51 protein-coding genes and 1 riboswitch (1 of these 52 running past the window's edge) are annotated in these 57,671 nt (G+C 68.0%); of the genes, 12 read left to right on the top strand and 39 right to left on the bottom strand.

The window, feature by feature from the left end:
• From ileS to EAH68_RS09085, 21 genes are all read right to left on the bottom strand, one after another.
• Window positions 1-260, bottom strand: partial view of an isoleucine--tRNA ligase gene (gene ileS / locus EAH68_RS09185; protein WP_126121033.1) — the start only. Its footprint begins 2,932 nt before the window's first position; the window shows 260 of its 3,192 coding nt (coding positions 1-260); its start codon is at window positions 258-260; its stop codon lies beyond the left edge, outside the window.
• A gap of 303 nt (window positions 261-563) precedes the next feature.
• On the bottom strand, window positions 564-1,580 hold the full coding sequence (locus tag EAH68_RS09180; protein ID WP_126121032.1) for a DivIVA domain-containing protein: 1,017 nt from the start codon (window positions 1,578-1,580) through the stop codon (window positions 564-566).
• Between the two features lie 179 nt (window positions 1,581-1,759).
• Window positions 1,760-2,053 (bottom strand): YggT family protein, encoded by a 294-nt coding sequence (locus tag EAH68_RS09175; protein WP_126121031.1) that lies wholly within the window; start codon window positions 2,051-2,053, stop codon window positions 1,760-1,762.
• Between the two features lie 84 nt (window positions 2,054-2,137).
• A complete protein-coding gene (locus EAH68_RS09170) occupies window positions 2,138-2,614 on the bottom strand; it encodes a cell division protein SepF (protein WP_126121030.1) in 477 nt (158 codons plus the stop codon).
• Window positions 2,615-2,683: 69 nt separating this feature from the next.
• Window positions 2,684-3,388 carry a YggS family pyridoxal phosphate-dependent enzyme gene (locus EAH68_RS09165; protein WP_126121051.1) on the bottom strand — a complete coding sequence of 235 codons (705 nt, stop codon included), beginning with the start codon at window positions 3,386-3,388 and terminating at the stop codon, window positions 2,684-2,686.
• The gene (pgeF, locus tag EAH68_RS09160) at window positions 3,385-4,116 is read right to left on the bottom strand and encodes a peptidoglycan editing factor PgeF (RefSeq protein WP_241228392.1); all 732 of its coding nucleotides are present in this window, start codon (window positions 4,114-4,116) and stop codon (window positions 3,385-3,387) included. The genes EAH68_RS09165 and pgeF overlap by 4 nt, the downstream gene beginning before the upstream one ends.
• Window positions 4,117-4,126: 10 nt before the next feature.
• A complete protein-coding gene (gene ftsZ / locus EAH68_RS09155) occupies window positions 4,127-5,329 on the bottom strand; it encodes a cell division protein FtsZ (RefSeq protein ID WP_126121029.1) in 1,203 nt (400 codons plus the stop codon).
• A 147-nt stretch (window positions 5,330-5,476) separates the two neighbouring features.
• Window positions 5,477-6,127: a cell division protein FtsQ/DivIB gene (locus EAH68_RS09150; RefSeq protein WP_126121028.1), complete on the bottom strand. Its 651-nt coding sequence runs from the start codon at window positions 6,125-6,127 to the stop codon at window positions 5,477-5,479.
• Entirely contained in the window at window positions 6,124-7,494 is a 1,371-nt protein-coding gene (gene murC / locus EAH68_RS09145; protein ID WP_241228396.1) for a UDP-N-acetylmuramate--L-alanine ligase, read from the bottom strand. Before murC ends, EAH68_RS09150 begins: the two co-directional genes overlap by 4 nt.
• Window positions 7,495-7,589: 95 nt before the next feature.
• Window positions 7,590-8,672: an undecaprenyldiphospho-muramoylpentapeptide beta-N-acetylglucosaminyltransferase gene (gene murG, locus EAH68_RS09140; protein WP_126121026.1), complete on the bottom strand. Its 1,083-nt coding sequence runs from the start codon at window positions 8,670-8,672 to the stop codon at window positions 7,590-7,592.
• Window positions 8,673-8,675: 3 nt separating this feature from the next.
• A complete protein-coding gene (locus EAH68_RS09135; protein WP_126121025.1) occupies window positions 8,676-10,025 on the bottom strand; it encodes an FtsW/RodA/SpoVE family cell cycle protein in 1,350 nt (449 codons plus the stop codon).
• Window positions 10,022-11,410, bottom strand: a complete 1,389-nt coding sequence (murD, locus tag EAH68_RS09130; RefSeq protein WP_126121024.1) for a UDP-N-acetylmuramoyl-L-alanine--D-glutamate ligase — start codon at window positions 11,408-11,410, stop codon at window positions 10,022-10,024. Before murD ends, EAH68_RS09135 begins: the two co-directional genes overlap by 4 nt.
• Entirely contained in the window at window positions 11,377-12,486 is a 1,110-nt protein-coding gene (gene mraY, locus EAH68_RS09125) for a phospho-N-acetylmuramoyl-pentapeptide-transferase (RefSeq protein ID WP_126121023.1), read from the bottom strand. Before mraY ends, murD begins: the two co-directional genes overlap by 34 nt.
• A gap of 13 nt (window positions 12,487-12,499) precedes the next feature.
• The gene (locus EAH68_RS09120) at window positions 12,500-14,002 is read right to left on the bottom strand and encodes a UDP-N-acetylmuramoyl-tripeptide--D-alanyl-D-alanine ligase (protein WP_126121022.1); all 1,503 of its coding nucleotides are present in this window, start codon (window positions 14,000-14,002) and stop codon (window positions 12,500-12,502) included.
• Window positions 13,999-15,489 (bottom strand): UDP-N-acetylmuramoyl-L-alanyl-D-glutamate--2,6-diaminopimelate ligase, encoded by a 1,491-nt coding sequence (locus tag EAH68_RS09115; protein ID WP_126121021.1) that lies wholly within the window; start codon window positions 15,487-15,489, stop codon window positions 13,999-14,001. Before EAH68_RS09115 ends, EAH68_RS09120 begins: the two co-directional genes overlap by 4 nt.
• A gap of 22 nt (window positions 15,490-15,511) precedes the next feature.
• On the bottom strand, window positions 15,512-17,371 hold the full coding sequence (locus tag EAH68_RS09110; RefSeq protein WP_126121020.1) for a peptidoglycan D,D-transpeptidase FtsI family protein: 1,860 nt from the start codon (window positions 17,369-17,371) through the stop codon (window positions 15,512-15,514).
• A gap of 244 nt (window positions 17,372-17,615) precedes the next feature.
• Entirely contained in the window at window positions 17,616-18,320 is a 705-nt protein-coding gene (gene ftsL, locus EAH68_RS09105; protein ID WP_126121019.1) for a cell division protein FtsL, read from the bottom strand.
• Window positions 18,321-18,361: 41 nt separating this feature from the next.
• Window positions 18,362-19,381: a 16S rRNA (cytosine(1402)-N(4))-methyltransferase RsmH gene (gene rsmH / locus EAH68_RS09100; RefSeq protein WP_126121018.1), complete on the bottom strand. Its 1,020-nt coding sequence runs from the start codon at window positions 19,379-19,381 to the stop codon at window positions 18,362-18,364.
• A gap of 172 nt (window positions 19,382-19,553) precedes the next feature.
• Window positions 19,554-19,988 carry a division/cell wall cluster transcriptional repressor MraZ gene (gene mraZ / locus EAH68_RS09095; protein ID WP_126121017.1) on the bottom strand — a complete coding sequence of 145 codons (435 nt, stop codon included), beginning with the start codon at window positions 19,986-19,988 and terminating at the stop codon, window positions 19,554-19,556.
• A 410-nt stretch (window positions 19,989-20,398) separates the two neighbouring features.
• Window positions 20,399-20,782: a DUF3040 domain-containing protein gene (locus tag EAH68_RS09090; RefSeq protein WP_126121016.1), complete on the bottom strand. Its 384-nt coding sequence runs from the start codon at window positions 20,780-20,782 to the stop codon at window positions 20,399-20,401.
• An 87-nt stretch (window positions 20,783-20,869) separates the two neighbouring features.
• Entirely contained in the window at window positions 20,870-21,301 is a 432-nt protein-coding gene (locus EAH68_RS09085) for an SAV_6107 family HEPN domain-containing protein (RefSeq protein ID WP_126121015.1), read from the bottom strand.
• A gap of 283 nt (window positions 21,302-21,584) precedes the next feature.
• Here EAH68_RS09085 and EAH68_RS09080 point away from each other — a divergent pair, with 283 nt between their 5' ends.
• The 3 genes from EAH68_RS09080 to EAH68_RS09070 are packed head-to-tail and all read left to right on the top strand — an operon-like array spanning window position 21,585 to window position 24,868.
• A complete protein-coding gene (locus tag EAH68_RS09080) occupies window positions 21,585-22,184 on the top strand; it encodes a GNAT family N-acetyltransferase (RefSeq protein WP_164546455.1) in 600 nt (199 codons plus the stop codon).
• 54 nt (window positions 22,185-22,238) lie between these two features.
• Window positions 22,239-23,339, top strand: a complete 1,101-nt coding sequence (locus EAH68_RS09075) for a polyprenyl synthetase family protein (protein ID WP_126121014.1) — start codon at window positions 22,239-22,241, stop codon at window positions 23,337-23,339.
• Window positions 23,339-24,868, top strand: coding sequence for an alpha-(1->6)-mannopyranosyltransferase A (locus tag EAH68_RS09070; RefSeq protein WP_126121013.1), 1,530 nt, complete (start codon window positions 23,339-23,341; stop codon window positions 24,866-24,868). Before EAH68_RS09075 ends, EAH68_RS09070 begins: the two co-directional genes overlap by 1 nt.
• Here EAH68_RS09070 and EAH68_RS09065 read toward each other — a convergent pair.
• Window positions 24,771-25,094, bottom strand: a complete 324-nt coding sequence (locus tag EAH68_RS09065; protein ID WP_126121048.1) for an Rv2175c family DNA-binding protein — start codon at window positions 25,092-25,094, stop codon at window positions 24,771-24,773. The two genes, EAH68_RS09070 and EAH68_RS09065, sit on opposite strands and share 98 nt — an antisense overlap.
• A gap of 111 nt (window positions 25,095-25,205) precedes the next feature.
• Between EAH68_RS09065 and pknB the strand changes: the two genes are divergently transcribed.
• Complete coding sequence (pknB, locus tag EAH68_RS09060) at window positions 25,206-27,380, top strand: Stk1 family PASTA domain-containing Ser/Thr kinase (protein ID WP_126121012.1); 2,175 nt, start codon at window positions 25,206-25,208, stop codon at window positions 27,378-27,380.
• A gap of 59 nt (window positions 27,381-27,439) precedes the next feature.
• Here pknB and EAH68_RS09055 read toward each other — a convergent pair whose 3' ends face one another.
• Together EAH68_RS09055 and EAH68_RS09050 are read right to left on the bottom strand one after the other, a co-directional pair.
• The gene (locus EAH68_RS09055) at window positions 27,440-28,828 is read right to left on the bottom strand and encodes a class II 3-deoxy-7-phosphoheptulonate synthase (RefSeq protein ID WP_164546453.1); all 1,389 of its coding nucleotides are present in this window, start codon (window positions 28,826-28,828) and stop codon (window positions 27,440-27,442) included.
• Window positions 28,829-28,916: 88 nt separating this feature from the next.
• A complete protein-coding gene (locus EAH68_RS09050) occupies window positions 28,917-29,429 on the bottom strand; it encodes a polyadenylate-specific 3'-exoribonuclease AS (protein WP_126121010.1) in 513 nt (170 codons plus the stop codon).
• 129 nt (window positions 29,430-29,558) lie between these two features.
• On the opposite strand from EAH68_RS09050, the gene EAH68_RS09045 reads away from it, so the two are divergent.
• Window positions 29,559-30,809 (top strand): glycosyltransferase 87 family protein, encoded by a 1,251-nt coding sequence (locus tag EAH68_RS09045; RefSeq protein ID WP_164546452.1) that lies wholly within the window; start codon window positions 29,559-29,561, stop codon window positions 30,807-30,809.
• On the opposite strand, the gene EAH68_RS09040 is transcribed toward EAH68_RS09045, so the two are convergent.
• The 12 genes from EAH68_RS09040 to ctaC all read right to left on the bottom strand — a co-directional run bounded on the left by EAH68_RS09040 (window position 30,806) and on the right by ctaC (window position 43,871).
• Window positions 30,806-31,987, bottom strand: coding sequence for an acyltransferase family protein (locus EAH68_RS09040; RefSeq protein WP_126121008.1), 1,182 nt, complete (start codon window positions 31,985-31,987; stop codon window positions 30,806-30,808). The genes EAH68_RS09045 and EAH68_RS09040 overlap by 4 nt on opposite strands.
• A 131-nt stretch (window positions 31,988-32,118) precedes the next feature.
• Window positions 32,119-32,859, bottom strand: a complete 741-nt coding sequence (locus tag EAH68_RS09035) for a lysophospholipid acyltransferase family protein (RefSeq protein WP_126121007.1) — start codon at window positions 32,857-32,859, stop codon at window positions 32,119-32,121.
• A gap of 24 nt (window positions 32,860-32,883) precedes the next feature.
• The gene (locus EAH68_RS09030) at window positions 32,884-33,834 is read right to left on the bottom strand and encodes an ROK family protein (protein WP_126121006.1); all 951 of its coding nucleotides are present in this window, start codon (window positions 33,832-33,834) and stop codon (window positions 32,884-32,886) included.
• Window positions 33,835-33,882: 48 nt separating this feature from the next.
• Window positions 33,883-35,010, bottom strand: a complete 1,128-nt coding sequence (locus tag EAH68_RS09025) for a glycosyltransferase family 4 protein (RefSeq protein ID WP_126121005.1) — start codon at window positions 35,008-35,010, stop codon at window positions 33,883-33,885.
• Window positions 35,011-35,013: 3 nt separating this feature from the next.
• Window positions 35,014-35,991, bottom strand: a complete 978-nt coding sequence (locus EAH68_RS09020; protein ID WP_126121004.1) for a C40 family peptidase — start codon at window positions 35,989-35,991, stop codon at window positions 35,014-35,016.
• 175 nt (window positions 35,992-36,166) lie between these two features.
• On the bottom strand, window positions 36,167-36,802 hold the full coding sequence (locus EAH68_RS09015; RefSeq protein ID WP_241228390.1) for a C40 family peptidase: 636 nt from the start codon (window positions 36,800-36,802) through the stop codon (window positions 36,167-36,169).
• Window positions 36,803-36,814: 12 nt separating this feature from the next.
• Window positions 36,815-36,986, bottom strand: a riboswitch (cyclic di-AMP (ydaO/yuaA leader).
• Between the two features lie 421 nt (window positions 36,987-37,407).
• Window positions 37,408-39,036, bottom strand: coding sequence for a cytochrome bc1 complex cytochrome b subunit (qcrB, locus tag EAH68_RS09010; protein ID WP_126121003.1), 1,629 nt, complete (start codon window positions 39,034-39,036; stop codon window positions 37,408-37,410).
• Complete coding sequence (gene qcrA / locus EAH68_RS09005) at window positions 39,036-40,256, bottom strand: cytochrome bc1 complex Rieske iron-sulfur subunit (protein ID WP_126121002.1); 1,221 nt, start codon at window positions 40,254-40,256, stop codon at window positions 39,036-39,038. The genes qcrB and qcrA overlap by 1 nt, the downstream gene beginning before the upstream one ends.
• The gene (qcrC, locus tag EAH68_RS09000) at window positions 40,253-41,146 is read right to left on the bottom strand and encodes a cytochrome bc1 complex diheme cytochrome c subunit (protein WP_126121001.1); all 894 of its coding nucleotides are present in this window, start codon (window positions 41,144-41,146) and stop codon (window positions 40,253-40,255) included. The genes qcrA and qcrC overlap by 4 nt, the downstream gene beginning before the upstream one ends.
• 65 nt (window positions 41,147-41,211) lie before the next feature.
• Window positions 41,212-41,826, bottom strand: a complete 615-nt coding sequence (gene ctaE / locus EAH68_RS08995; protein ID WP_206436391.1) for an aa3-type cytochrome oxidase subunit III — start codon at window positions 41,824-41,826, stop codon at window positions 41,212-41,214.
• A gap of 503 nt (window positions 41,827-42,329) precedes the next feature.
• Entirely contained in the window at window positions 42,330-42,761 is a 432-nt protein-coding gene (gene ctaF / locus EAH68_RS08990; RefSeq protein WP_126120999.1) for an aa3-type cytochrome oxidase subunit IV, read from the bottom strand.
• 15 nt (window positions 42,762-42,776) lie between these two features.
• A complete protein-coding gene (ctaC, locus tag EAH68_RS08985) occupies window positions 42,777-43,871 on the bottom strand; it encodes an aa3-type cytochrome oxidase subunit II (protein ID WP_126120998.1) in 1,095 nt (364 codons plus the stop codon).
• 431 nt (window positions 43,872-44,302) lie between these two features.
• Here ctaC and asnB point away from each other — a divergent pair, with 431 nt between their 5' ends.
• Window positions 44,303-46,225: an asparagine synthase (glutamine-hydrolyzing) gene (gene asnB / locus EAH68_RS08980; protein ID WP_126120997.1), complete on the top strand. Its 1,923-nt coding sequence runs from the start codon at window positions 44,303-44,305 to the stop codon at window positions 46,223-46,225.
• 272 nt (window positions 46,226-46,497) lie between these two features.
• On the opposite strand, the gene EAH68_RS08975 is transcribed toward asnB, so the two are convergent.
• Window positions 46,498-46,842, bottom strand: coding sequence for a HesB/IscA family protein (locus EAH68_RS08975; RefSeq protein WP_126120996.1), 345 nt, complete (start codon window positions 46,840-46,842; stop codon window positions 46,498-46,500).
• 206 nt (window positions 46,843-47,048) lie between these two features.
• Here EAH68_RS08975 and EAH68_RS08970 point away from each other — a divergent pair, with 206 nt between their 5' ends.
• Window positions 47,049-47,744 (top strand): DUF3043 domain-containing protein, encoded by a 696-nt coding sequence (locus EAH68_RS08970; RefSeq protein ID WP_164546451.1) that lies wholly within the window; start codon window positions 47,049-47,051, stop codon window positions 47,742-47,744.
• Between the two features lie 3 nt (window positions 47,745-47,747).
• Window positions 47,748-48,734, top strand: a complete 987-nt coding sequence (locus tag EAH68_RS08965) for a nicotinate-nucleotide--dimethylbenzimidazole phosphoribosyltransferase (protein WP_126120995.1) — start codon at window positions 47,748-47,750, stop codon at window positions 48,732-48,734.
• Here the strand turns inward: EAH68_RS08965 and EAH68_RS08960 are convergent, their stop codons facing one another.
• Complete coding sequence (locus EAH68_RS08960) at window positions 48,735-49,841, bottom strand: branched-chain amino acid aminotransferase (RefSeq protein ID WP_126120994.1); 1,107 nt, start codon at window positions 49,839-49,841, stop codon at window positions 48,735-48,737.
• A gap of 81 nt (window positions 49,842-49,922) precedes the next feature.
• Here EAH68_RS08960 and EAH68_RS08955 point away from each other — a divergent pair, with 81 nt between their 5' ends.
• Window positions 49,923-51,440 (top strand): leucyl aminopeptidase, encoded by a 1,518-nt coding sequence (locus EAH68_RS08955; RefSeq protein WP_126120993.1) that lies wholly within the window; start codon window positions 49,923-49,925, stop codon window positions 51,438-51,440.
• Window positions 51,441-51,504: 64 nt separating this feature from the next.
• Here EAH68_RS08955 and EAH68_RS08950 read toward each other — a convergent pair whose 3' ends face one another.
• Window positions 51,505-51,897, bottom strand: a complete 393-nt coding sequence (locus EAH68_RS08950; protein ID WP_126120992.1) for an oxidoreductase — start codon at window positions 51,895-51,897, stop codon at window positions 51,505-51,507.
• Window positions 51,898-52,023: 126 nt separating this feature from the next.
• Between EAH68_RS08950 and sucB the strand changes: the two genes are divergently transcribed.
• The 3 genes from sucB to EAH68_RS08935 all read left to right on the top strand — a co-directional run.
• Complete coding sequence (gene sucB, locus EAH68_RS08945; RefSeq protein ID WP_126120991.1) at window positions 52,024-54,057, top strand: 2-oxoglutarate dehydrogenase, E2 component, dihydrolipoamide succinyltransferase; 2,034 nt, start codon at window positions 52,024-52,026, stop codon at window positions 54,055-54,057.
• Between the two features lie 130 nt (window positions 54,058-54,187).
• Window positions 54,188-57,061, top strand: coding sequence for an aminomethyl-transferring glycine dehydrogenase (gene gcvP / locus EAH68_RS08940; protein ID WP_126120990.1), 2,874 nt, complete (start codon window positions 54,188-54,190; stop codon window positions 57,059-57,061).
• Window positions 57,062-57,064: 3 nt separating this feature from the next.
• Window positions 57,065-57,671 (top strand): aminomethyltransferase family protein (locus tag EAH68_RS08935; RefSeq protein ID WP_500778827.1); only part of this gene is annotated, 607 nt, incomplete at its 3' end.

Below are 57,671 nucleotides of genomic sequence, written 5' to 3'. Positions count from 1 at the left end.
CGGTAGCGCGGGATGATGTCCTTGACGTAGCCGGTGAGCAGGTGGCCGTAGTGCGGCAGGCCGTTGGCGAAGGGCGGGCCGTCGTAGAAGACGTACTCCTCGTTGCCCTCGCGCTGGCCCAGGGATGCCTGGAAGGTCTGGTCCTGCGACCAGTAACCCAGGACGTTGCTCTCCATGTCGGGGAAACGGTTGGAACCGCCGGTCAGGTCAACCCTGGGGTAGACCCCGCCGACGGAGGTCTTCTTCTCGGGTGCGGACATCCTCGTATCTACTTCCTTCACTCACGACGTGTGTCTTCGGTCTGCAGGGACGCCACCTTTATGCCGGCTGCGCGGTACCACCCTGCTTGGGTACGCGGCTGCGCACCCCACTTCGTTCGTGGTGAAGGTCTGTCACGGTCCCACCCGTCCGGTTCTACTGGGCCCCGCTGCCGGGACTGTTCTTCCGGATGCTCCCCGGTGATGGCCGGATCATCGCTTCTGCCTCAGCACTATACCCCACACGACGAAAACTCCCCGTCCTGGGACGGGGAGTTCGCGGTGATCTCAGCGTGGGGCGTCAGATCAGTTCTGGTTGCCGCCCTCGGCGTTCGGGGCCGCGGAGCCGCGGGACTCCAGCTCCTCCAGCTGGGACTGAATCATGGTCTTCAGGCGGGTGCGGTACTCGCGCTCGTAGACACGCAGCTCGCTGATGCGGGTCTCCAGCGCGGTCTGCTGCTGCTTGACGGTGGCCATGATCTCGGTGTGCTTGCGCTCGGCGTCGGCCTGCAGGGCGTTGGCCTTCTCCTCGGCCTGACGGATCTGGGCCTCGGCGCGGGAGTTGGCCTGACTGGTGGTCTCCTCGGCGCGCTTCTCGGCCTCGGCGACCATGGTCTTGGCCTTGTTGTCGGCCTCGGCCAGCTGCTGCTCAGCGCGCTTGGCGGCGTCCGCCAGCTGTGCGTTGGCCTTGTTGTCGGCCTCGGTGAGCTGTGCGTTGGCCTTGTTGTCGGCCTCGGCCAGCTGCTGCTCAGCGGCGGAACGAGCCTCATCCAGCATGGAGCGGGACTCAGCCTGCGCCTCGGAGGTCAGGCGGTCGGCCATCTCCTGGGCCAGGCCCAGGACCTTGGCGGCCTGCATGTGGGTGTCGGCACTGGCCGCACCGGAGGCCGCCGGGGTGGCCGCGGCAGCGGGTGCTGCAGCCGCGGATGCCTGGGCAGGGCCCTGTGCCTGTGCCTTCTTCGCGGCCTCGGCCTCGGAACGTGCCTTGTCCGCGTCAGTCCTGGCCTTCTGCAGGTCGGCCTTGACGGTCTTCAGCTCGGCCTCGGCCTTCTCGGTGGCCTTGCGTGCCTCGGCCAGCTTGGCCTCGTACTCTCCGCGCACCTTGGCCTCGATCTCCTTGCGGAGAGCGCCCTTGTCGACGCCGGCGGGAGCACCGCCGTCCTCCACCCGCGCACGGAGGTCATCATTGTCGTCCTGCAGCTGGGCGAGGGTGTCCTCGACGAGATCGAGGAACTGATCGACCTCATCCTCGTTGTAACCCCGCTTGCCGATCGGCGGCTTACTGAAAGCGACGTTGTGCACATCAGCTGGTGTCAGCGGCATTGGCGTTCCCTTCGAGTTTTGTGGTGGCCGGGAGGGCCGGTGCGGGGCGACCCACACGAAGTTGTTTCTGGAAATCGTACTTTGAATGTCTGATCAAGTGTAACCCCGGAGGGGAACGTCCGGACGACGGACACCCTGAATCTTTAGCGGAGGTTCAGATCAGCGGCCACTCAGCCAGCTCAACGCAGCAGGGTCTGAACCACAATCACCCGCAGGATCGACAGAATGATGAAGAGCACGATGATCGACATGTCGAGTGAGACATTGCCCAACCGCAGTGGCGGGATGATCTTCCGCAACGCCTTCACCGGCGGATCGGTGACCACGAAGAGCGGCTCAGCGATGTAGATGAACCAGCGCGGCGGCTGGAAATTCCGGGAGAAGGCCTGGATCATCTCGATCACGATTCGCGCGATGAGGATCAGGACGAAAATCTGGAGGACGACATAGAGGACAGCACCGAGGAGACTCACGAGAACCGAGCCTAGCGGCACCGGACCCAAAAAACACAGGCGCCCCGCCGTGAGCGGGACGCCTGATGCCTTGAAGCGTGCGGGTCAGCGCAGGCCGGCGGCGCGCTCCAGTTCGATCTGGCTGAAATCAGCACCCTCCGGGGTGATGGCGAAGACGGTGCGGTCAGTGTCGATGTGCTTGGACACGTTGACCATGCCGCCGCGCAGGGCGAAGCACAGACCCGCCGCGAAATCGACGATGCGCTTTTTGTCGCCGGACTCCATGCGGCTGAGGTCGAAGACAACCGCGTCGCCGTTGCGGAAGGGCTCGCCGATCTCGGCGGCCTGGTTGTAGGTGCTGACCTCGACAGCGACCAGCTTCGCCTGCGGGGTGTAGCGGGGACGCTCCCCGTATGCGGAGGAGTAGCCGTAGTCCCGGGCCGGGGCCGGGGTGGGTGCCGGGGTGTAGGCGGCGGACCCGCTGGAGCGGTACTGCGGGTCGTCGTCGTAGTAGGCGTCCTCGTGCTCCATGTCGACCGGAGTGAGGCCGAAGAACTCCTTGGCGTTCCTGATGATGGACATATGGTTGATCCTCCCGGGAAGGTTTCCCGTAGACGCGGCTGACACGGGGCTTTTGTCGTTTGTTGTTCCCTAGGGTAACGGTCTGGCGCCGAGCACACCAGTACCGACACGCACGACGTTCGAGCCCCGGGCCACGGCCTCCTCCAGATCGCCCGACATCCCGGCGGACAGCTCCATCGGCCGACCGGTCTGTTCCGCGATTTTCCCGCACAGCCTGCGGGCCCGGTCGAAGACCTCCCCGGCCGCGGAGTCCAGGGGCGGCACAACCATGAGGCCGGCCAGTTCCAGGTGTTCCGCCTCCTCGACGACCTGCACCAGCTCGTCGAGGTCCTCCTCGAGCACTCCCCCGCGGGCGGGATCCCCGTCGGCGGAGAGCTGCAGGTAGACGGGCAGCACATCGGTGGTGCGGTCGCCGCGTTCCAGGGCCAGTGCCATGCCGCGGTCAAGGGCCTGGGCCAGGCGGACGGAGTCGACCGAGTGGACGCTGGCGGCCCAGCGGGCGACGGAATTAGCCTTCTTCGTCTGGACCTGCCCGATCATGTGGATACGGGCCTCGGGTACCTCGGCGGCCTTGCCGCGGGCCTCCTGCTCGCGGTTCTCGGCGACATCGGCCGCGCCGAGTTCAACGAGCAGCCGCAGGTCGGCGGCCGGGTGGAATTTGGTCACCGGCAGCAGGCGGATCTCCTGCGGGTCGCGGCCGGCGGCCTCGGCGGCGGCGTCGATACGCGCGCGGACGGCAGCCAGGTTGGTACGCAGTTCCTCGGTACGTGTCACGGCAGCCACACCAGCCCCGCCTGTCGCCCGGTGGTGCCTTCGCGGCGGTGGGAGAAGAAATCGGTGTCCTCGATGGTGCAGCGCGGGTCCGCCTCGATGGCGGTCACCCCCAGGCCCATGAGCTGGCGCACCAGACCGGCGCGCACGTCGATGCCCGGCGTACCCTGCTCCGTGCGGGTCCGCGAACCGGGCAGATGCTTCTCGACGTCCGCGGCCATCTCCGCCGGCACCTCGTAGTTCCGTCCGGAGGCCGCCGGGCCCAGCAGCACCTGGATGCTGCCCGGGGTGGCACCCAACTCGACCATCTTCGCTACGGTGCGGGGGATGATCCCGTTGCGGGCCCCCATGCGACCGGCGTGGGCGGCGGCGATCACACCGTGAGTGTGGTCGGCCAGCAGCACCGGCACGCAGTCGGCCACGAGGACGGCCAGGGCCAGGCCCCGGCGGGTGGTCACCAGAGCATCGGTGGTCTCCACAGGGCCGGCCTGCGGGCCGTCGACGACGGCGACATTGTTGGAGTGCACCTGTTCCATCCACACGATCTCACCCGGATCCAGGCCGAGCACCCCGGCGAGGCGGTCACGGTTGGCGGCGACGGTGCCGGCGTCATCGCCGACGTGGTCGCCCAGGTTGAAGGATTCATAGGGGGACGACGACGCCCCGCCCGCACGGGTGGTGAACACCATGCGGACGGGGCGTGCAGCCTCGTTCTCATTGCGCAGGGACATGCCCTAGAGGTTAGCGCAGGAAGTCGGGCACATCGAGGTCGTCATCCCGGCGCTCCGGGCGGGAGGAGGTGAACAGGCCGCTGCTGGAACCGCTGCGGTGATGGTGGCGGCCGGGGTCGTCCTGGGCCGGGGCGGGCGGCGGGGTCGGGGCCGGCTTCTCGCGCTCCTCGAAGAGGCGGCCGCGGGCGGAATCATCCTGGACCGGAGCCGGGGTGGGGTTCTCCGCCGGGGTCGGGGTCCCGGGGGCGTTGGCCGGCGGGTTGTTCTTCGCGGCGTCGAAACCGGTGGCGATGATGGTCACGCGGGTCTCGTCGCCGAGGTTGTCGTCGATGATCGTGCCGAAGATAATGTTGGCGTCCGGGTCGCCCTTCTCCTGGACGATGCTCATCGCCTCATTGACCTCCATGAGGCCGAGGTCGGAGGCGCCGGCCACGGACAGCAGCAGACCCTTCGCGCCCTCCATGGTGGACTCGAGCAGCGGCGAGTTGATCGCCTGCATGGTCGCGTCCATGACCCGGTTGTCCCCGCGGGCGGAACCCACGCCCATGAGGGCGGAACCGGCGTCAGACATGACGGAGCGGACATCCGCGAAGTCCACGTTGATCACACCCGGGGTGACGATCAGGTTGGTGATGCCCTGGACACCGTTGTGCAGCACCTCATCCGCGGCACGGAAGGCCTCCATCATGGACAGGGTGGCATCGCCCAGCTGGAGGAGGCGGTCGTTGGGGATGACGATGAGGGTGTCGCAGACCTGGCGCAGCTCCTCGATGCCGGCCTCCGCCTGGCGGGTACGGCGCGGGCCCTCGAACTTGAAGGGCTTGGTCACTACACCGACGGTCAGGGCGCCGAGCTTCTTGGCGATGCCGGCGACGACCGGGGCGGCACCGGTACCGGTGCCGCCGCCCTCGCCGGCGGTGACGAAGACCATGTCCGCGCCCTTGAGGGTCTCCTCAATCTCGGATTTGTGGTCCTCGGCGGAGGTGCGGCCGACCTCCGGGTTGGCGCCGGCGCCCAGGCCACGGGTGGCCTCACGGCCGATGTCGAGCTTGGTGTCGGCGTCAGAGAAGAGCAGTGCCTGGGAGTCCGTGTTGATTGCGACGAACTCGACACCCTTCAGGCCCTCTTCGATCATGCGGTTGACGGCGTTGACGCCGCCGCCGCCGACGCCGACGACCTTGATGACGGCGAGGTAGTTGTTCGGTGAGGTCATGGGTTCTGGCCGCGCCTTTCGGGGAAGTTAAGTGAAATTTGGAACGAGGTTGTATCCATCATGGGCCACCGCCCGCCCGAATCCCGGGACATTTCGGCGGCGTGTCCACACTCTCAACCTCAGGTTAAGGGTTGTTGACGTGCGTTTTTAACGCACAGTGACCATCGCGGGGTTGGACACATTCCAGTGCTGCCCCTCGCGTTGGATCACGGTCTGCATCGCCACGGACTTGTCGTGGTTGTTCTCCGGCGCCCCCCAGTAGACCGTCCGCCCGTCATGCAGGTGGAGGGTCAGCTCGTGGGGGCCGGGGGCGTCCACGGAGGCCACCATGGCGCGGATATGGTCCGGCAGGGAGGCGACAGCCCCGGCGATGCCACTGAAGGACTCCGGTTCCCCGGTCACCTCCACCGCATCCTCAGGTGGGGTGGCGATGATGAACGGTACCCCGCCCTCATCGATGAGGTGTTCGCCGTCGTCCTCCCGGGTGTAGAGGACCGCGCGGCGTTCCGTGATGGCCACCTCCAGGGTACCCGGCCAGCCGCGGGTGACGGTCGCGCTGTGCACCCAGGGCAGGTCCGCCACCCCGCGCGCCGCCCGGCCGGCGTCCACGCGGGCGAGGTTCTCACCCTCAGCGACACCGGTGGCCTCGATGACCTGTTCCTCCGGGGTGTGCACGTTGCCGGTGACCGCATACTCCGACACCCGCAGGACGGGCAGCACCCAGAGCAGGCCGACGATCACGGCCAGCAGGGCGAGCACCCCGGCCACGCCGAGGAGAATCTTCTTCCGGGGCATCATTCACCCAACGTGGCGAGGATCTCCCCGGCCAGGAGGGTGACGTTGCCCGCACCCATGGTGAGCACGAGATCCCCCTCCTCCACCAGGCGGCGCACGGTCTCCGGGGCCTGGGAGAAGTCCGGTTCGTAGACAACCTGCTCCGCGGTCATCGAGTCGATGATGATGCGGGAACTGACCCCCTCGACCGGCTTCTCCCGGGCGCCGAAGATGTCGAGGACCACGGCGGCGTCGGCAAGCGAGAGCGCCGTGGCGAACTCGGCCGCGAACTCGATGGTGCGGGAGTACAGGTGCGGCTGGAAGACGACGATGACGCGCGCACCGGTGCCCTCCGCCCCGACCTTCTGGCGGGCGGCCTGCAGCACCGCCGTCACCTCGGTGGGGTGGTGCGCATAATCGTCGTAGACACGCACTCCCCCAACGGTGCCCCGGTACTCGAAACGCCGGCGCACACCGTTGAAATCGCTCAGCCCCTCGGCGAGCAGCACCGGGTCCCCGCCGGCGAGGTGGCCTGCCAGCAGCGCGCCCGCCCCGTTGAGCACCATGTGCTGGCCGGGGATCTGCAGGTGGACTGTCAGATCCCGGTCACCGATGCGCACATGCGCCACCGAACCTTCGTCGGTGACGTCCGAGCTGAGGACTTCCGCGCCGACCGGGATCGACGGGTGCAGCGCAGCGGCCGCGGTCGTGCCGTAACCCAGCACGTTCACGCCACGCTCCAGGCAGCGCTCACCCAGCTCCGCTGCATGGACGTCATCAAGGCAGACCACCAGATGGCCGGACGGGGTGAGGCGGCCGGCGAAATCGTCGAAGACCCGGTGGTAGGCCTCGGCGGTGCCGAAGAAGTCGAGGTGGTCCGGCTCAATGTTGGTCACCACCGCGATGTCGGGGCAGTACCGCAGCAGGGAGGCGTCCGATTCATCGGCCTCCGCCACGAAACTGTCCCCGGTGCCGTGGTGGGCGTTGGTGCCCGAGCGGTTGAGCTGGCCGCCGATGGCGAAGCTGGGATCCATGCCCGCGGCCTGCATCGCAGCCACCGCCATGGAGGTGGTGGAGGTCTTGCCGTGGGTACCCGCGAAGAGCACCTGGCGACGCCCGCTCATCAGCTCACCGAGCAGATCCGAGCGGCGGATGACCGGGATGGCCAGCTCGCGGGCGGCGGTCAGTTCCGGATTGTCCTGCGGGATCGCGGCGAAGGAGACGACAACCACGGTCGGCGGCTCCCCCGCCAGGCGGAGATTCTCCGCCTCGTGGCCCACCGCAACAAGCGCGCCCGCCGAGCGCAGAGCCCGGACGGGGCGGGAGTCCTTCACGTCGGAGCCGGTGACCACCGCGCCCCGGTCAAGCAGGATGCGGGCAACCCCGGACATGCCGGAACCGCCGATGCCGATGAGGTGGACGCGGGAGAGGTCGACAGAATCGGTCACGGAATTTCAGGCTCCTGGGTGTGGGTGGGACGGACAGGTCATTCTAACGCCGCAGCGACCGCAGCAGCCAGATACGCTGCGGTATCCCCTGCGGAGTGCCCCCGGGCGGCCGCCCGCATGGTCTCGAGGGTATCCCCGTCACCGAGGATGCCGGTGACCTCGGCGACCAGCCGGTCCGCGTCGAACTCGGCGTCACCGACAAGACGGGCGGCACCGGCGGCGACCACATCAGTGGCATTGAGCGCCTGCTCACCGTTGCCGTGCGGCAGGGGGACGTAGACGGCAGGCAGGCCCGAGGCGGTGACCTCGGCGACGGTCATCGCGCCGGAACGGCAGACGATGAGATCTGCGACGGCGTAGGCGGCCGCCATGTCCCCGATATAAGGCAGGGGGACATAGTGCTCGTGGGGGGCGGGGGCGGTGTTGCGTCTGCCGTAGGCGTGCAGCACCTGGAATCCTCCGGCGGTGGTCAGTGTGTCCACCGCGCCGGCCACCGCCCGGTTGAGGCTCACCGCCCCCTGGGAACCGCCGGTGACCAGCAGGGTGCGCCGTTCCGGATCGAGCCCCCACTGCTCACGGGCACGTTCGGCCGCGGCCTGCATGTCACCGCTGCGCAATCCTGCGCGGACGGGGATGCCGACGACCTCGCCGGGCATCCCTGAACCGGCCACCGCGTTGAAGCCGGTGCCACCGAGGCGCACACCGAGTTTATTGGCCAGCCCGGCGCGGGCGTTGGCCTCGTGGACGAAGAACGGGATGCCCAGCGAGCGGGCCGCCAGGTAGCCGGGGGCGGAGACGTAGCCGCCGAAACCGATGAGGGCGTCGGCCTGCACGTCGCGGAGGATCTCCCGGGTCTGGCGTACCGCCTTGACCACCCGGACCGGCAGCTTGAACAGGTCGAGGTTGGGTCGCCGCGGTACAGGTACCGGGTCGATGAGGCGGAGGTCGAAGCCGCGGGCGGGGACGAGGTCACGTTCCAGGCCGCGCGGGGTGCCCAGGGCGGTGACGGTGGCGCCGTGCTGCTCGACGAGGGCCTCAGCCACCGCCAGCGCGGGTTCGACGTGGCCGGCGGTGCCCCCGCCGGCGACGACCACGCTCAGGGTGTCTTGGGGTGCGGGCATGGGTCACCGTCTCCTGTCGGGTTGGGGCCGGTCATGTTCTCTGACGGTACCAGTCACGGGTGCGCCGAAGCGGGCCTGCGTCCGGCGTTCCCGGGCCGTCGCCGCCTTCCGCACGGCGGGTTCGGGCAGCAGGAAGAAGCGGTCGAAGAAGGGGCGGCCGTAGGACTGCATCGCGGAGACCGCCTCCGGTTCATGGCGGGCGACGGAGGCGAGCAACCCCATGGAACCGAGGGTGATGATCGCGGAGGTGCCGCCCGCGGAGATCATCGGCAGCTGGATACCGGTGACGGGCATCAGCCCGACGACGTAGCCGATGTTGATGAAGGCCTGGGAGACCACGCCGGCGGTCAGGGCAGCGGCCATGAGGGACTGGAACTGGTTCTGCGCCCGGGTGGCGGTGCGGTAGCCGAAGTAGCCGAGGGTGGCGAAGAGGATGATCACCAGTGCCCCGCCCCACAGGCCGAGTTCCTCACCGATGATGGCGAAGATGAAGTCGTTCTTCGCCTCGGGCAGGTAGAACCACTTCGCGCGGGACTGGCCGAGGCCGACACCGAAGAGGGAACCGTCGGCCAGGGAGAGGAAGCCCTGGTAGGACTGGAAGGCTGCGCCCTGGGTGTCCTCGAAGCGGCCGAAGAGTGCGTCGAAGTAGACGGTGAAGCGGTTGGAGCGGAAACCGCCGCCGACCAGGATGGCCACCAGCCCCAGCGCGGCAGCGGCGCCGGCGAGCAGGACGATCCTGAGGCTGCCGCCGGCGAAGACGAAGGTGAACATGCCCACCAGCGCGAAGCTGGCGGTCATGCCGAGGTCACCCTGGGCGGCGATGAGCCCGGTCATCGCGACCATGACCCCGAGGTAGATGGTGAAGGGGCTGCTCCTGCTCATGCGGGTGTCGTTGCGGTCGGCGAGGTAGGCGGCACCCCACACCGCGATGGCGACCTTGGCCAGTTCGGAGGGCTGCAGGCCAACGGAACCGACGCGGATCCACGACTGGGAGCCGACCTCCTCGCTGCCCTCACCGATACCCGGGATGAGCACCGCCACCAGGAGGAGGAGGGAGATGATCATGAGCCAGGGGGCGATGCGGCGGACGGTGGCCGGTGGGACCCGCAGGGCAGCCCAGAAGGTGAGGAGGCCGAGGACGACCATGAGGCCCTGGCGCAGGGACTGGCCCCAGACGGTGGAGCCCTCGATGACCGACCAGGTCATCGAGGAGGACATGACCATGACCACACCGATGCCGGTGAGGAGGAAGACCGTGGTGCGCAGCATGAGGTAGTCGAAGCCCGGCCGGGACTCCATCATCGACTGCCAGGCCCGGTATCCCCTGGTGAAGGCGCCGGTGCTGCTGCTCATGAGATCTCCCGGGGTTGATTTGCGGCGGCGGCGAAAAGGTCGCCGCGCTGGGCCATCCCGGTGAACATGTCGAGGGAGGCCGCGGCCGGGGCGAGCAGTACGGTGTCGCCCGCCCCGGCGGTGTCCGCGGCCCAGCCGACGAGCTCGGCGATCGCCTGCTCCGGGTCGGTGCGGGTGGTGTGGTGGACGGGGACGTGCGGGGCGTGCTCGGCCATGGCGGCGGCGATGCGGGGGGCATCGGCACCCAGCAGTCCGACGGCCTTGAGCCGGTGGGCGTGGGAGCGGATCAGCGGGACGATGTCGGCGCCCTTGAGCTGCCCGCCGGCGAGCCAGATGACGTTGTCCAGCCCGGCCAGGGCGGCGTCGGCGGCGTGCGGGTTGGTGGCCTTGGAGTTGTCGACCCAGGTCACTCCCCCGGTCTCGGCGATGATCTGGCCGCGGTGCCCGTCGACCTGGAACGCGGCGAGCGCGGCGGCGATGTGTTCCGGCGTGGCGCCCTGACTGCGGGCGATGGCGGCGGCGGCGAGCGCGTCGAGCACACCGGCCGGTCCGGCCGGTTGGATGCCGGCGACCGGCGCGAGGATGACGGGGGCGTCACCGGTGTTGTCCACCAGCTGCCCACCGATGAGGCCGAACTGGCCGACGCCGGGTTCGGCGAGGGTGAAGCCGATGTGATTGTCGACGTCCGCCCGCGCCAGCACCGCGCGGACCACCGGGTCGTCGACGCCGGCGACGGCGACCGACCCGGACAGGGCGCGGCCCTTGGCGTCGGCGTAGGAGGTGAAGGAGCCGTGCCAGTCGATGTGGTCCTCGGCGAGGTTGAGCAGCACCCCGGCGTCCGGGATCAGCTCCTTCGACCAGTGGAGCTGGAAGCTGGACAGTTCGGCGACGAGGACGTCGACGCGTTGCTCGTCAAGCAGGGCGTCGGCGACGGCGACACCGATGTTGCCCACCGCCCGGGCACGCAGCCCGGTGTCCTGGCCCAGCTGCGCCATCATGGCCGCGAGCATGGCGGTGGTGGTGGTCTTGCCGTTGGTTCCGGTGACCACCAGCCAGGTACGCGGGGGGCCGAAGGCGCCGGCGCGGTCGAGGCGGTAGGCCAGCTCGACGTCGCCGATGACCTCGAGGCCGGCTGCGGCGGCGTCGACAAGCAGGGGGTTGTCGGGACGCCAGCCCGGGGAGGTGACCACCAGCGAGAAACGGCTCAGCACGGTGCGGGCCTCGGCGACGGTGACGCCGGTGGACAGGTTGTTGTCGTCGGCGACTGTGAAGTCCACGCCGAGGCGCTCCAGGAGGCGGACGATGCCGCGGCCGGAGACCCCGGCGCCGGCGATGAGGACGGTTCCGGTGATCATCGCAGGCTCACTCCCGTGACGGTGAGCCATTCGGCGTAGAAGATGCACACACCGAGCATGACAGCCATGGCGGCGATGAGCCAGAAGCGGACGACGACGGTGGTCTCGGGCCAGCCACCGTTCTCGAAGTGGTGGTGGAAGGGTGCCATACGGAAGACGCGCTTGCCGGTGGTGCGGAAGGAGATGACCTGGATGACCACGGAGGCGGCCTCGATGACGAAGAGCGCGCCGATGATGATCATCAGCAGCTCCGTGCGGGATGCCACCGACAGGCCGGCGACCAGGCCGCCGAGGGCCAGGGATCCGGTGTCACCCATGAAGATCTTGGCGGGGGCGGCATTCCACCACAGGAAGCCGAGGCAGCCGCCGAGTCCGGCGGCCGCGAGGATCGCCAGATCGAGGGGGTCACGCACCGAGTAGCAGCCCGGTTCGACGGCGACCTCGCAGGAATTGCGGAACTGCCAGAAGGTGATCAGGGAGTAGGCGCCCATGACGAAGGCGGTGGTGCCGGCGGCCAGTCCGTCGAGGCCGTCGGTGAGGTTGACGGCGTTCGACCAGGCGGCGATGAGGATGACCATGAACACCAGGAAGACGATGATGCCGATGATGCTGCCGCCGAAGGCGATGTCGACGGTGTCGATGTCCCGGATGAAGGACAGGTGCGTCGACCCCGGGGTCAGGCCCTGCGCGTCAGGGAACTGGAGGATGAGCAGGCCGAAGGTAATGGCCAGCACGAGCTGGCCGACGAGCTTGGCGGTCTTGTTCAGGCCGAGGTTGCGGGCCTTGAACAGTTTGATGAAGTCGTCGGCGAAACCGAGCGCACCCATGCCGAGCATGAGGCCGAGGACCAGCACGCCGGAGACGGTGAAGCCGCCGGTGCCGATGACCATGCCGTAGATGCCCACGGTGACGTAGGCGACGACGATGCCGGCGATGATGGCGATGCCGCCCATGGTGGGCGTGCCCCGCTTGCGCAGATGGGACTGGGGGCCGTCCTCCCGGATCTCCTGCCCCAGGCCCTCGGCGGAGAAACGCCGGATGAGCACCGGGGTGGTGAAGATGGCGACGAGGAAACTGACGATTCCTGCGATGATGATCTGTGTCACGTCGTGTTCGCCCCTATGAACCCTTCTGGATGTTCTGCTGTTGGATGAGGTTCTCCGCTACCCGCCACAGCCCCAGCGAGTTGGAGGCCTTGACCAGCACGACATCGCCGGGGTTGCCGGGTCCGGTGTGCTCGATCGGGCGGGTCCGCAGCACGGCCTCGACGAGGCGGGTGGCCTCGTCGACGTCGCGCGCGACCTCAGTAGTTATACCCCGGTTGGCGGCCTCGGTGGCCATGGCGCGGCTGTGGGGATCATCGCCGACGGCGATCAGGTGCTCGACGCGGTACCTGTCGAGCTGCCGGCCGATCTTGCGGTGCGCGGCCTCCGCATCGGTGCCGAGTTCGCTCATCTGGCCCAGGACAGCGATGGCGCGGGCGTGGCGGCGGGCCGCGGCGGTGTAGGCCAGGGCGGCGATGCCGGCCTTCATGGAGTCGGGGTTGGCGTTGTAGGCGTCGTTGATCACGGTCACCCCGTCAGCGCGGGTCTGCACGTCCATGCGGTGTGCGGAGGCGCTGGTGTGGCCGGAAAGTCCCGCGGCGACCCGGCTGAGGTCGAGTCCGGCCTCCAGACCGATGGCCGCGGCTGCCAGGGCGTTGGAGACCTGGTGCTCACCGAAGACCTGCAGACGCACGGGGGCGGATTCCCCACCGGCGTGCAGGGTGAAACTGGCGCGGGCGACATCATCGAGGCGGATGTCCCCGGCCCACAGGTCGGCGCGGGTGCCGGCGGAGTAGGTGACCACCCGGGCGCGGGTGCGGGGCGCCATGGCAGCGACGAAGGGGTCGTCGGCATTGAGCACCGCCACCCCGCGGGCCGGCAGGGCCTCGATGAGTTCGCCCTTGGCGCGGGCGATGTTCTCCCGGGAACCGAATTCACCCAGATGGGCGGTGCCCACATTGAGGACGGCGCCGATGTGCGGGGGCACGGAGCGGGCCAGGTGGGCGATGTGGCCGATGCCGCGGGCGGACATCTCGGCGACGAGGAAACGGGTGTCGGTGGTGCAGCGCAGCGCCGTGTAGGGCAGGCCGATCTCGTTGTTGAAGGAACCGGGCGGGGCGACGGTCTCCCCCGCCATGCGCAGCACGGAGGCGACGAGGTCCTTGGTGGAGGTCTTGCCGGCGGAGCCGGTGATGCCGACGACCGTCAGCTCCGGCAGCCTGGTGACCACGGCATGGGCGAGGGCGGCCAGCGCCTCGACGACGGCCTTGACGGAGCCGTCGGTGTCGTGGGCGTAGATGTCGGCGTTGGAATCGGGGCGGCCGGTGGGTTTGACCACGACTGCGGGCACCCCCACCGGGCGGGCGGCGAGCACGGCGGCGGCACCGGCCGTGATGGCGGTGGCGGCGAAGTCGTGGCCGTCGACACGTGCGCCCGGCAGGGCGATGAACAGCCCGCCCGGGGTGATCAGGCGGGAGTCGAACTCGATGGTGCCGGTCACCGGGGTGTCCGGCTTCTCGACGTCGTGGAGCTCACCACCGGTGATCTCCGCGATCTCCGCGAGGGTCAGGGGGATCACAGTTTCTTCTCCTTCAGTGCACGCCGGACTTCCTCCCGGTCGTCGAAGTGGTGGTCCACCCCGTTGATGAGCTGCCCGACCTCGTGGCCCTTGCCTGCGACGACGACGCCGTCGCCGGGACGCGCCCACCCGATCAGCGCGTCGATGGCCGCGGCGCGATCACCGATCTCGCGGATCTCCGCGGAGGTGCCGGCGGCGAGCGCGCCCTCGAGGACAGCGGCGCGGATGGTGGCGGGGACCTCGCTGCGCGGATTGTCGTCGGTGATGATCACCAGGTCGGCCCGCCGGGCCGCCTCCGCCCCCATGAGGGGACGCTTGGTGGCGTCCCGGTCGCCGCCGGCCCCGACCACCACGCCGAGGCGGCCGCTGATCTGACCGCGCAGGGTGTCCAGCACCGCGGCGACGGCCGCGGGTTTGTGGGCGTAGTCGACCACGGCGAGGAAGTCCTGTCCGGCGTCGATGCGCTCCATCCGGCCCGGCACGGCGACGTCGGCGAAGCCGGCGGTGAAGGCCACCGGGTCCACGCCGGCGGCAAACGCCATGGCGGTGGCCACCGCGGCGTTGGCGATGTTGAAGTCACCCGGCAGCGGCAAACCGGCGGTCAGTTCGTGGCCGGGCAGCCGCAGGTGCAGCGTCTGCGCACCGGTGGGGGCCACCTCGGTCTGGGTGGCGGTGACATCGGCGTCATTGCCGCGGGTGGACACGGTCAGGGGGTCACCGGCACGCTCCGCCATCCGCCGGCCCCACTCGTCGTCGACGCAGACAACCGTGCGGTCCGCGGCCAGCGGGGAGGCCGGGTCGAAGAAGCGGGCCTTGGCCTCGAAGTACTCCTCCATGGTCGGGTGGAAGTCGAGGTGGTCCTGGGAGAGGTTGGTGAAGCCGGCGACGTCGAAACGCGTGCCCGCCACCCTGCCCAGCTCCAGGGCGTGGGAGGAGACCTCCATGACCACGTGGGTGACGCCTGCGTCGACCATCCGCGCGAAGAGCTCCTGGAGGGTCGTGGCCTCCGGGGTGGTCAGGGAGGTGGGCACCGCCCGGCCGTCGATACGGGTGCCGGTGGTGCCGATCAGACCGACCTTGTGACCTGCGGCCATGAGACCGGCCTCCAGCAGGTAGCTGGTGGTGGTCTTGCCGGAGGTGCCGGTCACCCCGAGCACGGTGAGTCGCTCGGAGGGGTGGGCATGGACCTCGGCGGCGACGGTGCCGAGCACCGCGCGGACGTCGTCGACGACGATGATGGGGCGGGTCTCCCCCGCCGCGGCGAGGATCTCCCGGCCGGCGGCGTCGGTGAGTACGGCCACGGCCGGGCTGCCGGCGGCGTAGGTCGCGCCGTGGCTGCGGGTACCCGGCACGGCGGCGAACAGGGCGCCGTCGCTGGCCAGAGCGGACGAGTCCAGACCGAAGGAGGTGATGACGGGATCAGCCCCGGAGTCCTGTACGAGCTCTCCCCCGGCGATGCGGGCCAGATGGGACAGTGTGTTTTCCATGGTGGTTCTCCTCCTCGAGGACTTATTGGGCGTGGAGGATCAGGAGGTCCTCCATGGGCGGTGACGTCGGGATGTTGTCCCGGTCGAGCAGCCATGACGCGATGTCGCGGAAGATCGGGGCCGAGGACTGTCCGCCCCCGCCGCCTTCCTCGACGCCGCGAGTGGGTTCGTCCACCATGACGGCCACCACGAAACGCGGGTCATCCGCCGGGGCGACACCGGCGAAGGTGATCCAGTAGTCACTGTTGGAGTAGGCCCCGGTGTTCGGGTCGACCTTCTGTGCGGTGCCCGTCTTGCCGGAGGTCTGGTAGCCGGGGACCGCGCCGTTGGCGCCGGTGCCCATCTGCAGTCCACCCGGGTCGTCCTGCATGATGGAGCGGAACATGTCGATCGTCGCGCGGGCGGTGTCCGGACTGACCACCTGGGTGCGGTCCGGTTCAGCGAGTTCCTGCTCGGTGCCGTCCGGGTTCGTCACCGACCGGACGATGCGGGGTTCGATCCGCTCGCCGCCATTGGCCAGGGCCTGGTAGATGGAGGCCATCTGCAGGGTGGTGAAGGACATGCCCTGCCCGATGGGCAGGTTGGCGAAGGTGCCGCCGGACCACTGCTCACGGGCCGGCAGGAGGCCGGAGGATTCGTTGGGCAGCTCGATGCCCGTCGTCTGACCGATGCCGAAACGCTGGAGGTAGTCCGCGAAACGGTCCTCACCGAGGCGTTCGGCGAGCATGAGGGTACCCACGTTGGAGGACTTACCGAAGATGCCGGTGGTGGTGTAGGGCACCACGCCGTGGGCCCACGCGTCGTTGACGGTCACGCCGGCCATGTGGATGGAACCGGGCACCTGGTGAACCTCGTCCGGGGTGGTCAGTCCCTCCTCGAGTGTGGCTGCCGCGGTGATGATCTTGGCCACCGAGCCCGGCTCGTAGGGATGCGAGATTGTCTGGTTCTCGAAGTCCTTGCCGGCCCGGAGCTGGCGCTCAATGTTGCCGTTGGGGTCGATGGTGTCGGTGTTGGCCATGGCCAGCACCTCACCGGTGGCCACGTCGAGGACGACCGCCTCCGCGGAATCCGCCTGTGAGTTGGTCTTCGCCTGCTCCAGCAGCTGCTGGACGTAGGTCTGCAGGTCCAGGTCCAGGCTCAGCTCCACGGCGGCACCGTCGACGGCCGGCACCACGTCGCGCAGGGTGCCGGGGATGACCTGCCCGTTGGTGGACACGTCCTCCGTGGAGCGGCCGTTGATGCCCGAGAGCATGGCGTCTCCGGAGGTCTCGAAACCGAACTGGCCCTGCCCGTCCATGGACACCTTGCCCAGGACGTTCTCGGCGATGGCCCCGTTCGGGTACTGGCGGATGTCCTGGTGGTCGGCGGCCACGCCGTGGAAGGTGGCGGCGATCTCGGCGGCGACGTCCGGGTCGACGTTGCGCACCAGGACCTCGTAGGTGGAGTCGGCCTGCAGCTTCTCCAGGATCTCCTCCTCCTTGACCTCACCGGTGATCGCCCCGGCCTCCTCGATCATGGCGGGGATCTCCTGCGACATGGTCACCAGGACGTCCTCGACCCGCTCGTCGATCTCGGCGTCGATCTGCTCCCGGGACATGCCGTCCATGCGCATCGCCAGGTCCTGTTGTTCGGTGAGCTCGCTGCGCAGCACCTGCGGGGAAATAGTCAGGCTACGGGCCTGCATGGTGTAGGCCAGCTGGTTGCCGTGGCGGTCGGTGACCTCACCGCGGCGGGCCGGTTCGACGTAGACACGGGCACGCTGCTGCTGCGCCTTTGCGGCGAACTCGGGGCCCCACACGATCTGCACCCAGGCGAGGCGGCCGACCAGGAGGACGGTGAGGGCCGTGAAGAAGACAAGGATGATCCGCAACCGGCGGGTCATCACCGCCTTCTGGGTGGGGGCCTGCTGCCGAGTGGGCTTCCCGCCGGGCTTCCCACCGGGTTTTTTCGTGGGTTTCTTCGGTTTGGTCTCTGGTTGCCGGGGCGCGCGGCTCTGCGCTGCCCGGGCGTCGGAATAGGGACGGGATGACGAACTGCGGGACGAGTCAACTCGTCCCGCAGCACGTCGGACGCCGCCGGCGCCTGGTCGTGTCACTTGCCGTCCTCAACAATCGGTACTTCTGGGGTCACTGATCCTCAGCGGGAACATTCGGGGCATAGGGGGCCACACCCGGCTCGTAGGGGGCCACGCCCGACTCTGCCGGGGCACGTAGCCGCTCGGCCTGGGGGATCGCCTCCAGGTTGTCGCCCAGCTCCCGGATCGCGTCCGGGTTGCTTGAGGCCTGGCCCGGGCGGACCGGCGCACCGTTGACGTCGATGATGGGACGCGTGGTCACGTCCGCCGGACGTTCCTCCACAATCCCACCGTCGGCGCCCACCGCGAGGATGCCCGGTTGGACGGGCACCTCCAGGCCGAGTTCACCGGCCCGGCGGGCCAGCTCCGCGGAGGAGCGGACGTTCTCGAGGTCCCGGTTGAGGGTCTCGAGCTGGTTGGCCAGCTGCTGGTCCTGGGAGGACAGCGTCTGCATGCGGAAGGTCAGCTGGGTGGACACACCCGACAGCCACATGGCCAGGGCGACACCCGCGATGGCCAGGACGACAGACATGCCGACCAGCTTCATCAGCAGGGTGGAACGGCGGATCTCTTCGGTGCGGCGGCCCCGGACGGAGACCACCTGCCGCGAACCCAGGCGGTTCGGCGAGGGGACCGGCCGTCGGCGGCCCGGCAGGGGCGTCTGCGGGACCTTCGGCGCCCGCGGTTTCTCCGGTGCCCGGGTCGATTGCCCGCGATCGAGGACGGCGATGCTGGTGAAGTCACGGCTGGCACCCATGCGTCGTTCCTTACGGTCGTTTCGAGTCCTGGTCGGTTGGGTCACGGTCGGCCTCCGGTCGGTTCAGGGAGCTTCTCCACAGCGCGCACCCTCACCGGTGCCGCCCGGGGATTCTCTTCGATCTCCGCCTCGTTCGCTTTCTCCGCCCCCCGGGTCACGGTCCGGAAGCGGGGCGCGGTGCCCGGCAGGTCCATCGGCAGGCCGGGGGGTGTCTTCGAGGCGGTCATGTCGGCGAAGGCGTTCTTGACGATGCGGTCCTCCAGCGACTGGTAACTCATGAATACCGCCCGGCCACCGACGGCAAGCAGTTCCGCGATGACGGGGATGACGTTCTCCAGTGCCTCCAGCTCGGCGTTGACCTCGACGCGCAGCGCCTGGAAGGTGCGTTTGGCGGGGTGGCCGCCGGTACGCCGGGTGGCGGCGGGGATGGCGGAGTAGAGCAACTCGACCAGGCGTGCGGAGGTGGTGAAGGGCTCCTTCTCACGTTCCCGCAGCACCGCCGAGGCGATCTTGCCGGCGAAACGTTCATCGCCGTAGGTCTTGAGGATGCGCGCCAGCTCACCGTGACCGTAGGTGTTGAGCACATCCGCTGCGGTCTTCCCCCGGGAGGGGTCCATGCGCATGTCCAGCGGCGCGTCGGTGCGGTAGGCGAAGCCGCGCTCCACCTGGTCCAGCTGCATGGAGGACACTCCGAGGTCGAACAGTGCCCCGGCGACACCGTGCTCGCGGGCGAGGCCGAAGATCTCCCCCTCGCCGTGGGCGATGGCCTCACCGATGCCGTCGAAACGCGTCTGCACGCCGACGAAGCGCCCACCGAAGGGGGCGAGGCGTTCGCGGGCGTCAGTGAGCGCGACGGGGTCACGGTCCACGCCGATGACGCGGGTCTGCGGGAAGGTCCTCAGGAAATGCTCTGTGTGTCCGCCGGCACCGAGGGTGCCGTCGACGATGACCGCGTGCTCACCGAGCTTCTCGACGCCCGGGGCCAGCAGGTCCGCCATCCGGTCGCGGAGAACCGGGACATGGCCGAAATTCTCCTCGACGTCGAAGCTCATGTCGCTCATGGCGTCCCTAGCCCCCTTCGTCATCGAGTGTGTGGCCCGCCCACGGTACGGGGTGCGTATAGGGCCCTGCCCGATGTGTCCATCTGATGTCGGGGAAGTACACCAGAGCATCACCTCGGGCAGAGTCCGTACACGCGCTCCGTCCCACCCTCCCATCCCCTGCGGGGGATGATCAGAGCAGTCCGCCGAGGACGTCTTCTGCGTCGGCCGCCGCGAAGGCGGCTTCCGTTTCCTTCTGATAAGCGGCCCAGGACTCTGCGTCCCAGATCTCGAGAAAATCCACTGATCCGATGACCACACACTCCTTGGTCAGACCCGCGTATGCACGGTGCCCGGCCGAGAGGGTGATGCGACCGCTCCCGTCAGGACGCTGTTCATCCGCACTGGCAGCCAGATTCCGGATGAAGGCACGTGCCTGAGGATTGGTGCGGGACACCGACGCGGCCTTCCGGACGCGTGCGGCGAACTCTTCCCGGGGATAGACCGCAAGGCTGTGGTCCTGCCCCTTCGTGATCATCAACCCACCGGCAAGTTCCGCACGGAACTTGGCCGGAAGTGTCAGCCGACCCTTGTCGTCGAGCTTCGGAGTGTAGGTACCGAGAAACATCCCGGGGTCACCTTCCTCTGCTCGCCTCCTCGGATCTCTTCAGAGCAATTCAGTTCTCGCCATAGTTCGGGGCGGCCACTTGGGCCGCCCTTCTCCACCGCTGCGCCCCACAATACCCCACTTTGCCCCACCAACAACCCTCAACGTGGCCGTAAAATTGCCTGGCAGAGAAAGAGATGCAGGTGAAGTAAGCGAAAGCGGTGGGGCACCGACCCGCGGCGGGGGACGGGACGCCCCGCGGACACCCCCTTTTCACACCCGGATGTGGCCTTTCCTGTGAATTTCCGTGTAGACACAGGTCCCGGCGGGGGCGGTGGGGGCGAAGGTGGGGAATTCAGAAAAAGGTCCGCCGCGCACCCCGGTGCAGGGGCGTGCGGCGGACCTTGATCCGTGCTGATTCTGTCTGGCGGCTAACGCTCCTCGAAGCGGCGGCGGAAGTTCTCCTCCACGCTGCTGGCAGGCGCCCGGCCACGGTTGGTCCGGCGCTTGCTGACCCGCCCGGTGGCCGATCCCCCGCCTCCGCGGAGCATCCACACACCGGCGCCGAACATCACCAGGAAGCCGACGACGCTCAGCGCAATGAACCACAGGCTCTGCTGGGCGAGTGCGACTCCGCCGATGAGCATGACCAGGCCGACAACCGCGATCGCAACACCCCGAAGCGTGATACCGGGTGTCCCGGTCGCGCCGAAGCCATGGCCGCCGGCCACGGATGACCCGAACTTGGGGTCATCAGCAAGGAGAGACTGTTCAATCTCCCGGAGCGCTCGCTGCTCCTGCTCTGAAAGCGACACTGTTCCTCCCGGACATCGCTGGGTGTTTATCTTCTCACTCGTTCAACGCCCAGACTAACGGGAATGTTCCCGGGAATGCCAACCCCGCTACGCGGCAGCCGGAGCCCAGCCGGCCTCGGCCTCAACCTCGGCCAGAAACTCTGTGACCATGGAGATCACACGGTCGACCACGGTGGGATCCACGTCACGCTCCAACCCGGAGGCCACCCGGGAACGCAGGCGGGAATACTGGGCGAAGGCCATGGCCCACCGCTCCCCTTCCGCGTCGACCAGGCAGAGCTGGTCCCAGGCGCTTGTCGGGCGGCGGCGCCTGCCCGCCACCGTGGAGGCGGAGATCCTCGCCCCGGCGGTCCGCAGGGCGGCCCGGTAGGCGGATTCGAGGGCCTGGTCCCACTCCCCCGCACGGCGGTGCCTGACCGCCGCGGCCAGGAGACCGCGCGCCTTGAAGATGAAGTCGGCCCGCCGGGTGCCCGAACCCGCGCCGGCGAACCTCGTTGTCGCTGAGATGATCCGGGCCATCGGGGCCAACTCCTTTCCACTGCGTTCATGTGGTCCGCGGACCATGCCTGATGACCTCCGGACAGTCCGCGTACCACGCTTCCAATTGCCTCGTCCTGCGTGTTGCCCACACCATAGGGACGGCATGGGACATGACACCCTCAATTCTAGAACAGCCATTCGAACACGTCAATGGTTGCTCTGCATTTTCCCCGACCGCGATCCGGGTGCCTGTTCGATTCCGTCGCGGCCCTGCCGCCCGAATTTTTCCCACGGTCGGCCCTGTTCGTGGTTCAGTGGAGAGGTGACGATTGAGATCCGCCGTTTGACCGGCCCCGAATTTGCCGTGCTGACCCCGCAGCTCGTCGACCTCTACATCGAGGCGATGGGCTACGACAGGAGCATCCGTGCAGGCCGCATCGAGGTGTGGCGGCGGGAGATCATGCAGCCGGGATTCACCGCTCTGGCCGCCTTCGAACAGGGCACCCTCCTCGGCGTCGCCTACGGCTACCTCGGGGCACCGGACCTGTGGTGGGACCGCCAGGTCCGTCGCGGCTTCCGGGAGGCCGGTGGTCCGGACACCCATCAGGCCGTGCTCATGCGCGACTACTTCGAGGTCGCCGAGATCCACGTCGATCCGGCACACCAGGGCCGGGGGATGGGTCGCCAGCTGCTCTCCCAGCTGCTCTGGCACGTCCCGGCCACCTATGCGCTCCTGTCCACCCCGGAAGTGGAGAACGAGGCCAACAACGCCTTCTCCCTCTACCGCTCCATGGGCTTCCGCGATGAGCTGCGCAACTTCCACTTCGACGGCGATTCCCGCCCCTTCGCGGTCCTGTCCGTCGCCCTGCCATTGTCCGACGGCCCCGACAGGTCCGGCAAGGTCGGGGACCAACCCCGGTAGGCCAATGGGTATCGTGGACTCGACAGTTCACCGCCCTGATGAAGGACCGCCGCATTGAGCACCCAGGACCCCCGAACGCTGACTCTCGACCAGATCCCGGCCGCAGCCCGTGACGAACTCGCCCGCTTCTTCGCGGCCCGCCGGGAGCAGGTCTCCGCGATCGGGGCCCCGGTCAGCCAAACCGTCACCCACCTGGAGAACTTCGTCCTCGGTGGCGGCAAGCGGATCCGCCCGTTGTACGTGTGGGCCGGTTTCGTCGGCGGCGGTGGTCTGGAGAACACCTCCGAGAACCCAGCAGCCGTGCTGCGGGCGGCAGCCTCCCTGGAGTTCATCCAGGCCTGCGCACTGATCCATGACGACATCATCGACTCCTCCGACACCCGGCGCGGTCACCCCACCGTCCACCGGGCAGTGGAGGCCAACCACCGGGGCAGCGGCTGGACCGGCGACGCCGCCCACTTCGGCGAGTCCGTGGCCATCCTGGTCGGTGATCTGGCGCTGGTCTGGGCCGAGGACATGTTCCAGGACTCCGGCCTGTCGGTTGAGGCACTGCAGCGGGCCCGGGAGCCGTGGCGCGGCATGCGCACCGAGGTGATCGGCGGGCAGTTGCTCGACGTCACCCTGGAGGCCACCGCCGATGAGGACGTGGTGCTGGCGGATGCGGTCAACCGCTTCAAGACGGCCGCCTACACCATCGAACGCCCCCTGCACCTCGGTGCCACGATCGCGGGTGCGGACCAGACCACCATTGACGCCTTCCGCGGTTACGGTCGTGACATCGGCGTCGCCTTCCAGCTCCGGGACGACCAGCTGGGTGTCTACGGGGACCCGGCCGTCACCGGCAAACCCGCCGGTGATGACCTCCGCGAGGGCAAGCGCACGGTGCTGCTGGCCACCGCACTGCAGCGTGCCGACGAACGCGACCCCGCCGCCGCAGCCGAGCTGCGGGCCGGCATCGGGACGACCTCTGATCCCGCCCGGATCGCCCGGCTGGCCGAGATCATCGCCGAGACCGGCGCGGTCGAGGAGATCGAGGAACGCATCACCGCTCTGACTGCCTCCGGCCTGGCCCACCTTGCCGCCGCCGACACCGCGCCTGAGGTCACCGCCACCCTCACGGACCTGGCCCGGCGCGCGACGGCGCGCCGGCACTGATGGTCCTCCGCCTGCCCCGGGCGGTGACCCTGGGGCTGATCGGCTCCCTCCTGCTGCTCCTGGGTTCCTTCGGCGGGGGCGCCACCCGCAACCGCGGTGGTGTCCTGGAGGCGGCGGGTCTGGACTTCCTCGCCTACGGCCGCGGAGCGGGCATCTCCAACACGGTCTTCTGGTTCGGTGTCGTCCTGCTCCTGCTGGGCTGGATCACGCTCGGCCGCAGGCACGTGCTGGGGGCACGGGAGGGGGACGTCGATAAGCGGGAGAAGGCCGTGCGTACCGCGATGTGGGCCTGGGTGCTGCCGTTGATCCCGGCGGCACCGATGCTCTCGCGCGACGTCTACTCCTATCTCATGCAGGGCGCCATGCTGCGCGACGGTTTCGACCCCTATACGCAGGGCGCGGCCGTGAACCCGGGGCCTTTCCTGCTGGAGGTCTCCCATGACTGGCGCAACACCACCACCCCCTACGGGCCGCTTCACCTGTGGATCGGTGAGGGGGTGACCCGGCTCGTCGGCGACCACGTCACCGCCGGGGTGATCATGTACAAACTCCTCTCCGTGGCGGGTTTCGCGGCCATCGCATGGGCGGTGCCCCGCATCGCGCGGCGGCTGGGCGGGGATCCGGTGCTCGCCCTGTGGCTGGGTGTGGCCAACCCGGTGATGGTCCTGCACATGGTCGGCGGCATGCACAACGAGTCCGTCATGGTCGGGCTCGTCAGCCTCGGCCTGCTGGCCTGTCTGAACCGACGTTTCGTGCTGGGTGTGGCGCTGATCGCCGTGGCGGTCTCGCTCAAGGCCACCGCGGCGATCGCCCTGCCCTTTGTCGTGTGGATGGCCACCCGCCACTACGCGGCGCGGATCAACCAGGTGCTGGCCTTCCTGCTGACGGGTTTTGTCGCCGTCGTGGAGACCCTGCTGGTGGTCGCGGCGGTGACCTTCCTGTCGGGGGCCTCGTGGGGTTGGCTCTCGGAGATCTCCGGCAACTCGAAGGTGATCAACCCGCTGGCCTGGCCTTCGCTGACCGCGGGCGCGGTGACCACCTTCATCCAGCTGTTCCGCGACGACTTCGACTACAACGTGGCTCTGGCTGTCCTGCGGCCGGTGTCGATGGTGCTCATGCTCGCAGGCCTGGTCATCGTCTGGTGGCTCTTCCGGCAGGATGACCGCCGCGCCATCGCGGGCACGGCGACTGCCTACCAGGTGGCCTTCGTCTTCAACTCGGTTACGCTGCCCTGGTACTACGCCTCAGTGATCAGCCTCGTGGGCACCGTCCGCCCGCCCGGCTGGGTGCAGCGGCTGGCGGTGGGGGCATCCGTCGTGGTCACCCTGTCCTTCACCGGCAGCGGCAACCATCAGCTCTACAACACGTGGTGGATGGCGGGTGTCTTCGTCCTCGCCTGGGTGCTCACCGACTGGGCCTTCGGCCGGGATCTCAGAGGGCCATGGCCTGCGCCCGGCGCAGCACCTCGCGGGCCAGCTGACCGTGCAGCGCATCCACCGGCCGTCCCGGCAGCGTCTCGTCCTCGGTGAACAGGAACCGCAGGATCTCCTCGTCGGAGTAGCCGCCGTCGGCCAGGAGGGTGAGCACGCCGGGCACGAACTTGCCGGTGGTGGCCTCACCCTCCTTGAACAGCGCCTCCGGGATGTGGCGTCTGCCGTCGATCACGTGGGCGATGAGTTTCTTCGCACCCAGCAGGTCATGGACCCGGGTGACCACCACACCGAGCCGGTCGGCGGTCTCCGGCAGCGTGAGCATGGTTTCTTCGGCCAGCAGGGTTTCGAGTGGGATGTCTTTCGATTTCACGCCCCCTACTCTAGTGCGCGTCCGCGTTGGCATGAGTGACGGCCTGTGCACCATACTGTTCGCATGGCTCAACTGGCAGTGGGAGATCTCCTCGACGACCGTTACCGCATCGATCACCCGATCGCCCGCGGCGGGATGTCCACGGTCTACCGCTGCGTGGACCTCCGACTCGGCCGCGCGGTGGCGGCGAAGGTGCTGGACGAGAAGTACATCACCGACCCCGTCTTCCGGCAGCGGTTCCGCCGGGAGGCCCTCGCCATGGCCCAGCTGACGCACCCCAACCTGGTCAACGTCTACGACTTCGGTTCCGACGGTGACCACCTCTTCCTGGTCATGGAGCTGATCACCGGCGGCACCCTGCGTGAACTGCTCGCCGAACGTGGCCCCATGCCCCCGCATGCGGCAGCCGCAGTGCTGCGGGCGGTACTCACCGGACTGTCCGCCGCGCACACAGCCGGCATGGTGCACCGCGACATCAAACCGGACAACATCCTCATCAACGGTGATCACCGGGTGAAACTGGCTGATTTCGGTCTCGTGCGCTCCGCGACGGCCGCAACGACGGCCACCAACCAGATCGTGGGCACCGCCGCCTACCTCTCCCCCGAGCAGGTCGACGGCACGGACATCACCCCGGCCTCTGACGTCTACTCCGCCGGCATCGTGCTCTTCGAGCTGCTCACCGGCACGGTGCCATTCTCCGGGGACAACCCGCTCGACCACGCCTACCAGCGGCTGGAGGAGGATGTCCCGGCACCGAGTTCCCGCATCGGGGGTGTGCCCTCCCTCATTGACGCCCTGGTGGGCACCGCCACCGCCCGCGCCCCGCAGGATCGTTTCGCGGATGCCGCCGAATTCCTCGCCGCGCTTGATGACGTCGCCGCCGAACTCACCCTGCCCGCCTTCACCGTCCCCGTCCCGCAGAACTCCGCCGCGCACCGGGCGGCAGCCGTACCCACCGACATCACCGACCTCGTCGGCCCGCCGGCCATGGTCACCGAGATCACCGACGTGCCCCCGACCGCTGTGGTCGCCCCCGTCGCGGAACCACCTGTCGAACAGACCAGGGTGCACGAGGCGCTGGGCCCGCAGGCGCCGCCGGCGCTGCCCGCGGAGATCCCGTCCGCCCCGCTGGAGGCACCACCCCCGCCCAAGCCGCTGAGCAACCGCGGTCGGACAGGTCTGATCGTGTGGCTGGTGGTCATCAGCCTGCTCACCGCCGCCGTGGCCGTGGGCGGCTGGTGGTTCGGCTCCGGCCGCTACGGGGAGATCCCCCAGGTCCTGGGCATGGACCGGGCGGCGGCCGTCGCCACCATCGAGGACGCCGGTTTCACACCCGTCACCGAGATCGTCTACAACGATGAGGTCCCCACCGACCGGTCCGCCGGCACACAGCCCGGCGACGGGGAGAAGGTCGTCCGCGGCGGCGAGGTCACCGTCCTGGTCTCCCAGGGCCGGCCCACCGTCCCGGCACCGGAGGGTATGGACGTGCTCGCCTACCAGGCGGCCGCCTCAGAGCGCACCCTGACCGTGGCCAACGGGGAACCCGTCTACTCCCCTGACGTCGAGGAGGGCCGGGTCGCGCTCACCGAACCGGCCGCCGGGGAACCGGTGGCCATCGGCACGACCGTCACCGTGCACGTCTCCCGCGGACCCGAACCGATTCAGGTGCCCTCGGTCATCGGGCTGGACATCACCGAGGCCGAGGCCCGCCTGGCGGAGCTGGGGCTCACCGTCGCCACGGTCGACCGCCGGTACGAGGAGGACGTCCCCGGCGGTGAGGTGCTCGAGGTCTCCCCCGATCCCGGCACGGAACTCAGCCGCGGCAGCGAGATCTCCCTGGTGGTCTCCGGCACGCTGACCGTCCCGGAGGTCTCGGGCATGGACCAGGCCACCGCCACCGCCACCCTCGAGGCCGCCGGCTTCACCGTCGACGACGTCCGCCGCGACCGCAGCGCCACCGGCGCCGGGCCTGACACCGCCGTGGGTACCAGCCCGGCGGCCGGGGAACTCATCGACCCGGCGGACGCGGAGATCACCCTCGAGCTCGCCGGGCGGGTGACCGTCCCCGATGTGGTCGGGATGACCGTCGGCCAGGCCCGCCAGCTCCTGGCCGGCGTGGGTCTGGACATCAACTCCCGCGAGCGTGACGACGCCCGCCCCATCACCCGCCAGCGCCCCGCCGCCGGCGAGGACGCCCGCATCGACTCCACGGTGCGCCTGACCCTCGGCCGCTGAAACAGCGACGCCGCGTGCCCCGGGGTGGGGGAACGCGGCGTCGATAAGCGGGCGGGAGCCTAGTTGCGGAGCATCTCCGCGACGAGGAAGGCCAGCTCGAGGGACTGCTGGGTGTTCAGGCGCGGGTCGCAGGCGGACTCGTAGCGGCCCGGCAGGTCGACATCGGTGATGTCCATGGCGCCGCCGAGGCACTCGGTGACGTCCTCACCGGTCAGTTCAATGTGGATGCCGCCCGGGTGGGTGCCAAGTGCACGGTGGACCTCGAAGAAGCCCTGGACCTCATCGATGACCTTGTCGAAGTCCCGGGTCTTGTAGCCGTTGGAGGCGGTGAAGGTGTTGCCGTGCATCGGGTCGGACTGCCAGATCACCTTGTGGCCGGCGGCCTCCACGGCCTCGATGACCGGCGGCAGGGCGGTACGGACCTTGTCGTAGCCCATGCGCGCCACCATGGTCAGCCGGCCCGGCTCCTTCTCCGGGTCGAGCTTGCGGGCGTAGGCGACGGCCTCCTCCGGGGTGATGGACGGACCGATCTTGACGCCCACCGGGTTGGAGATCAGCGCGGCGAAGTTGACGTGGAAATCCTCGATGCCGCGGGTGCGCTCACCGATCCACAGCTGGTGCGCCGACAGGTCGTAGAGACGGGTCTGACCGTCCTCGTCCTCGTGCAGGCGCAGCATGGCGCGCTCATAGTCGACGAGCAGCGCCTCGTGGGAGGCGTAGATGTCGGAGGTGGTCAGCGAGTCATCGCGGACACCACAGGCCTCCATGAAACGCAGGCCGGCCTCGATCTCGTTGGCCAGGGCCTCGTAGCGGGCGCCGGCCGGGGACTCGGCGACGAACTCCTGGTTCCACTCGTGCACGCGCTTGAGGTCGGCGGTGCCGGAGGAGACCAGTGCACGCACCAGGTTCATGGCGGCGGAGGAGTTCGCGTAGGCGCGCACCATGCGGGCCGGGTCGTGGCGGCGGGCCTCCGGGGTCGGCTCGACACCGTTGACGATGTCACCGCGGTAGTTCGGCAGGCCGTTCTCGTCGAGATCCTGGGAACGCGGCTTGGCGTACTGGCCGGCGATACGGGCCAGCTTGACCACCGGGGTGGAGGCACCGTAGGTCAGGACGACCGCCATCTGCAGCAGCGTCTTGATGTTCGCCCGGATGTGGGGCTCGGTGTTGGACTCGAAGGTCTCGGCACAGTCACCGCCCTGCAGCAGGAAGGCCTTGCCGAGGGCGACGTCAGCCAGCTGCTTCTTCAGGCGGGTCACCTCCGGCGCCACGACGATCGGCGGCACCGACTCGAGGATCTTGCGGACGTTCTCCGCCTGCGCACGGTCCCAGGTCGGCTGCTGTCTGGCCTCCCGGGAGATCACGTCCTCGAATCGCTCATTCAGCCCCGCGGGCAGCGGCGGCAGATCGGGGAGAACTTCTTTCGGGATGTCAACAGTCCAACTCACACCCATATTCATAGCACGCGGATGCAGGGAAGTAACCCCCCGGCGCGCAGCCGGGGCCCGTCGGGGCCGGTCGGGGCCCGTCGGGGCCCTAGCGCAGCACGCGGTTACCGCGCCCCAGCGGCAGCGCCGCAGCACAGATCCGGAACTTCTCCAGGTTGTGGCGGGCGTCGATGAGCGCATCGTGGGAGTCATCCGGGCTCTTCGGCAGCGGCGGCCTACCGGCGAACTCCCAGTACTGCTTGAGCTCGCGGGTGTAACGCGGGATGGGCCGCGGCAGGCCGGTCATATCGCCCCACAGCTGGGCGAGCAGCACGTGGTCGTAGGCCCCCACCCACGCCCACAGCTCCGGGTCCCCGTGCCGGTGGGCGGTGAGGAAGGCGAGCACCTCGCGGCGGATGGTGGCCTGGGATTTCCACACCGGGTCCCCCGGGTTGGGCAGCAGGGACAGGACATTCTCCCGCACCCAGGCGTTCGCCTTCGTCGAGTCGAAGTCGGTGGACACGGCGTAGTACTCCCGGCCGTCCTCCGCGACGATGCCGATGGAGACCAGTTCGATGGTCCGGCCGTCCTCGATGAACTCGGTGTCGTAGAAGTAGCGCACGGCGCGCCCGTCCCTTCCGGCAGTATGTCTGGCACCCCACTGGCGGTGGCGGGGTCGGCAACCAGCCTAACGCCTGGCTGGTAGGCCTCTCACGCAGGGGTGGGGCCCGTGTCCCGATATAGTCATCACGTGCAGACGATCACCGCTCCCGCAAACGAATCCGCCCCCGCGCTCCCCCGCCTGACCGGCACCGGACACCGCATCGGGGTGATCCTCGCGGTGCTCGCCTCGCTGGCCGCGCTCTGGCCCTGGCTCATCGACGCGGGCCCCTCTCTGCGCTACGCCATCGACATCGACGTCTACCGGGAAGGTGCGAAAGCCTTTCTCGCCGGCGACAACCTCTACACCCGCAGCTACCAGGTCGGCGGCATCGAGCTGCCCTTCACCTATCCCCCGCTGGCGGCCATCCTGTTCATCCCGCTGGCGCTGGTGCCCTACGGGGTGGCGCTCGTCGGCTGGACACTGCTCGGCGCGGTGCTGCTGTGGTGGTGTCTGACCATCATCCTGCGCCATCTGCTGCCCACCCTCGCTGACGCCGACCACCGTGTGATCGGTGCCTGGCTGCTGCCGCTCGCACTGGTGGCGGAGCCGGTCCGGGAGACGCTCGCCTTCGGGCAGATCAACATCATCCTCATGACCCTGGTGCTCGCCGACACGCTCACCCGCCGCCCCCGGCTGCCCCGCGGTGTGCTCATCGGCCTGGCTGCGGCGATCAAGCTGACGCCGGCGGTGTTCATCCTCGTCTTCCTGGTGCAGCGCCAGTGGCGCCACGCGGCCACGACCTTCCTGGCCGGGGTGGGCTTCACCCTGGCGGCGGCCGCTTTCAGCCTGGAGAACTCGCTGACCTACTGGCTGAACACCCTGAGTGACACCGGACGTATCGGCAACGAGGCCTACGCCTCCAACCAGTCGGTCCGCGGTCTGCTGGCCCGGCTGGTGGAACCCGGTGAGCAGGCGCCGGGGCTGGTGTGGCTGGCGCTGGTCGCCATCTGTCTGGGGCTGATCATCACGGCGATGACGCGGGTGGGGGCAGCCGGGGACAACCGCCCCCTGGGGGTGGTGCTGCTGGCCTCGACCGTGGCGCTGGTCTGTTCCCCGGTGTCATGGTCGCACCACTGGGTGTGGCTGGTCCCCCTCGGTCTGGCCCTGGGTGTGGTGGCCTGGCAGCGCCGCAGCACGGTCGGCGGCACCCTCGCCGGTCTGATCACCGTGGCGGTGTTCGCTCCCCCGCACTGGCTGCTGCCCAACGACTTCGGCCTCGAGTACGACTGGGCCTGGTGGGGCCACGTGGTGGGCAACTCCTATGTGCTCCTCGCGCTCGCGGTGGTGTGCACCGCCGTGGCTGCCCCGCGGGTGCTGGTGCCGGCGGCGCGCCGCTAATCAGCGACGGTGCGCACCGGCTCCGACGCCGGCGCGGGGGCCCGGGCAGGCTGCGCGGGCGCGGTGGTCCGCGCGCCCGGCAGCAGCGGCGGCATGACCGACCAGCGCAGGTACGGGATCCGGGTGAGCAGCCACAGCGCGAGGGAACCGACGGCGGAGATGAACAGGCCGATGATGATCCACAAGGCGGTCTCATGCAGCACGTTCTCGGCGCCGCGCATGATCGGCAGCTCCATGCCGCGCATGTTGTAGTGGTAGAGCACCGTCAGGGCGATGGGGTGGCCCAGGTAGATGACCAGGGTGTGGCGCCCCAGGAAGCACAGGATGTCGGAGACCACCGGCACCCGACCGAGCACCACCGCCACGATCACGGCCATGGGCAGCATGAGCAGCTGCACCACCGCGTTGACGATCAACCGCAGGTCGACGTAGCCGACGGTTTCCGCACCGGGCAGCGCCCAGGGCAGTGACACATCCGTGACGGTGTTCAGCCAGGCCCAGACGGCGGAGATGGTGAAGCCGGCGGCGTAGAGCAGGGTGCCGCGGGTGAGGTTGCGCAGGCCGGTGGCAGATCCGGAGAACTCCCGGATGTGCCGGCGCATGTGCGCGCCCAGCAGGAAGGCCGGCAGGTAGAGCACCGCCTTGCCGATCATGTGCTGGTCGGCGTGCAGCGGCAGGATGAGGATCGGGGCGAAGCCGATGAGCACGCCTGCCCACCAGGGGAGTTTCCGGGTGGCCCACAGCACGAGGTTGAAGATGACCAGGGCGTAGAGGAACCAGTACATGTTGCGGCCCTCGACGATGTGCTCGAGGTAGCGGCCGAGGCCGGGCATGGCCTTGTCGTCGAACATGCGCCATTCGCGGAATTTGAACCACAGCTCGATGGGCACCCACACCACGTAGGGCACGAGGAAGAACCACAGCCTGCGCAGGAAGAGGTCCTTGAGGGTGTAGCCGAGGACCTTCGCGGAGAAGAAGCCGCTGACCATGAAGAACAGCGGCATGCGCAGCGGGTCGAGGATGCGGTTGAGCTGGGCGGCGACCGTCTCCATGCCCTCGGGCACAGCGAGGCTGACGTGCAGGAGCACGACGCCGACGATCGACAGTCCCTTGGCCACGTCGGGCCAGCGCATCCGGGTGGTGGCGGGTGGGGTGGTCGACTGGATGGTCGCAGACACCTGTTTCACCTCATCCCGTCCGTGCAGTGCGGAATCTGCTGCCGGGTGGTCCCCGGCGAAGTCCGTTGACACACTCTAGCGGCCTTCCATCCGCGGACCAAGTGCCCTGCCAGGCCCCGGCCAGGTTCCGGTCAGCCGCGGTCGGGCTCCGTGCCGCGCGGGTAGCCCTTGCCGGCAGCCAGGGAGGCCTTCACCTCGGAGGCGTAGACGTCGACGTAGGGTTCACCGGCCAGTTCGGTGAGCACGGCCATGACGTGGTCGGTCAGCGGGCGGGCGGCATCGCGGGAATCGGGGTCGATGCCGAGGGACTCGACGTAGGCGCGGCCGTCGACGGGTGGGCCGACCTTCATGCGCACCTTCACCGGGCGCGGGATCCACGTGCCGATGGGGTTGGCCTTCCGGGATCCGATCATGGCCATGGGGATGATGGGCACGTCGGTGGCCAGGGCGATGCGCGCCATGCCGGTGCGTCCCTTGTAGATGCGTCCGTCCGGGGAGCGGGTTCCCTCCGGGTAGATGGCGAGCACCTCACCCCGGTCGAGCACGGTGCGGGCGGCATTGAGGGTGGCTTCGCCGGCGTCGGCGGCACCGCGGTCCACGGAGATCTGGCCGATGGAGGTGAAGAACCACCGCTGGATGCGCCCGATCAGACCCGGGTTGGTGAAGTACTCGGCCTTCGCCGGGAAGGTGATGTTGCGGGGGCTCAGGGCCGGGAAATAGAAGGAGTCCATGACCGCCTGGTGGGTGGAGGCCACGATGGCCGCCCCCTCGGTGGGGATGTGCTCAATGCCCTCCATCTCCGGCCGGTTCCACACCCGGAGGAAGGGGCCGATGAGGACATTCTTGAACATCCAGTACCACTGTTTTTCCATCTGTCTCTTCCCGTCTTCTTGAGCTCACATCCGGCCGCGGGCCAGATCTGCCACGCCGATCATACCCGCGCGGGTGCCCAGTTCCGCGGTTCCCACGGCCGGCAGCGGCCGGTGTCCCGCGCCGACGATGGAGCGGGCCATCCGTTCCCGGGCGGCGTCGAGGAAGAGGTCGGCGTCGAGGGAGACTCCCCCACCCACGACGATCAGCTCCGGATCGAGGACGTCGGTGACCATCGCCAGGCCCTGGCCGAGCCAACCGGCGAAGTCCGCCAGCGCCGCCAGGCCGGTTGGATCCCCCACCCGCGCGGCGGCCATGATCTCCGCACCGGTGACCTCTCCGTGCTTCTCGACGACCCGCCGCCCCAACCCCGCCACCCCGGGCACCGCGAGTTCGGTGGCGGTGTCGACCAGGGCGGTGCCGGAGGCGTAACGCTCCAGGCAGCCATGTTTGCCGCACGCGCAGGCCCGGCCGCCGGGCACCACGGTGAGGTGCCCGAATTCCGGGGCGGTGCCGTGGGCGCCGCGGAAGATCTTCCCGTCGATCATCAGCGTCGCGCCGATGCCGGTGCCGACGGCGAAGAACGCCCAGGTGCCGGCGCCGCGGGCCGCGCCGTGGCGGTACTCGCCCCAGGCGGCGGCATTGGCGTCGTGTTCGAGCGTGACCGGCAGGCCGGTCAGTTCCTCGAGCCGGGCGCGCACGGGCGCGTCGCGCCAGGGCAGGTGCGGGGCGAAGCGGACGGTCTCACAGGCAGGGTCGAGGAATCCGGCGACCGCCAGGCCGACGGCGGCGGGGTCATGCTCCGCACGTAGTTCCCCGACCATGGTGACGATCGCGTCCTCGAGGGCCGCCACCGTGGTGGGGGTGGCGGTGCTGCGGGTGTCGATGACCTCTCCCCCGGCGGACACCACCGCGGCCCGGCAGTGGGTGCCGCCGATGTCGAAACCCACCGTGGGACGGGGGTCACTGGGGCCCATGGCACCACCTTCTGGATCGATTGAGTTCAGCCCCGGCAGTATATCCGCTCACCCGGCACGGACGAGCTCCCGCAGCCGCGCACCCATGATCCCCCAGGTCCACTGCCCCGTAGCGTGCCGGCGTCCCGCCAGCCCCAGGGTCGCCCGCAGCTGCGGGTCGTCGAGAAGCTCCACCAGAGCCCGCGTGAGCTGGACGGTGTCGCGGCCGTCGACGACTATGCCGGTCTCGGGGGTGACGGTCTCCGGGGCGCCGCCGGAATCACCGGCGATGACGGGGACACCGCAGGCCTGGGCCTCCAGGTAGACGATGCCCAGACCCTCCACGTCGAGTCCCCGGCCCCGGGTACGGGCAGGCATGGCGAAGACATCCGCGGCGGCCAGGATCGCGCGCAGATCCGGGGTGGGGACGGGGCCGGTGAAGACGACGGAGTCGGCAAGCGGGGCGGCCATGGCCTGCAGGCGGCGCCCGTAGGACCCCGAACCGACGATGAGCAGCCGTGCGCCGGGGTGCGAATCCAGGACGGCAGGCCAGGCCCGGATCAGCTGGTCCTGGCCTTTGCGCGGTACCAGGCGGGAGATGCACACCACCAGCGGTCCATCCCCGAGGCCGAACCGCTCCCGGGTGGCGGCGCGCTCCGCTGCGGTATCCGGGTGGAACCAGTCAGTGTCCACGCCGGAGGGCAGGTGCGCGAAGCGGGGGCGGGTGCCGAAGGCGCGGCGGAAGCGATGCAGCGTGTAATCGGAGATGTAGGTGACCACATCCGCGGTGTCGCCGATACGGCGCAGCACCTGTCGGGCGCCGGGCAGCATGGACCAGCCCACTTCATGCCCGTGGGTGCTGGCGATGATGCGGCGTGCCCCCGCACGGCGGGCCGCGGCACCCATGAGCGCCAGCGGGGCGGCGGCACCGAACCACACCGTGTCGATGCCCAGTTCCCGGATGATCATCGACATCGCCCGGGTGGTGGTCGGGGTGGGCAGCATGATGCGGCGCGGCCAGCGGATCACCCGGTAGGGCAGCTGGGCGTCGTAGGCCGTGGCGGCGGGGGCGTCCTGCGTGGAGGAGAAGACCACCACCTCCGCCGGGTCGAGGGTGTCCAGGAAGTCCCGCAGATAGGACTGGATGCCCCCGACCGTGGGCGGGAAGTCATTGGTCACCAGCAGAGTACGCGCCATGGCTCAGTAGCGTACTGCGCCCGCCCACGGCATGGAGTCAACGGACACGACCTGGACGGGGATGCCGTAGTCGGAGGCGTGGACCAGCTGGCCGTTGCCGATGTACATGCCCACATGCGTGACGCCCGGGTAGTAGCCGACGATGTCACCGGGCTGCAGCTCGGCACGCGCGACCGGGGTGCCGCCGGCCAGCTGGGCCTGCGAGGTGCGCGGGATGGTCTTCCCCTGCTGCTGGTAGGCCCAGAACATCAGCCCGGAGCAGTCGAACTGGTTCGGACCGGTCGCGCCCCAGCCGTAGGGAGAACCGAGTTTGGCCAGGGCGGCGGCCACCACCCCGGAGGTGCCGGCCAGGTCCGGGGTCAGCGGGTTGTTCTTGTTCTCCCAGGCGGCCCGCGCCGCGGCATCGAGCGCGGTGACCTGCTCCTCGATCTCCCGGATCCGCTCCTGCAGCACCTCCTGCTCCGCGGCGAGGTCGCGGTGCTGCCGTTCCAGCTGCGACTGCTGGAAATTGGCCTCCGCGAGGAAGCGCTCCGCATCGGTGTGCGCCCGGCCCGCCTCGGCGGTGGTCTCCGCGAGCTTATCGACGGCCCGTTCCGTGTTGCGCGTCAGTGTCGCCAGGTAGGAGGCGCGGTCGATGGCGTTCTGCGGGGTGGCCGCGGCAATGGCGTTGGTCACCGGGTCGATCAGCAGCCCCCGGTACTTCACACCGGCCAGGCCGTCGACCTCCTCCTGGAAATCCACCCGTGCCGCGCGGGCGACCTCGGCCCGCTGGCGGGCGGTGTCGGCGTCGGCGCGCAGGGTGTGGATACGCCCCTGCCCCTCCTCGATGTCGACCTCGAGCTGCTTGACCTCTTCACTGGTGGCCGTCGCCTCGTGGGAGACCTCATCCATGGTGGCGATGAGGGTGTCGATGTCCTCGGCGGCGGCCACCTGGGCGGTACCGGTGGTGATCAGGAACGCGCCGAGCACGGCGGTGGTCATCGTACGGAAGCAGTGGCTGAGGGCTGGAAGGGGGCGCAAGGTGGTTCTTTCAGGAATGGTGGGCCGGTGGAGATTCAAGGGACAACTGTAGACACCCGGGACTGCCCCCGAATGCACGAGGCCCGCCCACCGGACCTTGCGGGACCGGATGGGCGGGCACAGTGACCGTCTGTGCTTAGAAGCGGACGGCGGAGTGGATCGGCTGGAAGTGCAGCGGACGCTCGCCGACCGGGGAACCGGAGTTGAGGGCGTCGATGATCATGCCGTTGCCGGCGTAGATGCCGACGTGGCTGGCACCACCGTAGTAGGCGATGATGTCACCCGGCTGCAGCTGGTCCAGCGGGACCTGCTGGCCCTGGTTGGCCTGTGCCTGGGAGGTGCGGGGGATGGACTTGCCGACCTGCTGGTAGGCCCAGGTGGTCAGGCCGGAGCAGTCGAAGGCGTTCGGGCCGGTCGCGCCCCAGGCGTAGGGGGCACCGACCTTGGAGCGGACAGCGTCGACGATGGCCTGACCGGTGGAGGGTGCGGCGGCGGGAGCTGCCGGGGCAGCTGCCGGGCCCGGGGTGGCGACGTTGGCCACGTAGGTGTCCACGGACTCCTGGACGGAGGGGACGAACTGCTCGATGTTCGGGACGTTCTCGATGCCCTGGATGTTCTCCAGGCCCGGAACGTTCACGCGGATGTCGGTGTTCGGCACAACGACCTCGAAGGCGCCGGCTACCGGGGCCATGACGGTGGCGCCCATGATCACCGCGGAGGCGGTGGCGATACGGCGGGTGATGGTCTTGTTGAGGCGGTTCTGCTGAGCCACGGGGCTATACTCCAAATCTTCCTGTGTGCCTGCCGGGTTAGCTGTCGGGTTGGGATGTACGGAAGCTTCCCTCCCCCGCTCCACGCCCTGCACCTGCGTGCGGGACGCTCTCGCGGCGGATGTACCCCAGAAACTGCTGGTCGGTTCCCCGGCTCCCTGTGAAGGGATTAGGCGTAATTTTCAGTTCAGCCATGCGGTGACTTCCTGATGGTGTCCCGCAATGTCTCGATAAGGTTACGAAACTGCAACAGCGAATGTCCAACGAGCCACCCCGGAAGCTCATCGTGACCAAGCTGTTATCCACAGGCCCGTCCCGGATTCATATCCAGGGACTTTTCAGGAATGTGGACGGATCACCGACCAATTCCGACCGTTATTGAGCCGTGACCTTGACCTTTGCCCGACCTCTCCCCCGCCCCGCTCCACCCCAGAAATTGGCAGGGACAGAGGGTTCCATAACCTTTGCCTGCCGATGTGATTTAGCACACCCTCAGGTTTTTATGCCTCTTCCCGCCCTGACATCCCCAGAAAACCACGGAACCCCGCCTCCCCCAGGTACCGGGGAGACGGGGTTCGCGCGTGAGCGCAGTGACTTCGGGAACGACCTAGTCCAGCAGGCCGGACTCGCGATCCTTGGCGCGGTTGACCTCCTGGAGGTTCTCCAGCATGGCCTTCTCCTCACGCTCGTTGGCGTGGGCGGTCTCGACGGCGGAGTCGGTGAAACGCTTGTCATCGGGCTTGATCATGGAGCCGCGGGCGACGCGGTCGGCGTAACCGAGCTGGTTCATGCGCTTCGGCACCGGGGCACCGGCGTAGGCCAGCGGGACCGGGTGACCGGCCTCGTCGACCGGGCCGAGCGGCTGGTGGATCTCCACGAAGGCACCGTTCGGCATCTGCTTGATGACACCGGTCTCGACGCCATGCTCCAGGACAGCACGGTCGCTGCGCTGCAGACCGACACAGATACGGTGGGTCATCCAGTAGACCAGCGGCGGCAGCAGGATGACGCCGATGCGGCCGAACCAGGTCATGGCGTTCAGCGAGATCTGGAAGAAGTGCGCGATGTGGTCGTTGCCACCGGAGATGGTCACCAGCAGGAAGAAGGCGATGGCCATGGCACCGATGCCCGTACGGACCGGAACATCGCGCGGACGCTGCAGCAGGTTGTGGTGGGCGTCGTCACCGGTGGCGCGCTTCTCGATCCACGGGTAGGCGAACAGCAGGATAACCATCAGACCACAGACCAGGGCGACCCAGAAGGCGGACGGGATGGTGTAGTTACCCAGGTAGAGCTCCCACGCCGGCATGACACGGGCGACGCCGTCAGTCCACAGCATGTAGACGTCGGGCTGGGAACCGGCGGAAACCTGCGAGGGGTTGTAGGGGCCGATGTTCCAGATGGCGTTGATGGTCAGCAGACCGGACATCAGGGACAGGACAGCGGCGGTCAGCAGACCGAAGCCGATGGCCTTGGTCGCGAAGACCGGCATGATCCGGATGCCCACGACGTTGTTCTCGGTGCGGCCGGCGCCCGGGAACTGGGTGTGCTTCTGGTACCAGACCAGCGCGAGGTGCGCCGCGATCAGGCCGAGGATGATGCCCGGCAGGATCAGCACGTGTGCGATGTAGAAACGGTCGAGCATCAGGTCGGACGGGAAGTCGCCGCCGAAGATCAGCCAGTGCAGCCAGGTGCCGATGATCGGCAGGGCGATGATGATGGCGGACATGATTCGCAGACCGACACCGGAGAGCAGGTCATCCGGGAGGGAGTAGCCCATGAAGCCTTCGGCCATGCCCAGGATGATGAGGGTGACGCCGATGATCCAGTTGGCCTCACGCGGGCGTCGGAACGCACCGGTGAAGAAGACACGCAGCATGTGCGCGATCATGGCCATCATGAACATCAGGGCGGCCCAGTGGTGCATCTGGCGGACGAAGAGTCCACCGCGGACCTCGAAGGAGATGTCCAGCGCCGTCGCGTAGGCACGCGACATCTCGACGCCGTTGAGCGGCAGGTAGGCGCCGTCGTAGATTACCTTGGTGATCGACGGGTCGAAGAAGAGCGCCAGGTAGACACCGGTCAGCAGCAGGATGATGAAGCTGTACAGGGCCAGTTCACCCAGCAGGAAGGACCAGTGGGTCGGGAAGACCTTGTTCAGCTGCGGACGGAGGAGACCCGCGACGGTGTAGCGGGAATCAATGTTGTTGCCCATTCGGGCCAGTTTGTTGCTCATTAGGACCTACGCTCCCAGAATGCAGCGCCGACGGACTCAACGAAGTTGCCCGCGGCGATGAGGTAACCCTCTTCGTCGACTTCGATCGGCAGCTGCGGCAGAGCACGGGCGGCCGGACCGAAGACCGGCTTGCCGTACTGGAGCGCGTCAAACTGCGACTGGTGGCACGGGCACAGGATTCGGTTGGTCTGGGCCTCGAAGAGCGAGGTCGGGCAGCCGATGTGCGTGCAGATCTTCGAGTACGCGTAGTAGTCGCCGTAGTGGAAATCCTCCTGGCCCTGACGCTCGATGGCCTTCTGGGCATCTTCGGTGCGCAGGCGGATCAACATGACGGGGTTACGCGGACCATGGATGGAGTGCATCTGCTCGGTGTAGACACTGGCCTGGGGATCGAAGAGATCACCGTCGTTGACCAGGGACTCGGGCAGCGGGTAGACGGTCTCCATGCCACCGGCATCCAGATCCTCCGGACGCACGCGCACCAGGCGGGAGACACCGACGGTGCTCCAGTGGCTGCCGGCCTCACCGGTGTGGTTCTCAGCGATAGCACCGGTGTCGCGGGCGAGGTAGAGCTTCACGCCCTGCTCCTGGAGCGTCCAGCCGGAGGTCCACAGGGTGCCGTCACCCATGATGTTCATCTCGCCGCGCTTCCACGGGTTCTTGATCATGCCACCCAGAGGGGCGACGATGACCAGGCCGGCGAGGATGCCGGCGCCACCGAGCAGACCCTGCAGAGCCTTGCGGCGGCCCAGGGTCGAGGTGGTCCAGGAGTCGTTGAGCAGCGCGGTCAGCGTACGTCGATCAACCTCGGAGGAGGGACCGTCGTGGCGGCGCTGGACGGAAATCTCCTCGGGGATGATGTTCTTCACGTAGAGGATGACCGCCATGCCCAGACCCAGGATGGAGATACCCGAGGTCAGACCCAGCATCGGGGTGTAGAAGGTGTGCCACATGTGGCCCTCTTCACCCAGGTTCCTGAACTCCCACGGCCAGAAGATGTAGACGCCGAGGAAGGCGATCGCAGCGATGATACCGACGACCAGCCAGATGCCGACGTTGCGGGCGGCACGCTTCTCAGCCGGATCGTTCGGGACCGGAAAGCGCTCCTTGCGGTACGCGACGGTGACATCGTCCAGCTCGGTACCCAGGCGCGCGAGCTCGTCATTGCTCATCGCGTTGAGTTCCTGGGCGGTGTAGTTCTTCTTCACTTCGTTGCTCATGAACGCGATCCAATCCACATAGCGGCGGCACCGAGAACGGTGATGCCGATGAACCACATGGCCATACCCTCAGAGACCGGGCCGAGGCCGCCGAGGCCCCAGCCACCCGGAGACGGGGTCTCCTTGGTCGCCTTGATGAAGGCGATGATGTCCTTCTTCTCGTCAGCGGAAAGCTGACGGTCAGAGAACTTCGGCATGTTCTGCGGGCCGGTGAGCATGGCCTGGTAGATCTCCTGCTCGTTGGCGGGATCCAGGGTCGGCGCGTACTTACCGGAGGACAGTGCGCCACCACGGCCGGTGAAGCTGTGGCAGGAGGCGCAGTTCAGGCGGAACAGCTCGCCACCGCGGGCGATGTCCTGGGCGTCGATCTGGCCGTTGTAGTTCTTGCCACGGAGTTCCTCCATGGCGAGGGTGCCGTCCTCGTTGTACACGAGCTCAGGTCCACCACCGTTGGCGGCCACGAAGGCGGCCATGGCCAGAGCCTGGGCCTCGGTGTAACGCGGGGCCTTACGCTCAGCCTGGGCGTCATTGGACATCATCGGCATACGACCGGAGTGAACCTGGAAGTACACGGCGCCCTCACCGATACCGATGAGGGACGGACCGCGGTCCGGCACACCCTGGAGGTTGGCACCGTGGCAGGTGATGCAGGCGACGTCGTAGAGGTCCTTGCCCTCCTGGATCAGTGCCTGGTCATCCCGCTGGGCGGTGGCGACCTGTGCGTCCGGGGTCAGCGCGGTGGCGAGAACGCCCGCGCCGGTGAGCCCGAGAGTCAGCGCGAAGGCGCCAGCTGCGGTACGACGCATCTTGCGGCGGCCGCGGGCCTTCTTGGCCGAGGCGGACGACTTCACGTCGCCGCCGGCGGCAATGTTCGGATTGGTATCCATCATTTTCCTTTGAAAATTCGGTTACGGAAAGTGAATGGCTGCAGGCCGATTGCTCGGCAGGCTACGGCCTACTGGACAAGGTAAAGCGTGATGAAGACGCCGACCCAGATGACATCGACGAAGTGCCAGTAGTAGGACACTGCCATTGCGGCGGTGGCCTGTGCCGGCGTGAACTTGGACACGGTCACACGACGGAGCACGACGAGGAAGGCGATGACACCTGCCGAGACGTGCAGGGCGTGGAAGCCCGTGATGATGTAGAAGACCGAGCCGAAGACACTCGACTGGATCGTCACTCCGTGCATGATCAGCTCGTACCACTCGAAGGCCAGGAAGCTGAGGAAAGCCAGCGCCAGACCGACGGTGATGAGGTACCAGCGACGGAGTCCGTAAACGTCACCCCTTTCTGCGGAGAAGACGCCGAACTGCGAGGTGACCGAGGAGGCGACCAGAATCGCGGTGATGATGAATCCATACAACACGTTGAGATTGGCGGTCTGCTCCGCCCAGTCACCTGCAAGGCCGTTCGCGCGCGATGTGAAGTACATCGCGAACAGTCCGGCGAAGAACATCAATTCCTGAGACAGGAACACAATCGTGCCGACACTGACCATGTTGGGTCGGTTCAGTGAGGGAACACGCTGTGGTGCTGCCATACCTGTGTTTGAAACTGCGCTCGTCACGCTGACCAGTATGGCTGTTCCAGGGTTGGAAGTCACTTCAACTCCCCCCGCCCCCAGGGGGAGAATAGGAATACCACCTGCGGTTTTAGGAAGGAAACCGCCCCCGTGAAAATTTTCCACTTTGCCGGGAACTTTCCTGACCCTGCATCCGACGCCACATTCCTGCAGGTCACCTCCCCCGGGCCCGCCCAATACCCCCGGGCGGCACTCGTCTGCACTTACTTTACCGGATTTACCCGATTGCAACCTGAGAACCACCGCAGAGGGGTGCGAGATGTAAATCACACGGAAAGGGCCCCCGAAAAGCAGATTACCAACTTTTGGATGACCCCTCCCACCTGCAGGTTCCCCCACTTCGGGAGGGTTCCCCTCCCCACACCGACGATCCCGGCCGTTTTCCCTGAAGCTGGGAAAATCCTGGGGAACAGACACGACGAGGCACCCGCCCCAGGGGGACGGGTGCCTCGTCGTGATTCGTGTGGCAGCTCAGGCCGCAGCGGAGATTAGTGCTTCTCCTTCGGCAGGCCGTACTGCAGGCTGAGGTTGTAGGAGGCCCAGATCAGCAGGACCAGGCCCATCGCGACCATCCACAGGTGCCAGAAGGCGAGGCCCAGGGCCAGGACGCCGACGGCGCCGGCCATCCAGGCCGGGTAGATGGAGCCCGGGGAGAAGAAGCCGAGAATACCGGCCTTGTCCTCAACCTCGGCCTCCTCCCAGTCCTCGGGGAGGATATCGGCGCGGGAGTCGGTGAAGTGGAGGTAGACACCGAGCATGACGGCCAGTGCGGTGGACAGCACCAGGGCGACGATGCCGACCCACTCCGCTCCACCGCCGGAACCGTCATCGTTGATGTAGGTGGTTCCGAGGGCGTAGACGACGGCGATCAGTGCGAGAAAGGCTGCGATGCCGTACAGCAGTTTAGAGCTGGACTTCATTATGAAACTCCTCGCTTAGATGTTGGCGTTGTTGTCGACGAAGTTCTCGCCGTCCCAGGTCTGGCGGGACGAGTTGAACGGGTGGGTGGTGGTCGCGTACGGAGCCTCACCGATGGACGCGAGAGCCTCAGAGTTCGGGGCGTCCGGGTTGTCGATACGGAACTGCAGGTAATCCTGGAATGCCTCCGGGGAGACGGCGCGCAGCTCGAAGTTCATCATGGCGTGGTAGGTACCGCACATCTCGGCACAGCGTCCGACGAAGGCACCCTCCTCCTCGATGGCCTCGATCTGGAATGCACGCTGCTGCTGGTTGGCCTCCGGGTGGGCGAAGGCGTCACGCTTGAACAGGAACTCCGGGATCCAGAAGGAGTGGGCCACATCGCCGGAGGCGAGCTGGAACTCAATCGGGGTGTTGGTCGGGAGGACCAGGACCGGGATCTCCTCGGTGGAACCGAGGGTCTCGATCTGGTTGAAGTTCAGGTAGGACTGGTCGCCCTCGGACATGCCGTGGATCGGGTTCGGGTTAGCGACCAGATCCGGGTCATCGTACCTGGTGGCCTCAGCCAGCTCCTGACGGTCCTCATCAAGGCCGACATACTCGGAGCCGGTCGGGCTCAGCTCGGCGGCAACGTTCTGGTAGCCGAACTTCCAGTTCCACTGGAACGCGGTGACGTCAACGGTGACCTGTGGATCCTTGTCCAGCGCGGTGACCTTCTGCTGGGTCTGGATGGTGAAGAAGAACAGGACCATGACGATGATGATCGGCATGATGGTCAGCACCAGCTCAAGCGGCACGTTGTACTGCAGCTGGCGCGGGAATTCACCCTTGCCCTGCTTTTCGGCCTTCTTCGCGCTCCAGCTGAAGATGGCGGTGAGCATGAGAGCCCACATGATGATGCCGATGATCCAGGCGGTGACCCAGACCCAGACCCAGAAGTTGTACATGGAGGTCGCTTCGGGGGTGATACCCGTCGGCCATCCCATCCCGAGAATCTTGCCGACGCTCTCCGGGGGAGCGACGTCGCAACCGGCGAGGGCGAGTCCGCCCAGCGCCATCACACCGCCGAGACCCGCCTTTCGAGCGAAGCCGCGCTTATTACGCTGTTCCACGTGTGTCTGCCTTCCTGTCCACACTAAATCCTTGAACACTGGTTTAAGCATTCCTAACAAAGCAGGATAGTTCATCGATGGAGGTCTTCCACACAGTTTCAGTCCTCCTCAGATTCGCCGGACGAGACCGGTATCCCTCGAAGTACCCCGGATGTTACAGCCCATGTGGGGTTACCGGCGAATGGGGTACACACCACCTCCGGACGCGTGTAACCCATTTCACAAGGGCCGACACGCTGCATCATCCGAAAGTTTCCACCCGTTGGGGCAGACTTTCTACCCCCTCCCCCACCGGGAGTGTTTTTCGTTTCCATTCGCACCCCACGCCCGTGCCGGTGTCGCCTGCCGACGCCCGCGGGCCGTATCGTAGGACCGACACCTCGACGACTCTAGCGCGTCCCTTCCCGTTATATAGAGGAGAAAATTTCCACATGTGCGGCTTTCTTGGCATGCTCACCGCCCGCGGAGACGCTGACGCCTTCGTCGACGCCGTCACCCGGGCGCTCCCGTGCATGCGCCACCGCGGTCCGGACGACGCCGACACCTGGCACGACGCCTCCGCGGTCTTCGGCTTCAACCGCCTGTCCATCGTCGACCTCGAGCACTCCCACCAGCCTCTGGTGTGGGGGCCGGCGGATGCCCCCGAGCGCTACACCCTGATCTTCAACGGTGAGATCTACAACTTCGTGGAACTGCGCGAGGAGCTCACCGCCGCAGGCCACACCTTCCACACCCAGGGCGACTCCGAGACCATCGTCGTCGGCTACCACCACTGGGGTGAGGAGGTCGTCGAGCATCTGCGCGGCATGTTCGCCTTCGCCATCTGGGACACGCAGGAGCAGGTTCTGTTCGTCGCCCGCGATCAGTTCGGCATCAAGCCGCTGTTCTACGCAACCACCCCCGCCGGCACCGTCTTCGCCTCCGAGAAGAAGTCCATCCTGGAGATGGCCCCCGAGCTGGGTCTAGGTCTTGAGCTTGACCAGCGGGCCATCGAGCACTACGTGGACCTCCAGTACGTCCCCGAGCCGGAGTCCCTGCACACCGGCATCCGCCGCCTCGAGTCCGGCTGCACCGCCACCCTGAAGGCCGGGGACGAGGTCGTCGCGAAGCGCTACTTCAAACCGAACTTCGAGGTCACCCCGGTTCCCAAGGGCACCGAACAGGACCTCTTCGACCGCATCGCGCGGGCGCTGGAGGACTCCGTGGAGAAGCACATGCGTGCCGACGTCACCGTCGGATCCTTCCTCTCCGGCGGCATCGACTCCACCGCCATCGCCACCCTGGCCAAGCGGCACAACCCGAACCTGCTGACCTTCACCACCGGTTTCGAGCGCGAGGGCTACTCGGAGATCGACGTCGCCGCGGAATCCGCCGAGGCGATCGGTGTCGAGCACATCGTCAAGGTCGTCTCCCCCGAGGAGTACGCCGCCGCCATCCCGAAGATCATGTGGTACCTCGACGACCCCGTCGCCGACCCCTCGCTGGTGCCGCTGTATTTCGTGGCCCAGGAAGCCCGCAAACACGTCAAGGTCGTGCTCTCCGGTGAGGGTGCCGACGAGCTCTTCGGCGGCTACACCATCTACAAGGAGCCCCTCTCACTCGCACCCTTCGAGAAGATGCCCTCCCCCCTGCGCCGCGGCCTCGGCCGCCTCTCCCGCGTCCTGCCGGACGGTATGAAGGGCAAGTCCCTGCTCGAGCGCGGCTCCATGACCATGGAGGACCGCTATTACGGCAACGCGCGTTCCTTCAACTTCCAGCAGCTGCAGCGGGTCCTGCCCTGGGCGAAGGAGGAGTGGGACCACAAGGAGGTCACCGCCCCCATCTACGCCCAGTCCACCCACATGGACCCCGTCGCACGGATGCAGCACCTGGACCTGTTCACCTGGATGCGCGGCGACATCCTGGTCAAGGCCGACAAGATCAACATGGCCAACTCCCTGGAGCTGCGTGTGCCCTTCCTGGACAAGGAGGTCTTCGAGGTCGCCCAGACCATCCCGCACAACCTGAAGATCGCCGAGGGCACCACCAAATACGCCCTGCGCAAGGCGATGGAGCAGATCGTGCCGCCGCATGTGCTGCACCGTAAGAAGCTCGGCTTCCCCGTGCCCATGCGCCACTGGCTCGCCGGCGATGAACTCTTCGGCTGGGCACAGGACACCATCACTGAGTCCCAGACCGATGACATCTTCGACCGGAAGGCCGTGCTCGAGATGCTCAAGGAGCACCGCGACGGCATCTCCGACCACTCCCGCCGCCTGTGGACCGTCCTGGCCTTCATGGTCTGGCACGGCATCTTCGTCGAGGAGCGCATCGACCCGCAGATCGAGGAGAAGGACTATCCGGTAGACATCTGACCGGCCGGGGTGCGGGGTGGTACCGGAAAGCCCGCGATGACAAACCCCGCGATGAGAAACCTGCGTTCACCCCTGAAATCCGACACACAACCCGCGATGAGCCCGAAAAGGAGACTCCTCGCGGGGTGCTGATCGCAGGGTTCGTCCATCCAGGGGCGCACCTGAAAATCTCACGTCAAGCCCGAGAACAAGAAAACGCCCGCACTCCCCTCAAGGGGAAAATGCGGGCGTTGTTTCGTCCGGTGACGAAACCCGGGGAACCCCGGCGAGGCCTAGTTGAAGGAGTCGCCGCAGGCGCAGGCACCGCCGGCGTTCGGGTTGTCGATGGTGAAGCCCTGGGACTCGATGGTGTCGGCGAAGTCGATCCGCGCGCCGCTGAGGTAGGGCACGCTCATCTTGTCCACCACGAGACGGACACCGCCGACCTCGTCGATCTGGTCGCCGTCGAGGGAACGGTCATCGAAGTAGAGCTGGTAACGCAGGCCGGCACAGCCACCCGGCTGGACAGCGATGCGCAGGGACAGGTCATCGCGGCCCTCCTGATCAAGCAGGGCCTTGGCCTTGGCGGCCGCGGAGTCGGTGAGTACGACGCCGGTGCTGGAGGTGGGAGCGGTCATGTTGGTGGTCTCCTTGCGTATCAAAACTTCATGTCGTGCGCCAGGGACTCCCTGTCTGCGGGATACCCGTATACGCGCCCACCATACTCCTCCCCGGAATCCCGGGACAGGTCCGTCAATGGTGGACCGGACGCTCACATACTATCAACGCCCACTCCCCGACCCGTATTCCCAAATTCATTCCGGGGCCTTGTAGCCTGGGATCCGTGAAACTCCCCTGGCAGAAATCTGACGACCCCTCCCCCACCGACCCTGCTGAGAAGCAGAGCCCGGTGCCGGAGGAAACCCCGGTTGACCTCCCGAGGGGCTATACCCCGCCGAAGGGTCGCCCCACCCCGAAGCGTCGGGAGGTGGAGATCGAGCGCGGCATCATCCGGGATCCGAAGGCTCCGGCCTCGGCGGCGCAGGCGCAGGCGCAGCGCCGGGACCTGAAGAAGTCCATGTCCAAGGAGGAGTGGAAGGCCTATAAGGCGAAGGAGCGGGATGCGAACCGCAGCCGCCAGCGCGAGGTGCAGAAGGCGATGGACGCCGGCGATGAGCGTTATCTGCTGGCCCGCGACCAGGGTCCGGAGCGCCGTTTCGTGCGTGACTGGATCGACTCCCGCCGGTTCATCAACAACGTGGTGCTGCCGGTGGCGCTGGCCCTGCTGGTGATCATGTTCATCGGTACGTGGGCGCCGACGTTGGCGAACATCATGTCGCTGTTCGCCATGGGTCTGATGGTCGTCTTCTTCATCGAGGGTGTGGTTACGGGTCGTCGGGTGAACCAGGCGGTGCGGGCAAAGTTCCCGGAGACCACGGCTGCGGGCATCGGGCTGGGTTTCTACGCCTATTCGCGGATGACGCAGCCGCGGAAGTGGCGTTCCCCGAAGCCGCGGGTGGATATCGGCGAGCAGGTCTAGAACATGCTCTTCGATTCCACTGCCCCGGTCACGCCCCCGGACGCTCAGGTCCGTGCTGAGGCTCTCGCGGCTGTCTCCGCCTCGGGGCTGGGCCGGCTGCGGGAGCTGGGTGCCTGGGTCGCCGCCTGCCAGGGGGTTTTCCCTCCGGCACCGCTGCAGCGCTGCCGGGTGGTGGTCTTCGCGGGGGACCATGGCGTCGTGAAGCGGGGGATGTCCACGCTGCCACCGGAGTACTCCGTCCGGCAGGCCGCGGTGATCGACAGTGGCGCCGGCGCGGTCAACGTGCTGGCGCGGGCTGCGGGGGCCTCGGTGCGGGTGGTGGATGTCTCGCTGGACCAGGAGGGCGGCCCGGAGCAGGTGCGCCGCGGTTCCGGTGCAGTTGACGTCGAGGACGCCATGAGCGCCGAGGAGTTCACGGCCGCCGTGGAACTGGGCCGCCGCATCGCGGATCAGGAGGTTGATTCGGGCGCTGACCTGCTCCTCCCCGGTGATCTCGGGGTGGGCAACACGACGGTGGCTGCCGCGGTACTCGGTGCGCTGACCCGGACGGAACCCGTCGCGGTGGTCGGCCCGGGGGCCGGCATGGACGATGAGCTGTGGAAGATCAAGGTCTCCGCGATCCGGGATGCGATGTTCCGCGTCCGCAACCTCGGGGCGGAGCCGGAGGAACTGCTGCGGAAGATCTCCTCGCCGGATCTGGTGGCGCTGGTGGCCTTCATCGCGCAGGCCGCGACGCGCCGCACCCCCGTGCTTCTCGACGGCGCGCCGGTCACCGTCGCGGCCTTCCTCGCCGAGCGCCTGGTACCCGGCACGAGGCAGTGGTGCCAGGCGGGTCAGCTCAGTCCGGAGCCCGCGCACCTGATCGCGCTGCAGGCCCTGGAGCTGACGCCGCTGATCGCCCTGGACATGAACGCCGGCCAGGGCGCCGGCGCGCTCGCGGCCCTGCCGCTGGTGACCGCGGCCGCGGAGCTGCTGGCCGATCAGGCCTGATCAGGCCTCGACGAGGGTGTACACCCAGCCGTGGGTGTCCTCGTACTCGCCGCGCTGGATGGCGGTGAGGCGCTCGCGCATGGCCATGGTGACCTCCCCCGGGGTGTTGTCGTTGACCACGAATTCGCCGTCATTGGACAGGACGCGGCCGACCGGGGTGATCACGGCCGCGGTACCGCAGGCCATGACCTCGGTCATGGCGCCGGACTCGACGTCATCGCGCCATTCGTGCTTGGAGATGCGCCGCTCCTCCGTCTCGTGGCCGAGGTCGCGGGCGACCTGCAGCAGCGAGTCGCGGGTGACGCCGGCGAGCAGGGAGCCGGACAGCGCCGGGGTGACCACCTTGGCGTCGGCACCCGAGCCGTAGACGAAGAAGAGGTTCATGCCGCCCATCTCCTCGATGTAGGTGTGCTCGATGGCGTCGAGCCAGACCACCTGGTCGCAGCCCTTCTCCTCGGCCTGGGCCTGGGCGAGGAGGGAGGCGGCGTAGTTGCCGGCGAATTTCGCGGCGCCGGTGCCACCCGGGGCGGCGCGGACATAGTCCTCGCTCAGCCACACGGAGACGGGCTTGATGCCGCCGGTGAAGTAGGCGCCGACGGGTGAGGCGATGACGAAGAAGGTGTACCTGTTCGCCGGGCTCACCCCGAGGGAAACCTCGGTGGAGATCATGAAGGGGCGCAGGTAGAGGCTGGCCTCCCCGCCGGCGGCGGGGACCCAGTCGCGGTCGACGTCGACAAGCAGACGGATGGCCTCCAGGAAGTCCTCCGTGGGCAGCGGCGGCATGGCCAGCCGTTCGGCGGAGCGCTGCATGCGCTCAGCGTTGCGCCCGGGACGGAAGGTGGCGACGGACCCGTCGGGCTGACGGTACGCCTTGATGCCCTCGAAAATCGCCTGACCGTAGTGGAACACCGTGGTGGCCGGGTCCATGGGGATGGACTCGTAGGGGCGCACCTGTGCGTCGTGCCAGCCCTGGTCCTCGGTCCACTCGATGGTGACCATGTGGTCGGTGAAGTTCTTGCCGAACCGCGGATTCCGCAGAATCTCCTCGCGCGCCTCATCGGACGTCGGAGTGCTCGTACGGTTCACGGAGAAATTGAGAGACGTCATGGCGCTAACGGTACACCCGCACGGTTTTGGTGGTCTCTATAAGCTGGGGGCATCACAAGCCAACCTCAGGAGGTATTTTTCATGGCGAACCCCACGTTCACCCTTCCCGCACGCGGTGCCACCCCGGAGCTGAAACTGTCGAAGAAGGCCCCGAAGTCCCCCGACGCGTTCGTGGTTCCGGTGCTCAAGGGTGAGGAGGGGCCGGAGCTGCCCGCCTCCGCACTGCTTGACGACACCGCCCTGCGCAACGTCCTCAACTCCCTCACCGCCGTCGGTGCCACCGGCAAGGTCTGCGAGGTCACCCGCATCCCCGCCCCGGAGGGCGTGGCCGCCGATTCCGTCATCGCCGTCGGCCTGGGTGATCCGGAGGAGCTGACCGACGAGACCGTCCGCCGCGCCGCCGGCACCGTCGCCCGTGCCCTGTCCGGGATGAAGGCCGTGGCCACCACCCTCGGCGTCTTCGGTCTGGCCGCGGCCGTCGAGGGCATTGCCCTGGGCGCCTACAACTACCGCGGCATCCGCAGCGAGTCGAAGGACAACGGCAACGGCAACGGCACGGTGGGCAAGGTCATCTTCGTGTCCGACGAGAAGTCCGCCACCGCTGAGTTCGAGACCGCCCGCATCACCGCCGAAGCTGTGCTGCTGGCCCGCGACCTGGTGAACACCCCCTCCTCCCATCTCTACCCCGAGTCCTATGCCGCGATCCTCGCGGAGCAGGCCGAGGAGGCCGGCCTCGTGGTCGAGGTGCTCGAGGAGAAGTCCCTGAAGAAGGGCGGTTTCGGCGGCATCCTCGCCGTCGGCCAGGGGTCCGAGCGTGGCCCGCGTCTGGTGCGCCTGAGCTGGACCCCGAAGAAGAAGGCGAAGAAGTCCGTGGCTCTGGTGGGCAAGGGCATCACCTTCGACACCGGCGGCATCTCCATCAAGCCGGCCGCCTCCATGGAGAACATGGTCTCCGACATGGGTGGTTCCGCGGCCGTCGCCGCCACGGTCATCGCCGCTGCCCGCCTCAACCTGCCGGTGAAGATCACCGCCACCATGCCGCTGGCGGAGAACATGCCCGACGGCAGGGCGCTGCGCCCGGGTGATGTGATCACCCACTACGGCGGCACCACCTCCGAGATCATCAACACCGATGCTGAAGGCCGCCTCGTGCTGGCCGATGCCCTGGCCTACGCCTCCGAGGACAAGCCGGACTACCTGATCGAGACGGCCACGCTCACCGGCGCCCAGATGGTCGCCCTCGGTGTGCGCACCTCCGGTGTCATGGGTTCCGAGGAGCTGCGTGACCGACTCGCCGCCACCGGCCGCAGCGTCGGTGAGCCCGCCTGGGCGATGCCGCTGCTGGAGGAGCAGGAGGAGGAGCTGAAATCCCCTGTCGCTGACATCCGCAACGCCCATCCCAACCGCTGGGGTGGGATGGAGTTCGCCGGGCTGTACCTCTCCCGTTTCATCGGTGAGGGCATCGAGTGGGCGCATGTGGACATCGCCGGCCCCTCCTACAACACCGGTGGCGTGCACGGCTACACCCCGAAGCGTGCGAGCGGCGTGCCGGTGCGTACCTTCCTGGCGCTGCTGACGGAGATCGCCGAGGAGGGCTAGCACCTCCCGGCACGTGGAAAACCGGTCCGGGGGGACGGTTTTCCGCGCTTAACGACGCCCCGCCTCAGTCCGGCAGTTCACCCCTGTCGAAGGCGGCACGCCGGCGGCGCTGCTCCTCCCGCTTGCGCAGGATGCGGTCGCGTTCGATGCGTTCGCGCATGCGCTGGGGGTAACCGGTCTCCTCTACGTCATAGACGGATACGCCGAGGAGTTTCACGATGGCGTCGATGCCCTTCGGACCGCCGATGCGGCGGCGGGTGAACTCACCCTGCTCGTCGACGAGCACGACGGACATCTCGTTGACCACGGTCTCCGGCTCCACGAAGGCCTCGACGAAGGCCCTGCCGGCCGCCCACTGTCGGAGGTGGTCGGCGTCCTCCGGGCGGATGGTGCCTCCTGGGGCTCTGGGGGGTCGGAGACCCGACCGTGATTTGTTACGACCGAATAGATTGAACACGCTTTACAATTGTAGGAGCAATGAAACTCCGTACGGGAACCTCGGTGACACCCACCTGAGTAAACCCGGTACGCTTAGTGCCATTAGCTATCGACATACTTACGACTTTCGAGGAGTCAGAACAACATGGCGTTCTCCGTAGAGATGCCCGAACTGGGCGAATCCGTCACCGAAGGCACCATCACCCAGTGGCTGAAGCAGGTGGGTGACCGAGTCGAGGTTGACGAGCCGCTGCTCGAGGTCTCCACCGACAAGGTCGACACCGAGATCCCCTCCCCGGTCGCTGGCGTGCTGCTGGAGATCAAGGCTGACGAGGACGACACCGTCGACGTCGGTGGCGTGATCGCCGTGATCGGTGAGGAGGGTGACGCTCCGGCTGCTGAGGAGACCCCCGCTGCTGAGGAGGCACCTGCCGAGGAGGTTAAGGAGGAGCCGAAGGCCGCCCCGAAGGCGGCTTCCGGTGCCGCCACCGATGTCGAGATGCCGGAGCTGGGCGAGTCCGTCACCGAGGGCACCATCACCCAGTGGCTGAAGTCCGTCGGCGACACCGTCGAGGTCGACGAGCCGCTGCTCGAGGTCTCCACCGACAAGGTCGACACCGAGATCCCCTCCCCCGTCGCCGGCACCCTGGTCGAGATCCTCGCCGATGAAGACGACACCATCGACGTCGGCGCCGTCATCGCCCGTATCGGTGACGCGGACGCCGCCGGTTCCCAGGAGGTCCCCTCGGAGGCCGCCATCGAGGAGGCCGAGTCCAAGGATGAGAACGAGACCGTCGAGGAGGCCGCACCGGCTTCCGAGCCGGCCGCCGAGTCCGATGAGTCCGCCGGTTCCGGTGACGCCACCGATGTCGAGATGCCGGAGCTGGGCGAGTCCGTCACCGAGGGCACCATCACCCAGTGGCTGAAGTCCGTCGGCGACACCGTCGAGGTCGACGAGCCGCTGCTCGAGGTCTCCACCGACAAGGTCGACACCGAGATCCCCTCCCCCGTCGCCGGCACCCTGGTCGAGATCCTCGCCGATGAGGACGACACCGTCGACGTCGGCGCCGTGATCGCCCGCGTCGGTTCCGCCGCCGCGAAGAAGGCTGCCCCGGCCGCTGAGAAGCCGGCGCCGAAGGCGGAACCGAAGCAGGAGGCCCCCAAGGCTGAGGCTCCCAAGGCTGAGCCGAAGGCCGCCCCGGCCCCGGCCGCCGAGAAGCCGGCCGCGAAGGTCAACAACGAGAACGTCCCGTACGTCACCCCGCTGGTGCGCAAGCTCGCTGACAAGCACGGCGTTGATCTGAACACCGTCCAGGGCACCGGCGTCGGTGGCCGCATCCGCAAGCAGGATGTCCTGGCTGCCGCCGAGGGTGGCGCACAGGCCGCTCCGGCTGCTGCCGCCCCGAAGGGTGAGCGCGCGAACTGGTCCACCAGGTCCGTGGACCCGGCTAAGGCCGAGCTGATCGGCACGACCGAGAAGGTCAACCGCATCCGCGAGATCACCGCCGCCACCATGCTGCGTTCGCTGCAGACCTCCGCCCAGCTGACCCATGTCCAGGAAGTGGACATGACCCGCATCGCGGAGCTGCGCAAGAAGGTCAAGGACGATTTCATCGCCAAGCACGGTGCGAACCCGACCTACCTGGCGTTCATCGTCAAGGCTGCCGCCGAGGCCCTGGTCTCCCACCCGAACGTCAACGCGTCCTACAACGCGGAGACCAAGGAGATGACCTACCACGCGGACGTCAACATCGGCATCGCCGTGGACACCCCGCAGGGTCTGCTGGTGCCGGTGATCAAGAAGGCACAGGAGAAGACCCTGCCGGAGATCGCCGCCGCCATCGTCGACCTGGCCGACCGTGCCCGCAACCGCAAGCTGCGTCCGGACGATCTGTCCGGTGGCACCTTCACGGTGACCAACATCGGTTCCGAGGGTGCGCTGCTGGATACCCCGGTGCTCTCCCCGCCGCAGGCCGGCATCCTGGGCACCGCGGCCATCGAGAAGCGCCCGGTCGTGGTGACCGATGACGGTGTCGACTCGATCGCCATCCGTCAGATGTGCTACCTGCCGTTCACCTACGACCACCAGGTGGTCGACGGTGCCGACGCGGGCCGCTTCATCACCACCATCAAGGATCGCCTGGAGACCGCGGACTTCGACTCCGACCTGGCGCTCTAGCCCTCCCCCGGTGCACTGACACCGCCGTCCGACCTCCTCTGGTCGGGCGGCGGTTTCGTTTTCCCACCCCAGGTGTGTCGGGGGTCATACAATGGGGGCCACAGTCCCCGCACCGAGGAGTCGACCCGCCATGGACCTGCCCCTGATCACCGATCCTGCCTCCTACCTGGCCCGGCACACCGGTCCGGACGCCGCCGAGGAGCAGACCATGCTGGCCCGGGTGGGTTTTTCCTCGCTCGACGCGCTTATCGACGCCGCCCTCCCCACCGACATCCGTGTCACCACCCGGCCGCAGACCGGCCCGCCGTTGTCGGAGACGCAGGCCCAGGCGCGCCTGCGGGCTTATGCCGCCCAGAACACGGTGCTGCGAGCCTTCTACGGTCAGGGTTTCTCCGACACGATCACCCCGCCGGTGATCCGCCGTGGGGTGGTGGAGAATCCGGGCTGGTACACCGCCTACACGCCGTACCAGCCGGAGATCTCCCAGGGGCGGCTGGAGGCGCTGCTGGCCTTCCAGACGATGGTCTCGGAGCTGACGGGCCTGCCGGTGGCGAATGCCTCCCTGCTGGACGAGGCCTCAGCCGTCGCGGAGGCGGTGGGGCTGATGTCGCGGGCCCGGAAGAAGGGCCGGAAGGTGGTGCTGGATGCCCGCCTGCATCCGCAGGTCCTCGGGGTGGCTGCGGAGCGGGCCCGTGCCATTGATCTGGAGGTGGAGATCACCTCCCTGGCTTCCGAGCTGGTGGGTGAGGACCTGTGCGGGGTGGTCATCGCCTATCCCGCGACCGATGGCGAGGTCAGCGATCCTTCGGCGGTCATCCGCGCTATCCATGACCGCGGTGGGCTGGCCACGGTGGTCACCGACCCGCTCTCCCTGCTGCTGCTGGAGTCCCCCGGTGAGCTGGGGGCGGATATCGCGGTGGGTAATTCCCAGCGTTTCGGGGTGCCCCTGTTCTACGGTGGTCCGCACGCGGCGTACATGGCCGTCACCGAGGAGCTCAAGCGGCAGCTGCCGGGCCGGCTGGTGGGGGTCTCCGTCGACGCGGAGGGCGCGCCGGCCTACCGCCTGGCGCTGCAGACCCGGGAGCAGCACATCCGCCGGGAGCGGGCTACCTCCAACATCTGCACCGCGCAGGCGTTGCTGGCGGTCACAGCGGCGATGTACGCCGTTCACCATGGCCCGGAGGGGCTGCGGGCGATCGCGGAGCGGGTCCATGACCGGGCGGTGTCCTTCGCCGCCACTGTGCGGGAGACCGGCCTCGAGCTGCTTCACGACGCCTTCTTCGACACCGTCGCCGTCCGCGTGCCGGGCCGGGCGCACGCGGTGGTGGACCGGCTCGCGGAGGAGGGCTACCTGGTGCGCCCCATCAACATGGACACCGTGGGGGTCTCCTTCGGCGAATCCGCCACGGAGGAGGATGTGACCCGGCTGGCGGCCGCCTTCGGCGCCGGAGAGGCGCGGGTGGGTGAGCCGTGCATCCCGGCGGCGGTGGAACGCCGCACGCCGACGCTGACGCACCCGATCTTCCGGACCATGCACTCCGAGACCCAGATGATGCGCTACCTGCGCACCCTGGCGGACAGGGACCTCGCGCTGGACCGCACGATGATCCCGCTGGGTTCGTGCACGATGAAGCTCAACCCCACCGCCGGGATGGAGGCGATCACCTGGCCGGAGTTCGCCGACATCCACCCCTACGCCCCCGACCGGCAGGCCCGCGGCTGGCTCGCGCTCATCGGGGAACTGGAGGGCTGGCTCGCCGAACTCACCGGTTATGCGGCGGTCTCCGTACAGCCCAACGCCGGCTCCCAGGGTGAGCTCGCCGGCCTGCTGGCCATCCGGCGCTACCACCTGGCCAACGGGGACGCCGACCGGGACATCTGCCTCGTACCGGCCTCGGCCCACGGCACCAACGCGGCCTCCGCGACGCTGGCGAACCTGCGGGTGGTGGTCATCGCCACCGCCGATGACGGCTCCATCGACCTGGCCGACCTGGATGCCAGACTCGCCGAGCACGGCCCGGCCGTCGCCGCGATCATGATCACCTACCCCTCCACCCACGGTGTCTTCGAGGAGACCGTCCGGGAGGTCTGCGATAAGGTCCACGCCGTCGGCGGGCAGGTCTACATCGACGGCGCGAACATGAACGCCATGACCGGCCTGGCCCAGCCCGGCGGGTTCGGCGGGGACGTCTCGCATCTCAATCTGCACAAGACCTTCACCATCCCCCACGGCGGTGGCGGGCCCGGTGTGGGGCCGGTGGCGGTCGCAGAGCACCTCGTGCCCTTCCTGCCGGCCGACCCGGCGCGGGCGGACGCCACCCGTCCTGTGGCGGGGCAGGCGGGTGTGCCGATCTCCTCGACGAAGTACGGCTCGGCCGGGGTGCTGCCCATCTCGTGGGCCTACATCGCGATGATGGGCTCGGAGGGGCTGGCGCGGGCGTCGGCAAGCGCGATCCTGTCGGCCAACTACATCGCACGTGAGCTGCAGGACTCCTTCCCCGTGCTCTACACCGGGCGCAATGGCCTGGTCGCGCACGAATGCATCCTCGACTTGCGCGGGCTGACGAAGGAATCCGGGGTGACGGCCGCGGATGTGGCCAAACGTCTCATCGACTTCGGCTTCCACGCCCCCACCCTGTCCTTCCCCGTCGCTGGAACTCTCATGGTCGAACCGACCGAATCGGAGGACCTGGCCGAGCTCGACCGTTTCATCGAGGCGATGCGCACCATCCGGGCGGAGATCCAGGAGATCATCGACGGGAAGGTCCCCTACGAGGACTCCGTCCTGCGCCACGCCCCCTACACCGCCTGGAGTGTCTCCCGGGACGACTGGGACCACTCCTTCACCCGCCAACAGGCCGCCTGGCCTGTGCCGGGGCTACGTCGGACGAAGTACTTCCCGCCGGTGCGCCGCCTCGACGAGGCCTACGGCGACCGCAACCTCGTCTGCTCCTGCCCACCCCCCGAGGCCTTCGACTTCACCCGCACCCCCGAGGAGAGCTGAGCCATGTCCGAGCTGCACAACAGCCCCCTGCACGACCGCCACGAGAAACTGGGCGCCACCTTCACCCCCTTCGGCCCGTGGAACATGCCCCTGAAATACGGCAACGAACTCGACGAACACCGCGCCGTGCGCACCGCCGCGGGGCTTTTCGACCTCTCCCACATGGGCGAGATCCGCATCACCGGCGAGCAGGCCGCAGAATATCTGGACCACGCGTTCATCTCCACGCTGTCGACCATGCCGGTGCACAAGGCGAAATACACGATGCTCGTCGACGACGAGGGCGGCATCCTCGACGACCTGCTCATCTACCGCCTCGGCGAGACCGAGTTCCTCGCCGTGCCCAACGCCGGCAACACCGATGTGGTGTGGGCCGCGATGCGGGCGCGTTCCAAGGGCTGGTCGGTGGAACTGAAGAACGAATCCGCACACACCGTGCTGCTGGCACTGCAGGGGCCGCGGGCGCAGGAGATCCTGTTGACGCTCGTCTCCGAACAACACAAACACCTCATCGAGGGGCTGAAGTACTACACCTGCGCCGTCGTGGAGGTCTACGGCAGGAAGATGCTGTGCGCGCGGACCGGATACACCGGGGAGGACGGCTTCGAGC

The organism is Corynebacterium hylobatis, from assembly GCF_003955685.1.
GTDB classification, from domain to species: domain Bacteria; phylum Actinomycetota; class Actinomycetes; order Mycobacteriales; family Mycobacteriaceae; genus Corynebacterium; species Corynebacterium hylobatis.
Note: the sequence above shows the minus strand (reverse complement) of the source record. Positions and strands in the feature narration are given on the sequence as shown.

Bases quoted from the DNA above. Each gene is read 5' to 3' on its own strand.
- EAH68_RS09180 (WP_126121032.1), bottom strand. From the start codon at position 1,580: ATGCCGCTGACACCAGCTGATGTGCACAACGTCGCTTTCAGTAAGCCG.
- EAH68_RS09170 (WP_126121030.1), bottom strand. From the start codon at position 2,614: ATGTCCATCATCAGGAACGCCAAGGAGTTCTTCGGCCTCACTCCGGTC.
- pgeF (WP_241228392.1), bottom strand. From the start codon at position 4,116: ATGTCCCTGCGCAATGAGAACGAGGCTGCACGCCCCGTCCGCATGGTG.
- ftsZ (WP_126121029.1), bottom strand. From the start codon at position 5,329: ATGACCTCACCGAACAACTACCTCGCCGTCATCAAGGTCGTCGGCGTC.
- EAH68_RS09150 (WP_126121028.1), bottom strand. From the start codon at position 6,127: ATGATGCCCCGGAAGAAGATTCTCCTCGGCGTGGCCGGGGTGCTCGCC.
- murC (WP_241228396.1), bottom strand. From the start codon at position 7,494: ATGTCCGGGGTTGCCCGCATCCTGCTTGACCGGGGCGCGGTGGTCACC.
- murG (WP_126121026.1), bottom strand. From the start codon at position 8,672: ATGCCCGCACCCCAAGACACCCTGAGCGTGGTCGTCGCCGGCGGGGGC.
- EAH68_RS09135 (WP_126121025.1), bottom strand. From the start codon at position 10,025: ATGAGCAGCAGCACCGGCGCCTTCACCAGGGGATACCGGGCCTGGCAG.
- murD (WP_126121024.1), bottom strand. From the start codon at position 11,410: ATGGCTCACCGTCACGGGAGTGAGCCTGCGATGATCACCGGAACCGTC.
- EAH68_RS09115 (WP_126121021.1), bottom strand. From the start codon at position 15,489: ATGGAAAACACACTGTCCCATCTGGCCCGCATCGCCGGGGGAGAGCTC.
- EAH68_RS09110 (WP_126121020.1), bottom strand. From the start codon at position 17,371: ATGACCCGCCGGTTGCGGATCATCCTTGTCTTCTTCACGGCCCTCACC.
- ftsL (WP_126121019.1), bottom strand. From the start codon at position 18,320: ATGGGTGCCAGCCGTGACTTCACCAGCATCGCCGTCCTCGATCGCGGG.
- rsmH (WP_126121018.1), bottom strand. From the start codon at position 19,381: ATGAGCGACATGAGCTTCGACGTCGAGGAGAATTTCGGCCATGTCCCG.
- mraZ (WP_126121017.1), bottom strand. From the start codon at position 19,988: ATGTTTCTCGGTACCTACACTCCGAAGCTCGACGACAAGGGTCGGCTG.
- EAH68_RS09085 (WP_126121015.1), bottom strand. From the start codon at position 21,301: ATGGCCCGGATCATCTCAGCGACAACGAGGTTCGCCGGCGCGGGTTCG.
- EAH68_RS09070 (WP_126121013.1), top strand. From the start codon at position 23,339: ATGGTCCTCCGCCTGCCCCGGGCGGTGACCCTGGGGCTGATCGGCTCC.
- EAH68_RS09065 (WP_126121048.1), bottom strand. From the start codon at position 25,094: ATGCTCACGCTGCCGGAGACCGCCGACCGGCTCGGTGTGGTGGTCACC.
- pknB (WP_126121012.1), top strand. From the start codon at position 25,206: ATGGCTCAACTGGCAGTGGGAGATCTCCTCGACGACCGTTACCGCATC.
- EAH68_RS09035 (WP_126121007.1), bottom strand. From the start codon at position 32,859: ATGGAAAAACAGTGGTACTGGATGTTCAAGAATGTCCTCATCGGCCCC.
- EAH68_RS09030 (WP_126121006.1), bottom strand. From the start codon at position 33,834: ATGGGCCCCAGTGACCCCCGTCCCACGGTGGGTTTCGACATCGGCGGC.
- EAH68_RS09025 (WP_126121005.1), bottom strand. From the start codon at position 35,010: ATGGCGCGTACTCTGCTGGTGACCAATGACTTCCCGCCCACGGTCGGG.
- EAH68_RS09020 (WP_126121004.1), bottom strand. From the start codon at position 35,991: ATGACCACCGCCGTGCTCGGCGCGTTCCTGATCACCACCGGTACCGCC.
- qcrB (WP_126121003.1), bottom strand. From the start codon at position 39,036: ATGAGCAACAAACTGGCCCGAATGGGCAACAACATTGATTCCCGCTAC.
- qcrA (WP_126121002.1), bottom strand. From the start codon at position 40,256: ATGAGCAACGAAGTGAAGAAGAACTACACCGCCCAGGAACTCAACGCG.
- qcrC (WP_126121001.1), bottom strand. From the start codon at position 41,146: ATGATGGATACCAATCCGAACATTGCCGCCGGCGGCGACGTGAAGTCG.
- ctaF (WP_126120999.1), bottom strand. From the start codon at position 42,761: ATGAAGTCCAGCTCTAAACTGCTGTACGGCATCGCAGCCTTTCTCGCA.
- asnB (WP_126120997.1), top strand. From the start codon at position 44,303: ATGTGCGGCTTTCTTGGCATGCTCACCGCCCGCGGAGACGCTGACGCC.
- EAH68_RS08975 (WP_126120996.1), bottom strand. From the start codon at position 46,842: ATGACCGCTCCCACCTCCAGCACCGGCGTCGTACTCACCGACTCCGCG.
- EAH68_RS08965 (WP_126120995.1), top strand. From the start codon at position 47,748: ATGCTCTTCGATTCCACTGCCCCGGTCACGCCCCCGGACGCTCAGGTC.
- EAH68_RS08960 (WP_126120994.1), bottom strand. From the start codon at position 49,841: ATGACGTCTCTCAATTTCTCCGTGAACCGTACGAGCACTCCGACGTCC.
- EAH68_RS08955 (WP_126120993.1), top strand. From the start codon at position 49,923: ATGGCGAACCCCACGTTCACCCTTCCCGCACGCGGTGCCACCCCGGAG.
- sucB (WP_126120991.1), top strand. From the start codon at position 52,024: ATGGCGTTCTCCGTAGAGATGCCCGAACTGGGCGAATCCGTCACCGAA.
- gcvP (WP_126120990.1), top strand. From the start codon at position 54,188: ATGGACCTGCCCCTGATCACCGATCCTGCCTCCTACCTGGCCCGGCAC.